General features: G+C 71.1%; 46 protein-coding genes and 3 pseudogenes (2 of these 49 only partly in view). 30 read left to right on the top strand and 19 right to left on the bottom strand.

Annotated elements, in window-relative coordinates; translation table 11 throughout:
* From B5D66_RS02230 to map, 4 genes are all read left to right on the top strand, one after another.
* Positions 1 to 436, top strand: the end of a protein-coding gene (locus B5D66_RS02230) for a hybrid non-ribosomal peptide synthetase/type I polyketide synthase (RefSeq protein ID WP_078759853.1). 8771 nt of this gene lie to the left of the window's left edge; only the last 436 of its 9207 coding nucleotides appear in the window; its start codon lies off the left edge, out of view; the stop codon is at positions 434 to 436.
* The gene (locus B5D66_RS02225; RefSeq protein WP_078759852.1) at positions 433 to 1923 is read left to right on the top strand and encodes a condensation domain-containing protein; all 1491 of its coding nucleotides are present in this window, start codon (positions 433 to 435) and stop codon (positions 1921 to 1923) included. Before B5D66_RS02230 ends, B5D66_RS02225 begins: the two co-directional genes overlap by 4 nt.
* A complete protein-coding gene (locus B5D66_RS02220) occupies positions 1914 to 2711 on the top strand; it encodes a thioesterase II family protein (RefSeq protein ID WP_159457201.1) in 798 nt (265 codons plus the stop codon). Before B5D66_RS02225 ends, B5D66_RS02220 begins: the two co-directional genes overlap by 10 nt.
* Positions 2712 to 3275: 564 nt before the next feature.
* Positions 3276 to 4094: a type I methionyl aminopeptidase gene (gene map, locus B5D66_RS02215; protein ID WP_078759850.1), complete on the top strand. Its 819-nt coding sequence runs from the start codon at positions 3276 to 3278 to the stop codon at positions 4092 to 4094.
* 141 nt (positions 4095 to 4235) lie between these two features.
* On the opposite strand, the gene alaS is transcribed toward map, so the two are convergent.
* Together alaS and B5D66_RS02205 are read right to left on the bottom strand one after the other, a co-directional pair.
* On the bottom strand, positions 4236 to 6899 hold the full coding sequence (alaS, locus tag B5D66_RS02210; protein ID WP_078759849.1) for an alanine--tRNA ligase: 2664 nt from the start codon (positions 6897 to 6899) through the stop codon (positions 4236 to 4238).
* A gap of 743 nt (positions 6900 to 7642) precedes the next feature.
* Entirely contained in the window at positions 7643 to 8254 is a 612-nt protein-coding gene (locus B5D66_RS02205; RefSeq protein ID WP_235000648.1) for a GrpB family protein, read from the bottom strand.
* A gap of 108 nt (positions 8255 to 8362) precedes the next feature.
* Here B5D66_RS02205 and B5D66_RS02200 point away from each other — a divergent pair, with 108 nt between their 5' ends.
* Entirely contained in the window at positions 8363 to 8707 is a 345-nt protein-coding gene (locus B5D66_RS02200) for a hypothetical protein (protein ID WP_078759848.1), read from the top strand.
* Positions 8708 to 8874: 167 nt separating this feature from the next.
* Positions 8875 to 9102 (top strand): annotated as a pseudogene (locus tag B5D66_RS26420) (carboxymuconolactone decarboxylase family protein); the annotation flags it as partial.
* A 324-nt stretch (positions 9103 to 9426) separates the two neighbouring features.
* Here B5D66_RS26420 and B5D66_RS02190 read toward each other — a convergent pair.
* Positions 9427 to 9681: a hypothetical protein gene (locus B5D66_RS02190; RefSeq protein WP_235000690.1), complete on the bottom strand. Its 255-nt coding sequence runs from the start codon at positions 9679 to 9681 to the stop codon at positions 9427 to 9429.
* A gap of 235 nt (positions 9682 to 9916) precedes the next feature.
* Positions 9917 to 11263: a cellulase family glycosylhydrolase gene (locus B5D66_RS02185; RefSeq protein WP_078759847.1), complete on the bottom strand. Its 1347-nt coding sequence runs from the start codon at positions 11261 to 11263 to the stop codon at positions 9917 to 9919.
* An 850-nt stretch (positions 11264 to 12113) separates the two neighbouring features.
* Here B5D66_RS02185 and B5D66_RS02180 point away from each other — a divergent pair.
* Both B5D66_RS02180 and B5D66_RS02175 read left to right on the top strand, forming a co-directional pair.
* Positions 12114 to 12680 (top strand): TetR/AcrR family transcriptional regulator, encoded by a 567-nt coding sequence (locus B5D66_RS02180; RefSeq protein ID WP_078759846.1) that lies wholly within the window; start codon positions 12114 to 12116, stop codon positions 12678 to 12680.
* Positions 12677 to 14218, top strand: a complete 1542-nt coding sequence (locus tag B5D66_RS02175) for an MFS transporter (protein ID WP_078759845.1) — start codon at positions 12677 to 12679, stop codon at positions 14216 to 14218. Before B5D66_RS02180 ends, B5D66_RS02175 begins: the two co-directional genes overlap by 4 nt.
* Positions 14219 to 14366: 148 nt before the next feature.
* On the opposite strand, the gene B5D66_RS02170 is transcribed toward B5D66_RS02175, so the two are convergent.
* A complete protein-coding gene (locus B5D66_RS02170) occupies positions 14367 to 15596 on the bottom strand; it encodes an MFS transporter (protein ID WP_159457200.1) in 1230 nt (409 codons plus the stop codon).
* 482 nt (positions 15597 to 16078) lie between these two features.
* On the opposite strand from B5D66_RS02170, the gene B5D66_RS02165 reads away from it, so the two are divergent.
* The gene (locus B5D66_RS02165; RefSeq protein WP_235000645.1) at positions 16079 to 17017 is read left to right on the top strand and encodes a GntR family transcriptional regulator; all 939 of its coding nucleotides are present in this window, start codon (positions 16079 to 16081) and stop codon (positions 17015 to 17017) included.
* 44 nt (positions 17018 to 17061) lie between these two features.
* On the opposite strand, the gene acnA is transcribed toward B5D66_RS02165, so the two are convergent.
* Positions 17062 to 19770 carry an aconitate hydratase AcnA gene (gene acnA, locus B5D66_RS02160; protein ID WP_078759843.1) on the bottom strand — a complete coding sequence of 903 codons (2709 nt, stop codon included), beginning with the start codon at positions 19768 to 19770 and terminating at the stop codon, positions 17062 to 17064.
* Between the two features lie 324 nt (positions 19771 to 20094).
* On the opposite strand from acnA, the gene B5D66_RS02155 reads away from it, so the two are divergent.
* From B5D66_RS02155 to B5D66_RS02145, 3 genes are read left to right on the top strand one after another with little or no spacing between them, the layout of a single operon-like run.
* Positions 20095 to 21090 (top strand): tripartite tricarboxylate transporter substrate binding protein, encoded by a 996-nt coding sequence (locus B5D66_RS02155; protein ID WP_078759842.1) that lies wholly within the window; start codon positions 20095 to 20097, stop codon positions 21088 to 21090.
* Entirely contained in the window at positions 21087 to 21665 is a 579-nt protein-coding gene (locus B5D66_RS02150; RefSeq protein WP_078759841.1) for a tripartite tricarboxylate transporter TctB family protein, read from the top strand. Before B5D66_RS02155 ends, B5D66_RS02150 begins: the two co-directional genes overlap by 4 nt.
* A gap of 3 nt (positions 21666 to 21668) precedes the next feature.
* Positions 21669 to 23198 (top strand): tripartite tricarboxylate transporter permease, encoded by a 1530-nt coding sequence (locus B5D66_RS02145; protein WP_078759840.1) that lies wholly within the window; start codon positions 21669 to 21671, stop codon positions 23196 to 23198.
* Between the two features lie 523 nt (positions 23199 to 23721).
* Here B5D66_RS02145 and B5D66_RS02140 read toward each other — a convergent pair.
* The 4 genes and pseudogenes from B5D66_RS02140 to B5D66_RS02125 all read right to left on the bottom strand — a co-directional run.
* Positions 23722 to 23985, bottom strand: a pseudogene (locus tag B5D66_RS02140) (DUF6188 family protein); the annotation flags it as partial.
* 347 nt (positions 23986 to 24332) lie between these two features.
* On the bottom strand, positions 24333 to 25064 hold the full coding sequence (locus B5D66_RS02135) for an ABC transporter permease (protein ID WP_078759838.1): 732 nt from the start codon (positions 25062 to 25064) through the stop codon (positions 24333 to 24335).
* On the bottom strand, positions 25061 to 25732 hold the full coding sequence (locus B5D66_RS02130; protein ID WP_078759837.1) for an ABC transporter ATP-binding protein: 672 nt from the start codon (positions 25730 to 25732) through the stop codon (positions 25061 to 25063). Before B5D66_RS02130 ends, B5D66_RS02135 begins: the two co-directional genes overlap by 4 nt.
* Positions 25729 to 25893, bottom strand: coding sequence for a histidine kinase (locus tag B5D66_RS02125; protein WP_078759836.1), 165 nt, complete (start codon positions 25891 to 25893; stop codon positions 25729 to 25731). Before B5D66_RS02125 ends, B5D66_RS02130 begins: the two co-directional genes overlap by 4 nt.
* A 268-nt stretch (positions 25894 to 26161) precedes the next feature.
* Between B5D66_RS02125 and B5D66_RS02120 the strand changes: the two genes are divergently transcribed.
* The 4 genes from B5D66_RS02120 (at position 26162) to B5D66_RS25625 (ending at position 29684) form a co-directional block, all read left to right on the top strand.
* Positions 26162 to 27343 carry a sensor histidine kinase gene (locus B5D66_RS02120; RefSeq protein WP_078759835.1) on the top strand — a complete coding sequence of 394 codons (1182 nt, stop codon included), beginning with the start codon at positions 26162 to 26164 and terminating at the stop codon, positions 27341 to 27343.
* The gene (locus B5D66_RS02115) at positions 27331 to 28011 is read left to right on the top strand and encodes a response regulator transcription factor (protein ID WP_078759834.1); all 681 of its coding nucleotides are present in this window, start codon (positions 27331 to 27333) and stop codon (positions 28009 to 28011) included. The genes B5D66_RS02120 and B5D66_RS02115 overlap by 13 nt, the downstream gene beginning before the upstream one ends.
* A gap of 159 nt (positions 28012 to 28170) precedes the next feature.
* Positions 28171 to 28800 carry a DUF4352 domain-containing protein gene (locus B5D66_RS02110; RefSeq protein ID WP_078759833.1) on the top strand — a complete coding sequence of 210 codons (630 nt, stop codon included), beginning with the start codon at positions 28171 to 28173 and terminating at the stop codon, positions 28798 to 28800.
* Between the two features lie 404 nt (positions 28801 to 29204).
* Positions 29205 to 29684 (top strand): hypothetical protein, encoded by a 480-nt coding sequence (locus tag B5D66_RS25625; protein WP_200813480.1) that lies wholly within the window; start codon positions 29205 to 29207, stop codon positions 29682 to 29684.
* Between the two features lie 544 nt (positions 29685 to 30228).
* Here the strand turns inward: B5D66_RS25625 and B5D66_RS02100 are convergent.
* Both B5D66_RS02100 and B5D66_RS02095 read right to left on the bottom strand, forming a co-directional pair.
* On the bottom strand, positions 30229 to 31074 hold the full coding sequence (locus B5D66_RS02100) for an NmrA family NAD(P)-binding protein (protein ID WP_078759832.1): 846 nt from the start codon (positions 31072 to 31074) through the stop codon (positions 30229 to 30231).
* Positions 31071 to 31496 carry a nuclear transport factor 2 family protein gene (locus tag B5D66_RS02095; RefSeq protein ID WP_078759831.1) on the bottom strand — a complete coding sequence of 142 codons (426 nt, stop codon included), beginning with the start codon at positions 31494 to 31496 and terminating at the stop codon, positions 31071 to 31073. The genes B5D66_RS02100 and B5D66_RS02095 overlap by 4 nt, the downstream gene beginning before the upstream one ends.
* An 87-nt stretch (positions 31497 to 31583) precedes the next feature.
* On the opposite strand from B5D66_RS02095, the gene B5D66_RS02090 reads away from it, so the two are divergent.
* Complete coding sequence (locus B5D66_RS02090; protein ID WP_078759830.1) at positions 31584 to 32192, top strand: TetR/AcrR family transcriptional regulator; 609 nt, start codon at positions 31584 to 31586, stop codon at positions 32190 to 32192.
* A 170-nt stretch (positions 32193 to 32362) separates the two neighbouring features.
* Here B5D66_RS02090 and B5D66_RS02085 read toward each other — a convergent pair whose 3' ends face one another.
* Positions 32363 to 34969, bottom strand: coding sequence for a hypothetical protein (locus B5D66_RS02085; RefSeq protein ID WP_078759829.1), 2607 nt, complete (start codon positions 34967 to 34969; stop codon positions 32363 to 32365).
* 426 nt (positions 34970 to 35395) lie between these two features.
* Here B5D66_RS02085 and B5D66_RS02080 point away from each other — a divergent pair, with 426 nt between their 5' ends.
* Positions 35396 to 36379 (top strand): hypothetical protein, encoded by a 984-nt coding sequence (locus B5D66_RS02080; RefSeq protein ID WP_144290657.1) that lies wholly within the window; start codon positions 35396 to 35398, stop codon positions 36377 to 36379.
* Between the two features lie 187 nt (positions 36380 to 36566).
* On the opposite strand, the gene B5D66_RS02075 is transcribed toward B5D66_RS02080, so the two are convergent.
* The 5 genes and pseudogenes from B5D66_RS02075 to B5D66_RS02050 form a co-directional block, all read right to left on the bottom strand.
* Positions 36567 to 37367 carry a GNAT family N-acetyltransferase gene (locus B5D66_RS02075; RefSeq protein WP_078759827.1) on the bottom strand — a complete coding sequence of 267 codons (801 nt, stop codon included), beginning with the start codon at positions 37365 to 37367 and terminating at the stop codon, positions 36567 to 36569.
* Between the two features lie 109 nt (positions 37368 to 37476).
* Positions 37477 to 38427, bottom strand: a complete 951-nt coding sequence (locus B5D66_RS02070) for an STM4015 family protein (RefSeq protein ID WP_078759826.1) — start codon at positions 38425 to 38427, stop codon at positions 37477 to 37479.
* Between the two features lie 565 nt (positions 38428 to 38992).
* Positions 38993 to 39944: pseudogene (locus B5D66_RS26520) on the bottom strand (aldo/keto reductase).
* 9 nt (positions 39945 to 39953) lie between these two features.
* The gene (locus tag B5D66_RS02055) at positions 39954 to 40838 is read right to left on the bottom strand and encodes an aldo/keto reductase (RefSeq protein ID WP_078759824.1); all 885 of its coding nucleotides are present in this window, start codon (positions 40836 to 40838) and stop codon (positions 39954 to 39956) included.
* Between the two features lie 275 nt (positions 40839 to 41113).
* The gene (locus tag B5D66_RS02050; protein ID WP_078759823.1) at positions 41114 to 42160 is read right to left on the bottom strand and encodes an alcohol dehydrogenase catalytic domain-containing protein; all 1047 of its coding nucleotides are present in this window, start codon (positions 42158 to 42160) and stop codon (positions 41114 to 41116) included.
* Between the two features lie 276 nt (positions 42161 to 42436).
* On the opposite strand from B5D66_RS02050, the gene B5D66_RS02045 reads away from it, so the two are divergent.
* Complete coding sequence (locus tag B5D66_RS02045) at positions 42437 to 43312, top strand: helix-turn-helix transcriptional regulator (protein ID WP_078759822.1); 876 nt, start codon at positions 42437 to 42439, stop codon at positions 43310 to 43312.
* Between the two features lie 346 nt (positions 43313 to 43658).
* Here the strand turns inward: B5D66_RS02045 and B5D66_RS02040 are convergent, their stop codons facing one another.
* Complete coding sequence (locus B5D66_RS02040) at positions 43659 to 44531, bottom strand: alpha/beta hydrolase family protein (protein WP_200813498.1); 873 nt, start codon at positions 44529 to 44531, stop codon at positions 43659 to 43661.
* 998 nt (positions 44532 to 45529) lie between these two features.
* Between B5D66_RS02040 and B5D66_RS02035 the strand changes: the two genes are divergently transcribed.
* The 11 genes from B5D66_RS02035 to B5D66_RS01985 all read left to right on the top strand — a co-directional run.
* On the top strand, positions 45530 to 46258 hold the full coding sequence (locus B5D66_RS02035; protein ID WP_078759820.1) for an NUDIX hydrolase: 729 nt from the start codon (positions 45530 to 45532) through the stop codon (positions 46256 to 46258).
* Positions 46258 to 47406 (top strand): 5'-methylthioadenosine/S-adenosylhomocysteine nucleosidase family protein, encoded by a 1149-nt coding sequence (locus B5D66_RS02030; RefSeq protein ID WP_078759819.1) that lies wholly within the window; start codon positions 46258 to 46260, stop codon positions 47404 to 47406. Before B5D66_RS02035 ends, B5D66_RS02030 begins: the two co-directional genes overlap by 1 nt.
* Positions 47403 to 49400, top strand: coding sequence for a hypothetical protein (locus tag B5D66_RS24905; protein WP_144290656.1), 1998 nt, complete (start codon positions 47403 to 47405; stop codon positions 49398 to 49400). Before B5D66_RS02030 ends, B5D66_RS24905 begins: the two co-directional genes overlap by 4 nt.
* A gap of 183 nt (positions 49401 to 49583) precedes the next feature.
* Complete coding sequence (locus tag B5D66_RS02025) at positions 49584 to 50246, top strand: histidine phosphatase family protein (protein ID WP_078759818.1); 663 nt, start codon at positions 49584 to 49586, stop codon at positions 50244 to 50246.
* Positions 50247 to 51048: 802 nt separating this feature from the next.
* Positions 51049 to 51672, top strand: coding sequence for a TetR family transcriptional regulator (locus B5D66_RS02020; RefSeq protein ID WP_078759817.1), 624 nt, complete (start codon positions 51049 to 51051; stop codon positions 51670 to 51672).
* Positions 51665 to 52666: a hypothetical protein gene (locus tag B5D66_RS02015; RefSeq protein ID WP_144290655.1), complete on the top strand. Its 1002-nt coding sequence runs from the start codon at positions 51665 to 51667 to the stop codon at positions 52664 to 52666. Before B5D66_RS02020 ends, B5D66_RS02015 begins: the two co-directional genes overlap by 8 nt.
* A complete protein-coding gene (locus B5D66_RS02010) occupies positions 52663 to 53493 on the top strand; it encodes a CPBP family intramembrane glutamic endopeptidase (protein WP_078759815.1) in 831 nt (276 codons plus the stop codon). Before B5D66_RS02015 ends, B5D66_RS02010 begins: the two co-directional genes overlap by 4 nt.
* 828 nt (positions 53494 to 54321) lie before the next feature.
* Complete coding sequence (locus B5D66_RS02000; protein ID WP_159457199.1) at positions 54322 to 54960, top strand: TetR/AcrR family transcriptional regulator; 639 nt, start codon at positions 54322 to 54324, stop codon at positions 54958 to 54960.
* A 54-nt stretch (positions 54961 to 55014) separates the two neighbouring features.
* Positions 55015 to 55653 carry a GNAT family N-acetyltransferase gene (locus B5D66_RS01995; protein WP_078759812.1) on the top strand — a complete coding sequence of 213 codons (639 nt, stop codon included), beginning with the start codon at positions 55015 to 55017 and terminating at the stop codon, positions 55651 to 55653.
* A 773-nt stretch (positions 55654 to 56426) separates the two neighbouring features.
* Complete coding sequence (locus tag B5D66_RS01990) at positions 56427 to 56945, top strand: P-loop NTPase family protein (protein WP_078759811.1); 519 nt, start codon at positions 56427 to 56429, stop codon at positions 56943 to 56945.
* 472 nt (positions 56946 to 57417) lie between these two features.
* Positions 57418 to 57422, top strand: partial view of a DUF5956 family protein gene (locus B5D66_RS01985; protein ID WP_144290654.1) — the 5' end (the start) only. It continues 505 nt past the right edge of the window; only the first 5 of its 510 coding nucleotides appear in the window; its start codon is at positions 57418 to 57420; its stop codon lies off the right edge, out of view.

Raw genomic sequence — 57422 nt, 5'->3', positions numbered from 1 at the left:
GGGGGAGCGGGTGGCCGCGCTGCTGCGCGAGCGGCTTCCGCACTACATGATCCCGCGCGCCTGGGCGTTCCCCGACGCGTTGCCGACGAACGTCAACGGGAAGGTCGACCGCGGGGCGCTGCCCGCGCCCGCACCCGCGGAGGACGAGGGCGTCGCCTCCGAGGGGGAGCGCATCGGACGGCTCAGGAAGATCTGGGAGAGCCACCTGGGAGTGTCGGGGATCGGGCCGGACCGCTCGTTCTTCGAGGTCGGCGGGCACTCGTTGCAGGCGGTCGGCCTGCTCAACAGGGTCCGCGACGAACTGGGCGTGCAGGTCACCCTCACCGAGTTCTTCCAGCGGCCGACCATCCGCGACATGGCGGCGCTCGCGGACCAGGGCCGCGAGCGGACCGACGGGGACCTCCGCCCGGCCACGCGGGTCCAGGGGGTGCTGTGAACCTCGACGAACTCCTGCTGTACCTGCGGGAAGAGGACGTCCGCCTCGCCGAGCGGGACGGACGGCTGGCCTTCGACGCCCCCGAGGGGGCGCTCACCGACACCGTGATGACCGCGCTGCGCCGGCACCGGGACGCCCTGCTCGAGTGGGTCGCCCGGGAGGAGACGGCCCCGTGGTCGAGCGGCCCGGCGACCTGGATGCAACGCCACCTCGCCGACCGGCACGCCCTCACCGAGAATCCGGCGACCTGGAACGTCTCCTACCGCCTGAACCTGTCGGGCGGGCTCGACGTCACAGCCCTGGAACGGGCGGCCGAACTCCTGGCCGAACGCCACGACGTGCTGCGCACCCGCTTCCGCAGGTACGCCGGCGGCCTCGTCCAGGAGGTCCTTGCCACAACCCCGATCCGCCCCGTCCTCGTCGACCTGCGGCCCGCGAACGGCCGGGAGGCCGCGCCGCAGCGCGTCGAGGAGTGGTGCCAGGCCACCGCGCAGGAACCGTTCGAGATCGACGCCGGACCGCTCGTCCGCCTCCCCCTGGCCCGGGTGGGGGAGCGGGAGTGGGTGCTCATGCTGGTCCAGCACCACATGATCACCGACGCCGTCTCGGTCGCCGTCGTGCTGAACGACCTCGCCCGGTTGTACACCGCCACGGTCCGTGGACGCGCGCCCTCCCTGCCCCCGCCGCGGACCCGGCTCGTCGACTACGCCAGATGGCAGCGGCGCCAGCTCCAGGGGGCTGAGGGGGAGCGGCTGGCGGACTACTGGCGGCGCCAGCTCGCCGGCGCCGACCTCTCCCTGCCCCTGCCCGGCGACCGGCCCAGACCCGACCGGCTCTCCGGGGCGGGCGCGGTGGTCACGATGGCGATCGAGCCGTCGCTGACCGACCGCCTGGAGGAGTACGCCAGGTCGCGGCGGGTGACGCTCTACACGGTGCTGTTGACCGCCTTCGGGCGGCTGCTCGCCGACCTGACCGGCCGCCACGAGGTCGTGCTCAACGGCAACTCGGCCAACCGCGACCGCGGCGAGCTGGAGGGCCTGGTCGGCATGCTCGTGACCTCCTTTCCTCTCCGGCTCGGCTTCGACCCCGCGCGCACGGCCGACGAGACCGTGCGCGCGGTGGGCCGGACCGTCGCGGGCGCTCTCGACCACCAGGCGCTGCCCCTGCCGCTCATGCGCGAACTGCTCCGGTTCCAGGACCGGCCCGGCGGGGACCGCTACGCCCAGTCCTGGTTCGTCCTCAACCCCGCCGATCCCGGTGGCCTGGAACTGCCCGACCTGCGCGTCGAGGTGGAGGAGGTGCCCATTCCCGGGGCCCGGTCGGATCTGGGGGCGCTGGTCGTCCCCGACAACGGGCTGCGAGTCCTGTGGGAGCTGTCCACCGACTTCCTGTCCACCGCGACGGTCGAGTCGTGGGTGGGGCGCTACCGCGCCCTGCTGGAAGGGCTCCTCAAGGATCCGGACAGGAAGGTGACGGAGTGGCGCTGACACACGACCCCTGGCACTCGGCGGGTGACGCCTCCGACCCGCGTCTGCACCTCGTCTGCCTGCCCTACGCGGGAAGCCTCGCGCCGCCCTTCCTGGACTGGGCCGCGCTGCTCCCCTCGGGCGTGGAGCTGCTGTCCGCCCGCCCGCCCGGCCGGGGCGCGCTGCGGGGCGGGCCGGCGCCGGCGACGATCCCGGACGTGGCCGAAGCCCTGGTGGACCCGCTCCTGGAGCGCCTGCGCGGACCCTTCGTGCTCTTCGGCCACAGCATGGGAGCGCTGATCGCCTTCGAGCTGGCCCGGGTCTTCGAGGACCTGGACGCCGGGCCGCGGCACCTGTTCGTCTCCAGCTACCGCGCTCCGCAGCTGCCGATGGGGCGACGGCAGTTCCACCTCGCCCCCGACGCCGAGCTGGCGGCCCATCTCGACGTCCTCTCCGACGGGGCGCTCGGCGCCTGCCCGGACTCCTCTCTGGTGCCGATCCTGCGCGGGGACCTGCGGTCGTGCGAGACCTACGAGTTCGCCGGCGATCCCCTCCTGCGGACCCCCGTCACGGCCTTCCACGGTGCCGCCGACCCGCTGTTCTTTGCCGCCGAGGTCCGCGGGTGGCGGGAGGTGACGCGAGCGGCGTTCGAGTTCGTCGAGCTCCCCGGCGGCCATTTCCACCTGCACGCGACGAGACGGGAGGTGCTGGCGCGGATCCTCCGCGCGGGGGACGCGCCGTCCGGGCCGCCCGCCGGCCGGCGGGCGACCCCGAGGGTGGGAGAGGCGATGGCGCCGGACCGGGAATGACCTTCTTCCATGCCTCGCGCGCGCCGGCCGGTCCGGACCGTGGACGGGCGGGCCGAGGGCGCCGAGGCCCGCACGGCGGGCCGTCCCCCGCCCACCGGCCTCCCGCTCCACGAACGGGCGAGACCGTTCCCGAGGCCGGCACGTCCGCCGATCCCCGAGCCAGGCCGACATCCATGGTGTCGGTTCCCCGCCCGCCGTGGTCCGGTGCCGGGACCGGTGCACAACGTGGTCGACTACCGTGGGGAGGTGTGCGACGACACCCGGCCCCGCCCGAACGGGCGTCCCGTCGGTCAGGTCACCGCCGTCCGCGACCAGCGGGCTGCTGCCGGCGCGTTCACCACGCCGCGTGGTACCGCCCGTTCCCCGCGTGGACCTCCCCCACCGTCGAGGATCGCCGTCGACACCTCCGAGGGCGGCCCGCAGGGCCGCACGGCCCCTTCGCCGGGCGAGCGGGCCGCCGGACGGGACGGAGCCTCGCGGCCTTCCCAGCGGCCGGCCGCAATGGCCCGACGTGGGTGTTGACGTCTCCGTTCCGTTGGAACCCGACCGAGAAGAGGATCGTCCGTGATCGAGTTGAAGTCCGCGCGGGAAATCGAGCGCATGCGTGTCACCGGGGAGTTCGTCGCCCAGGTTCTGACCGAACTCGGCGAGCGGGCGGACGTCGGCGTCAACCTCCTCGACCTGGAGCGGCACGCCCGTGACATGATCCGCCGGCGCGGCGCGGAGTCCTGCTACTGGGACTACGCCCCCTCCTTCGGAAAGGGACCGTTCCGCAACGTCGTGTGCCTGTCCGTCAACGACGCGGTCCTGCACGGGCTGCCGCACGACTACACGCTCCGCGACGGAGACGTCCTCAGCATGGACATCGCCGTCGGGATCGACGGCTGGGTGGCCGACTCGGCCCGGACCGTCATCGTCGGGGCGGCGGCGGAGGAGGACCTGAAGCTCGTCGAGGCCACCGAGGTGGCCCTGGAGGCCGCCATCGAGGCCGCGCGTCCGGGGAACCGCCTCGGGGACATCTCGGCCGCCATCGGCGCGGTCGCGGCGGGATACGGCTACCCCGTCAACACCGAGTTCGGCGGTCACGGGCTGGGGCGCACCATGCACGAGGAGCCCCACGTGCCCAACAAGGGCCGCGCGGGCAAGGGGCTCAAGCTGAAGGCGGGCATGACCCTGGCCCTGGAGCCCTGGTTCGCCCGGACGACGGACCGGATCGTGTTCGACCCCGACGGCTGGACGATCCGCTCGGCCGACGGTTCCCGGGGCGCGCACTCCGAGCACACGGTCGCCATCACCGAGGACGGTCCCCTCGTCCTCACCCGGCGCGAGGAGACCCCGCGGGAGCGGGGGGAGGAAAACGCCCGGTCCGTCTCGGCCCGGTAGCGGATACGGGCGAAGACCCGGTTGCCCGCGCCCCCTGCGACTTCGCCGCTTTGGAAGCCCGATCCCCGGGGAGGCCCCCCTCGCGTGCCGCGGTGGGGGCGCCCGGACCCCCGACGAGGGTCCGGGCGCCCTGTTACCGGCTCACAGGGACCCGAGACGCGCTTCGGCCTCCTCCCGCGCGGCGCGGAGGGCCTCGTCGAGATGCTCGACCTGACGCCCGCCGGCGCTGGCCGTGGTGCCGCGTCCTCCGGCGCCTCCCCCGATCATCGCGGCGGCCCTGGTCAGCAGATCGCGTGCGTTCGTCCCGTTCTCGGCCAGACGGTTGCCCATGGCGACGGTCAACGCGGCCTTGCCCTCGGCCTCGGTGGCGAGGACGACCACGCCCTCCGAGGCCCCGCGGCGCTGGAGGACCGACGCGGCGACCGTGCGCAGCTCGTCCCGTTCCACCTCGTCGACGCGGGAGACCACCAGCCAGCCGCCACCGGACGCGCGCGCCCGACCGGCCAGCCGCTCGGCGATGCCCTCCAGTTCCCTCCTGCGCATCTCGGCGAACTTCTTCTCGGCGTCGGCCAGTGAGCTCAGGCGTTTGGTCAGCGTGTCGACCGCCGCGTCACGGCCGACTCCCAACAGGCCGGTCAGCTCGTTGAGCAGCATCCGTTCCCGGTCGAAGTGGCGCAGGGCGTCCCGGCCTGTCAGCGCCTCGATCCGGCGCAGGCTCGAACCGATCGAGGACTCGCTGAGGATGTGGACGGGCCCGATGGCCGCCGCGTTGTCGACGTGGGTTCCCCCGCACAGTTCGCGGGAGAAGTCGCCGATGTCGACGACGCGCACCACGTCCCCGTACTTCTCGCCGAAGAGCGCCATGGCCCCGGCCGCCTCGGCCTCGGCCCGGCTCGTGTGCCAGACGCGGACCTCGGGCTCGTCCAGGATCGCCTCGTTGATGAGGGTGGAGATGTCGTCGATCCGGTCCTGGTCGAGCGCGGAGAAGTGGGCGAAGTCGAACCGGAGGCGGCCGGGGGCGACCAGGGACCCCTGCTGGCGCGCGTGGTCTCCCAGGGTCCTGCGCAGCATGGCGTGGAGAACGTGAGTGGCCGAGTGCGACCTCGCCACGGCCGTGCGGCGGTCGGGATCGACCTCGGCGCGCACCTCCTCTCCGATCCGCACCGTGCCCGACGTGACGCGGCCCTTGTGCACGGTCAGTCCCACGACGCCGGCACGGGTGTCGCGGACCTCGACGAGCGCGCCGTCGCGGCTGCGGATGACTCCCGCGTCGCCCACCTGCCCGCCGGACTCGGCGTAGAAGGGCGTCTGGTGGAGCACCACCTCGACCTCCTGGCCCTCGTCGGCGTGCTCGACCAGGTCGCCGCCGACGATGAGGGCCGCGATCGTGCTCTCCGCGGTGGTGGTGTCGTAACCGACGAACTCGCTTGACCCGAAGCGGGCGGCGACGTGTCGGTAGGCCTCCAGCCGCGCCAGTGCGGCCCCGGTGCGCTCCTTGCCGCTCTGTTTGGCGCGGCGCTGCTGTTCCTCCAGGAGGGCGGTGAAGCGTTCCTGGTCCACCTCCAGGCCGGCCGCGCCGGCCGCCTCCGTCGTGAGGTCCACCGGGAAACCGTAGGTGTCGTGCAGCTCGAAGGCGGTGTCCCCGGACAGGGACGAGGAGCCGGTGTCACGCGCGCGCTCGATCGCGGCCTCCAGCAGCCGCGTCCCCTGGCGCAGGGTGCGGTTGAAGGTCTCCTCCTCGGCGGAGACGACCTGTTCGATCAGGGAGGACTGGGTGGTCAGCTCCGGCCAGTCCTCGCCCAGATTGCCCACCACCGAGGCCGTCACCTCCGCCAGCACGGGCCGGTCGATGCCGAGCAGACGGGCGTGGCGCACGACACGGCGCATCAGCCGGCGCAGGATGTAGCCGCGCCCTTCGTTGGAGGGCAGGACACCGTCGGCGATCAGGAAGGCGATCGACCGGGCGTGCTCGGTGACGACCTGGAAGGACACCGACTCGGGTGAGCCGTCGTGTCCGGGGAAGCGCCGGCCGGCCAGCTCCTGCGTGGCCTCCAGGGTGGGGGCGAGCAGATCGGTCTGGCAGACCGTGTCGACCCCCTGCAGGATCGCGGCGAGCCGGTCCAGACCAAGGCCCGTGTCGATGTTCTTCTTCTGCAGGTCGCCGAGGACGGCGTAGTCCTTCTTCGCGGGACCCTCGCCACGCAGCTTCTCCATGAACACGAGGTTCCACAGCTCGACGTAACGTTCGTCGTTCACGGCGGGGCCGCCTTCGGCGCCGAAGGCGGGGCCGCGGTCGTAGCACAGCTCGGAGGAGGGGCCGCACGGGCCCGGAACCCCCATCGACCAGTAGTTGTCCTCCACGCCGAGCCTGTGGATGCGTTCGGCCGGCACGCCGATCGAGCGCCATATCCGCGCGCTCTCGTCGTCGTCGAGGTAGACGGTGATCCACAGCCGTTCGGGGTCCAGGCCGTAGCCCTCGGTGAACAGTTCCCAGGCCCACGCGATCGCCTCGGCCTTGAAGTAGTCGCCGAAGGAGAAGTTCCCCAGCATCTCGAAGAAGGTCGCGTGACGGGTGGTGCGGCCGACGTTGTCGATGTCGGAGGTGCGCGCGCACTTTTGCACCGTCATCGCCCGGGGGGAGTCGGGCACCGCCTCACCGAGGAAGTAGGGCTTGAACTGGTTCATCCCCGCGTTGGCCAACAGAAGGGTCGGGTCGGAGGGGATGAGGGGACTCGACGGAACACGGATATGGCCGCGTTCACCGAAAAAAGCGAAGAAGGTGTCGCGGATTTCCCTGGAAAGCACGGAGGACCTTTCGGAGTCCGGTACGGACGCCAACCGGACCGCACCGCACACGATGGCGGGCGGGTCCTCGCCAAGAGGATCTTGCCCAGGCGGAGTCCGTGGGGAACGACGTCGAAAGAAGAACTCGCCGAGCCGGCCGAGGGAATCAGGCGAGGAGGCTGTCCTCGGATTCCGGCTCGGCGCAGATAGCTCGCCGTCGTGCCAGCAGACCCATGGTGACTTTCCATATCGATGAGCTCGGGAGCGCGTGGAAGCGCACCGTCGCGTTTCGCTCGATCGACTTTAACACGGCCGTCCCTTCACCCGAAGGGGCGGAAAAGCACGGCGACGGAAACGGACTTCGGCGGCTTCGCGATCCCCGCGAGGGGAGGCGGGGCGATCGGTCCCGGCTCCCCGTCGGGAAACGCCCCGGGAACAGGGGGCGTGGCCCGAAGCCTCCTGCGCGTCGGCGGCCACACGCCTGCTGCGCCGCGCCCGCCGCCGGTGTGCGCCGGTGTCCGTCCCGGGGGTGGCGCCGTCACCGCGATCCGGGCCGGCCCCCGGGCGACGCCGAGGTGCCGGTGTGGTCGAGGCGGCGGCGACGGTCGCGCCCGCCAACCCGGTGACCGTTCGTGCCGATGCGGTGGTGAGCCCCACGGGATCGTCTACACCCTGGTCGGCCTCGTACACGTCGCGTCACAGACGAGGTGCGGGCCGGCCCGCCCGGGGCCCGTCCGCCATGGGCGGGGCCGTCGCGGCGGGGCTCACCCCTCCAGGCCGGCGCGGCGCAGGATGCGCGTGACCACATCGGTCTTGTCGGCGTAGTTCTGCACGTACTGCCAGGTCCGCGTGGCAAGGGAGCGCTTGGTCTCGGCGTAGAGCCGCCGGTCGGCGGCGTCGGCGCGCAACCGGTCGCGAAAGAGCAGCATCCGGTCGATCTCGGGACAGCCGTGGGACAGCACGTGCAGGTTGGCCGAATCGGCGCTCGGGTCGAGACCCTCCTTGCGGAGCAGGCGATGCTCGTACCAGGACGGTTCGCGGATGACGAGCGCGAAGCCCACCTCCGCAAGGCGAGGGACATAGGCCGCCTCGTCGGCCGAGTCGGGGACGATCAGCAGCATGTCGATGACGGGTTTGGCGGGCAGTCCCGGCACGGAGGTGGAACCCACGTGCTCGACCCGGTGGTCGAGACCGTCCAGACGCTCGGCGATGGGGGCGGCCTCCCGCGCGAAGACCTCGGGCCAGCGCGGATCGTACTCGGCGAGGCTGATCCGGCCGTTCAACCTGGGGGCCGCTCCGACGTTCGCGGCCTCGATCTCCTCCGGGGTCATCGGCCGGCGGGGGGCGTCTCGTTCCTGGTCGCCCGGAGCGGACATGAGGGGCTCCTGTCCTCGACGGTACGGGTCGGCCCCCAGTATCCCCCGGGACCGAGGGGCCATCCGCGCCTGCCGCGCGCCGGTGGAGGGCGGCGTAGGCTCCGGGGCATGCACGGCACCCTGACGGAACACGCCCGCTGCCTCTACGGAGACGAGTACCGGCCCGTACCGGAGTGCGACCTCGACCACCGGGAGCATGCCTTCGTCGAGGAGTTGACCTTCGCCGACGCGGATTCGATCCTGACCATGCTACGCGAGCTCTGCCCCCACCTGGTCGACGGGTACCTACCGGTCTGGATCCGCAACCTCTCCTACCGGCTGGTGCTCCTGCAACGGCCACAGGACCCCGCGCTGCTGCGGGAGGCCGCCGAGAGCCTGTGGCTGCACGGGCCGGACTGGGACGACATCGCGATGGACCTGAGAAGGCGGGCGCAGGCGCTGGAGTCGCGGTGACCACGGCCTGAACAGGGCCGGGGGATGGAGCCGAAGGGGGACGGGACGAGGGCCGGTTCCGGCAACCGCGGGATTTATTAACCCAGGGTCATCGTTCCAACGCCGATGGTAACGTCCTGGTTTCCAGGCGGTCGCCCCGAATCCACGGGTTTTCCGCGGTGTCGAGTATGGAGAGGACCGACCCCATGGGCTCCCAGCGCGTCCAGGTGGCACAGCAGCTTCCCGAGGCCTACGCCAAGCTGGCCGAGATCGGCGAGATCGTGGGCGGGGTCATCGACACCGACCTGCTCACGCTGATCCAGCTGCGCGCCTCCTACCTGAACGGGTGCGCCTTCTGCGCGGACCTGCATGCCCACGAGGCGCTCAAGGCCGGTCAGTCCCCACAGCGGCTTGTGCTCATCGGTGTCTGGCGCGAGGCGGCGGGCCACTTCACCGAGGCCGAACGCGCCCTCCTGGAGCTGGTGGACGCCACCACCAGGCTCGGCGGGCAGGGGTCCCCGACGGGGGTCTACCGACGCGTGGCCGACCACTTCTCCGAACGGCAGGTCGCCGCGTTCCTCATGGCCATCGGGCTGATCAACCTCTACAACCGGTTGGGGTCGCCACCGCCATGGCACCGCCCCGGCGCTGAGGACGCCGTCCCCGGCCGAAGGCGGGCGCGGCGACGGCGTCCCTCACGGCACGCCGGAGGCGTCGGGGCCGGGACGGACCCGGACAGGTCACCGGGGGCGCCGGCCCTGCACCGAGTAGATGACGCAGGAACAGGCCCGAAACCCCGGGTCGGCCAGCAGGGTCCGGACCTCGGCGAGCCGCTGGTCGGTCAGCCCTTCGCGCAGGAACGCCTCACACAGGTGGCGGGTGTGGTGGGAGATCAGGTGGACACCAGGGGAGTCGGCGTCCCACATCTCCACGTGAGGCCGCGGATCGACGTCGACCAGCCCGGCCCGGAGCATCGCCTCGGCGCTGTGCCCCACGCGGGGTCGGCCCCGGCCCGGAGCATCAGGCGGATCTCGGCCTCCAGGAACTCCTCGAACAGATCGCGGGCTTCGGCGAGAGCGGGGCCGTGGGCTTTAGGCACGGGGAGACGTCCGGGGTGGCGGTCCGGCGGCCGGACGCGGATCGGGAGCGCTCCCGATCCGCGTGGTCGGCTCCGCCGGACCTTCACGCCCACCGATCACGCGGAGGCGGCGGACGATGGCGCGGGTCGGTTCAGCCGCGCGGGGTGCAGGTGGGGACGGGGACCTGGTTGGTGCCGTTGTGGGAGGCGGTGAAGCCGAACGACGCGGACTGCCCCGCCGGGAGGTGACCGTTGTAGCTCTTGTTCACGGCGGTGACCACGCCGCCGTCGACGGTGACGTCGGCGTTCCACGCCTGGGTGATCTGCTGGCCGTTGGCGAAGGTCCAGGAGACCTGCCAGCCGGTGACGTCCTCGACCGCCGTGACCTCGACCTCGCCCTGGAAGCCGCCGCTCCACTGGTTGACGACCTCGTAGACGGCGGTGCAGCCGCCCTCGGGCTCAGGGGAGGGATCGGGCGAGGGGTCCGGAGAGGGCTCGGGGGAGGGGCCGGGCCCGTCGTAGACACTGGCGATCTCGGCGGTCTCGACGATCCCGTTGGGGCCGTTGAACAGCCGCTCACCCCACGCGGTCAGACTGTCGGGGTTGAAGTCGTCCACCAGGTCGAGGTACTCCACCCCGCCGCCGTTGCCGCTGTAGGACCAGCCCAGATAGCCGATCTGCAGCTCCTCGGCGGTGGCCAGGATGGCGTCCTCGTCGGGGTTGCCGTCACTGTGGTTGTGGCCGAACTCGCCGACCATGATCGGCAGGCCGGCGTCGACGTAGGAGGTCAGGTAGCTCTCGATCTCGGCGGCGGTGTCGTAGACGCCGTACATGTGCACGTCGAAGACGAGGTTGGCCGCGGGGTCGCTCTGGAAGATCTGCTGGGCGTTGTCGCGCATGGTGAACGACCAGTCCTGTCCCCAGTTGGGGGCGTCGACCACGATGGTGTGGTCGAACCCGGCGTCGCGCAGCCTGTCGATCGCCTGCGTGGTGGCGCCGGTCCACTGTTGGTAGTCGGTGTTGCCCCACGGCTCGTTGCCGATGTTGAGCAGCACGTAGGCTTCCTGGCCGGTCAGGACGTCTTGGATGTCGATCCAGTAGTCCACCGCCTGGTCGAGGCTGGCCGCGGCCCCCTCCTCGCCGTAGCCGGTGGTGTCGTGGACCTCCAGCACGCAGATCAGCTTGTTGGCCTTGCACTCGGAGATCACGTTGGCGACGTCGGCGGCCTCGCTGCGGGTCCAGCGGTGCCCGCTGCTCAAGACCACGCGCACCGAGTTGGCCCCGAGGTCGGCGATCTCGGCGAAGGATTCCGTCTCGTGGGTGAACCAGGCGTGGGGGTGGTTGACCCCGCGGAAGACGAAGTCGTTGCCGTTGGCGTCGACCAGGCGGCCGTCGCGGATCTCGAAGCCGGTCTCGGCGTGGGCCGGCTGGACGACGAGGAGGAAGGAGAGTAAGAGGGTGGCCACCGCCGAGGCGATGATGGCGAGGCGGGTACGCATGGATGGGCTCCTAGGCGAGGATGTCGTCACGGGCGTTGAGCCGGAACGTGAACAGACGTACTGGCCGGCCGGCTCCGTTCGGGTTCAGGGGACGGGCGCACCATCAGGCGGGCGGGCCGCATGGTCGCGGGAGGCATCGCGTGGCCGACACGTCGGCGGTGCCCTGGGCATCCGGTTTCGGGAGCGCTCCCAAAAGCGCGTCGTCGCCGCCTGTTCCGCGCGCGAGGCGGCCGGTACGTCATGGGGGCGCGGCGGCCTTCCGCGCGAGCGGACCCGCCCGGCGAACGCCGAGCCGTCGTGCTCGCCGAGGATGAGCGCGAGGGTCCGTTCGGCCCGCATGAACTTCCTCCTGCGGTCTCGCCGCCGTTACACCGCCTTAATGTAACCAGAATCGGCGCCCGCGGACAGAGGGGAAAGTGATCTGGATCACCGTAGTGAATCTACAAGGTAAAGGAGGCGGGAAGAGGGAGGTGAAACGTCAAGGATGTGATGGGCCCTCCGGGGGAGAGGTGAAAATTCCGCCGAAAATTATCTGAGAAGGCGCGACGCGTCGCGGGTGGGCCCTCGCCGAGGTGTCGAGGGGTGGCTCCGAGGGCGCTGACGGAGTGGTGCGACCTCCCCGTGGACCAGGGGAGCGAGTCCCGTCGGGTCGTGGAGGTCTTGGGGAGCGGCTTTGGGGCCCGGGTGTCCGTCGCCGTTCCCGGGCGAGGGGGCCGGCCCGTCCGGGTGGCACGGCGCCGAGAGTGGTCGGCCGGCGCGCGCCGGGGCGGGGCGTTGGACGGGTTTCGAAGTGGGCCGTTCCCCGCCGTCTTTTGAGACACTTATGTCGCAAAAGAGCTAGGATTGTTTCATGACATCGGATCGTGACCAACTTCTCCGCGCCGCGGCGGACCATCTCGCCCGCCGCCCCAACGCGACTCAGGACGAGATCGCCAAGGCGATCGGGATCAGCCGGGCCACCCTGCACCGGCACTTCGCCGGGCGCCGCGAGCTGCTGGCGGCGGTGGAGGAGTCCGCCGTCACCCGGATGGACGAGGCCCTGCGCGCGGCCCGCCTGGAGGAGGGGACGGCCACGCAGGCGCTGCACCGCCTGACCACGGCCTGCGAACCGGTCGCCCCCTTCCTGGCGCTGCTGTACACCCAGGGCCAGGACATACCCGAACAGACCCATCCGGGCTGGGAGGACATCGACGAACGGATTCTCGAACTGTTCCGGCGCGGCCAGCGCAGCGGGGAGTTCACCCCCGACCTGTCCGCGGCCTGGCTCACCGAGGCCTTCTACAGCCTCGTGGCCGGCGCGGCGTGGTCCGTCCAGAGCGGGCGCGTCGCCGCCCGCGACTTCCAGCACATGATCACCGACCTGCTGCTGCACGGCGTCGCCTCGGCCGGCAGACCCTCCAGGGAGACGGACCGATGACCACCGCCCCGAGCTCTTCCGACATCCGGCAGCGCCGAGGACGCTGGTGGGCCTTCAGCACCCTGGTCCTCGCCGTCCTGCTGATCGCCGTCGACGGCACCGTGCTGGGCATGGCCACCCCCTTCATCAGCGAGGACCTCGCCCCCACCGGCACCCAGCTGCTGTGGATCGGCGACATCTACTCCTTCGTCCTGGCCGGCCTGCTGGTGACCATGGGCAGCCTCGGCGACCGCATCGGCCGCAAGAAGCTCCTGCTGACCGGCGCCACCGCCTTCGGCCTGTTCTCGGCGCTGACCGCCTACGCTCCCACGGCCGAGGCCCTGATCCTGGGCCGGGCCCTGCTCGGCGTCGCCGGCGCCACGTTGATGCCCTCCACCCTGGCGCTGATCCGCAGCCTCTTCCCCGACCCGGCGGAGCGCAGCACCGCGATCGGCATCTGGGCGGCGGCGACCTCCGGCGGAGCCGCCTTCGGCCCCGTCCTGGGCGGCCTCCTGCTGGAGAACTTCTGGTGGGGGTCGGTCTTCCTGATCAACGTCCCGGTCATGGCGCTGCTGCTGCCCGTCGGCATCAAGCTGCTGCCCGAGTCGAAGAACCCCGACCCCGGTCCGTGGGACCTGCCCAGCGTCGGGCTGTCCATGGTCGGCATGATCGGCGTCGTCTACGCGATCAAGGAGACGGCGGCGCACGGCCTGAGCGCGGGCACCGCGGCCGCGGCCCTGGTCGGCGTTTTCGCCCTGGTCCTGTTCGTCCGGCGGCAGGTCCGGCTCCCGTCACCGCTCATCGACGTGCGGCTGTTCGCCAACCGCGCCTTCTCCGGGGTGATCGGCGCCAACCTGCTGTCGGTTCTCGGCATGTCCGGGCTGGTCTACTTCCTGTCCCAGTTCTTCCAGCTCGTCCAGGGGTACAGCCCCTTCGTCGCGGGACTGGCCGAACTGCCCGCCGTCGTCGCGTCGATGGGGAGCGGGCTGGTGGCCGGGTGGTTGGTGCGCCGCTCCTCCGTCCGGGTCGTCCTGAGCGGGGGGATGGCGACGATGGGGGGCGCGTTGGCCCTGCTCGTCCTCCTCACCCCCGACAGCGGCTACGCGCTGATGGCCGTGTCGCTGTTCCTCGTCGGCGTCGGCATGGGCCTGGCCTTCGCGGTCGCCAACGACGTCATCCTGTCCAGTGTCCCCAAGGACCAGGCGGGGGCGGCCTCGGCGGTCTCCGAGACCGCCTACGAACTGGGGATGGCCCTGGGGATCGCGGTCCTGGGGTCGATCATCACCGGCGTCTACCAGCGTTTCGAGGTGCCGCCCGGTATGCCCGCGGCGGCCGTCTCCGACGCCCGTGGTTCCCTGGGTGGCGCCGCCGAAGCGGCCGCGGCCCTGCCGGCCGAACAGGCCCAGGCGCTGCTCGACGCCGCGCGGGCCGCCTTCACCACCGGCCTGGCCTCGGCCGCGGCCATCGGCGCCCTGCTCCTGCTGGCCGCCGCGGCGGCCTCCTGGGTCATGCTCAAGAACCACCGTCCGGGAGAGGGGGCACCGTCCGGCCACGGGTGACGGCCACGCCCGTACCGGCGTTCCGCCTGCTCCCGGACCTCGACGGTGCTGCCCTGGGCGGCGTCGCACCGACGCCGCCCGGCCTCCCCATGGGGGTGTGTCTCCGGGGAGGAGGGGTGGGCGGGCGCGGCGGCGCCGTGGGCCGGCCTCATCCGGGTGCGGGGGACCGTCCCTCGCCCGCGGCGGCCCGCATCCACCGTGGTCCCACGACCAGCCAGAGCAGTCCCGCCGCCATGCACCCCGCGCCGCAGGCGTAGAACGCGGTCGCCGGAGGGCCGTGCTCCAGCAGGAGGGCGACCAAGGGCGCGCTGACCACGTTGCTGCCGGCGAAGAACACCGCCGACCGCGCGAAGAGGTCGTCCCTGGCCTCCTGGCGCGACGACGCCAGGACGGGGATCACCGAGGAGGTGGTGAGGGCGGCTCCCCGCGCGGCGCCGACCACGACCAGGAGGGACAGCGCGAGCCACAGCGTGTCCGGTAGGGGGAGCAGCAGGGTGAGGGCTCCCAGGGCCAGGCCCGCACCGCCGAAGAGGGCGCTCGTGCCCAGCCGGACCCTTCCCGACAGGTAGCTTCCCAGGATCGCCCCCAGGGTGTGGGAGGCCATCAGGATTCCCGCGTAGCCGGCGTCCAGCCCGAGGACGCCGGTGGCCAGGACCGGCGCGAACAACTGGATGTTGAACCCGAAGACGCAGATCAGGGCGAAGGGGAGCAGGAAGGGCCAGCGGGCCGGGCGCGGGACCGGGGCCGCGTCGGCCGCGCTTCGTTCCGTGCGCTCACCCGGGGCGGTCCTGACGGCCCGACGCACTCGGGCGACCACGACGGCGGCCACGACGCACAACAGCGCGTCCGCGGCGAACCAGATCCACCCTCCCCCCAGGGAGAGGGCGGCCCCGGCCAGCGCGGGGGAGACCAGGCGGAACACGTTGTTCAGCGAGGAGATCCCGGCGTAACGCTCGCGGAAGTCCTCCCGGGGGATGAGGTCGGAGAACAGCGACTTCCAGCCGGGGCCCTGGGCGGCGATGGCGACGGCCAGGAGCAGCCCGGTCAGGGCCGCGGCCGGCAGGTGGTAGCCGAAGGTGAGGTAGCCGGCGACGAAGGCGGCGTCAACGGCGGCCTGGGCGGCCAGCATGGGAACGACCAGGGCCGGCAGGCCGGCCCTTCCGGCCACCGCGCGGAACACGAACACCAGGGCGAGGGCCGGCAGGGCCTGCGAGAACGCCTGCACCCCCAGGCCCACGTAGCCGTCGCCCTCGGCCACCGACAGCGTGGTCAGCAGGAAGAGGCAGCCGAACGAGCTCCCCTGGACCGAGGCGAACGCCAGCGTGAGCCGCCGTGGCGCTCCCTGCCGCCGGCCGGTCGTGGGATGACCAGTGTTCAACGGGTGTCCTTCCGCTCCTCGGAGATGCGGTCGCCCGACCGCGCCGTGTGGGGCCGGGGGCGCCCCGCGCTCGTGCGCCGGGGCTCTCCCGGTGGGTGCCCGCCGCTGGACGCCCCGCGCACACCCGTCCCCTCCCATCCGCGCCGGCCCGTCTGGGCGGCGGGCGGAGCCGGGCCGCCGCCGGAGCGCACCATGGTGCCCGCGTCGGCCGGGAGGTACGGACGAGGGGCCGCCGGCGCCTCTTGGCATCATGGCAGCGCACCCGTCCGCCGCGGTGGCCGTTGCGCAGGGTGACCGGCAGCGGACACCGACAGGCAGACCGCCGCGGGCGGCGGCGCGTCGACAAGCCCGCGCCTTCGCAGCCGGGGCGACGGACCGGGTTCTCCTCCCCCTAAGCTGTGGTCGGTGAGTCGGCCCGGCGAGCGTGGGGTTCCCGGAGCGGTGAGGTGGCCGGGGCGGGGCGCGCCCGGTCTGGAGGGCGGGTGCAGGTGGTCGAAGGAACCGCTCGGGGACGTGAGGCGTCGCGTCCCTCCTCCGCGACGTCGCTCGCCATGCGGATCGTCGACCTGGTCATCCGGCAGGGGCTGGACGAGGGCGCCCACATCACCGAACAGTGGGTGGCCGGCGAACTCGGGCTGTCGCGCTCTCCGGTGCGCAAGGCCCTGGCCTTCCTGGCCGAACTGGGGATCGTGGAGCGGATCCCCAACCGCGGGTTCTTCCTGACCCGCTCGGCGTCCTCCCTCGAACAGGTCGACCTGGACGCGGCGTCGGAGGCCGAGGAGGCCGGCTACTTCCAACTCGTCGACGACCATCTGCGCGGCCGTCTCGCCAGCGAGTTCACCGCGGCCGAGGTCACCCGCCGCTACGGGCTCTCCCCGCGGCAGGCGCAGCGGCTGTTGGCCCGCTTGGAGGGCGAGGACCTGGTGCGGCGCCGTCCGGGACGCGGCTGGGAGTTCCACAAGGTGCTGTCCACGGTCGAGGGACACGACCAGAGCTACCGGTTCCGGATGATCGTGGAGCCGGCGGCCCTGCTGGAGCCGGGTTTCGCCGTGGACGCCGACGCCTTCGCCGAGCATCGCGCCCGTCAGGAGGCCCTGTTGCGCGGGCGGATCCTGACCCTGCCGCGCAGGGAGCTGTTCCGGACCGGGGCGGAGTTCCACGAGATGGTCGTGGGCTGCTCCGGCAACGTCTTCCTGCTGGACGCCCTGCGGCGGCAGAACCGGGTGCGCAGGTTGATCGAATACCGTCACCAGTTCGACCGGTCACGGCTGGTCGGGCAGGCCAGGGAGCACCTGCGGCTGCTGGAGCTGATGGAGCGGGGGGAGCTCCAGGCGGCCGCCGAACTGCTGCGCGCGCACCTGGACCGGGTGCGCTGGCTCAAGACCGGGATCGGGCCGGAGCCGCCTCCCCCGGTCCTGTAGCCGCGACGGGGGCCGGGGTCCCACGGGGAGGCGGCGCGCGGGGATCACGGCCGGGCGGCGCTCGCCTCCCCTGCCGGCAGGCGCCGATCGGGAGCGGGGGACGTCCCGGGCAGGAAGCGGCGCACCACATAGGGCATGGTCCCGCCGTGCCGCAGGTAGGCGACCTCGTGGCGGGAGTCGAGGCGTAGGCGCAGCGGCATCTCCGCCACCGTGGCGCCGCGGCGCCGGACGCGCAGCACGACCGTGTTGTGGCCCGCAACCACGCCGTCCAGCCCGTCGATCGACAGGGACTCGTCTCCCCGCAGGTCCAGTTCGGCGGCGCCGCGGCCGGGTGGGAACTCCAGGGGGAACACCCCCATGCCGATGAGGTTGGCGCGGTGGATGCGCTCGAAGCTCTCGGCGATCACGGCGCGGACGCCCAGCAGGGCCTGGGCCTTGGCCGCCCAGTCGCGGCTGGAACCCGCACCGTAGTTGCGGCCGGCGACCACCACGAGGTCCAGTCCGGCTTGGCGGTAGGTGCGGGCGGCGGTGTGGACCGGCTCCACCCGGGAGCGGTCGGCGGTGTAGGCGCGTCCGCCGCCTCCCCGGGACTCCGGTGGCAGCAGGAGGTTGGCCACCGCAGGGTTGGTGAAGGCGCCGCGCAGCATCACCTCGTGGTTGCTGCGCCGGGTGGAGTACTGGTTGAGGTGGTGGGGCGGGGTTCCGGCGGCCTGAAGGTGGCGGCCCGCCGGGCTGTCGGGGGGGATGGCGCCGGCCGGGGAGATGTGGTCGGTGGTGATGTCGTCGCCCAACCACAGCAGCACGCGGGCGTCGTCGACGCGCAGGCTCCGCGGCGGGTGCGGCTCGACCGCGCTGAGGTAGGGCGGGCGCCTGATGTAGGTGGACTCCGGATCCCACGGGAAGAGCGTCGATCCCTCCGAGGTGAGCTCGTCCCAGTGCGTGCCGCCCTCGCGGATGGTGGTGTTGTTCTCCTGGAACATCTCCGGTGTCACCGCCGCGGTGACGAGGGCGGCGACCTCGCTGTCGGCGGGCCACAGGTCACGCAGGAAGACCGGGCGGCCCTCGCGGTCGTGGCCGAGCGGTTGGCCGGCGAGGTCGTGCAGGATCGTCCCCGCCAGCGCGTAGGCCACGACCAGGGGAGGCGAGGCGAGGTAGGCCAGGGAGAGGCTCGGGTTGACCCGGCCGGGGAAGTTCCGGTTGCCCGACAGCACCGCGACGGCCTCGGCTCCGGCCTCGACGAGTTCGGCCAGGCGGGGCTGGAGCGGACCGGAGTTGCCGATGCAGGTCATGCAGCCGAAGCCGACGGTGTGGAAACCGGTCTGCGCCAGCGGCTCCAGCAGGCCGGCGGCCTCCAGGTAGCGGGTGACGACCCGTGAACCGGGCGAGAGCGACGCCTTCACCCAGGGCTTGGCCCTCAGCCCGCGTTCCCGGGCGGCCCGGGCGAGCAGTCCCGCCTGGACCATCAGGGCCGGGTTGGCGGTGTTGGTGCAACTGGTGATGGCGGCGATGGCGACGGCCCCCTCGGGGACCGCCTCCCCGAAGACCGGGTCGGTCTCGCGAGGGCGTCCGGTCGGCGGGACCTCGGCGCGGAAGGAGTCGGGGACCTGGGACAGGCGCAGGCGCTGATCGGGCCGGCGCGGCCCGGCCAGGCACGGCTCCACCGAGGCGAGGTCGAGTTCGACGGTCCGGTCGTAGTCGGGGACCGGGCTGTGCGGGGTGCGCTTGAGGCCCTGGGCGTCGAGGTAGGCGTCGACCACCACGCGGTGTTCCCGGCTCCGCCCGGTCAGGCGCAGATAGGAGCGCACCTCCTCGTCGTAGGGGAAGAAGGTGCAGGTGGCGCCGTACTCGGGGGCCATGTTCGCGACGGCCGCGCGGTCGGCCAGCGACAGGTTCGCGATCCCCGGGCCGAAGAACTCGACGAACGATTCCACGACGCCGTGGGTCCGCAGGATCTCGGTCAGGGTCAGCGCCAGGTCGGTCGCGGTGACCCCTTCGCGCAGCCGGCCGGAGATGTGGACGCCCACGACCTCGGGGAAGCCGAACAGGACCGGTTCGCCCAGGAGGGCGGCCTGCGCCTGGAGGCCGCCGACCCCCCAGCCGAGGACCCCGATGGCGTTGATCATCGGGGTGTGGCTGTCGGTGGCGACGAGCGTGTCGGGGTGCAGCAGCGGGGGGTGGCCGCCGCGGTCCTGCCAGACCACGCGGGCCAGCGTCTCCATGTTGACCTGGTGGATGATCCCCTTGCCCGGGGGGACGACCCGAAAGCCCCGCAGGCTCTGCTCGGCCCATTTGATGAACCGGTAGCGTTCGCCGTTGCGGTGGAAGTCGACGCGGAGGTTGTGTTCCAGGGCCGCGGGCGAGCCGTGTGCCTCGGCGATCACCGAATGGTCCACGGTGAGGTCGGCGTCGATCACCGGGTTGACGGCGGCGGGGTCGCCCCCCAGCTCGGCGACCATGTCGCGCAGGGCGGCGAAGTCGGCCAGCGTCGGCAGGCAGGTCGTGTCGTGCAGCATGATCCGGTTGGGGTGGAACGGCACCTCGCAGGTGCCCGCGCCCGTGTGGACGCGGTCCAGGACCGCGGGCAGTTCCCCGGGGGCCGTGCGGGCGACGTTTTCCAGCAGGATCCGGATCGCGTAGGGGACCGTCTGTAGCTCCCGCCGCGTCATCACCCCCTCAAGCGGGACGTAGCGGTAGTCGCGTCCGGCGATGTCCAGCGTTGACGTCCTTGGTCGCGCTTCCTCGGTCTCGATCATCGTTGCCTCGCTTCTCCTTCACGCCGACATCGATTGTTCTAAAACGCTACTAAGTACAATCCATGCTACGCCTCCCGCTGGATCTGTCTCGGAGGCGATCGGCTTCTCGCCTGCTCGGCGCTTTTCGTCCTGGATGCTCGGGTGGCTGCGGGGTCGTCCGGGTTGTTGACCGACCTCGTACGCCGCCCGAAGATTGCACTTAAGAGCGGATTCGTACAATATGGCTCCCGTCACAGTGCAGCGAGCCGTGGGTCACGAGTACACGCCCCCGGAGCGGAGCCCGAGAACCCAGCGACACCTGCTCGCACGACAACCGGGAGAGCGATGAAGAGGTCGACCCTGAACCGCCGCGAGATGCTCGCCGGGGTGGCCGGCGTGGCCGCGCTCGGCGGCGGCGTACTGGAGGTCCGCAACAGCGAGACGACACGGGAGCACGCCGGCTCCCGCATCGAAATGGTCGTTCCCGCGGCCGCCGGCGGCGGCTTCGACAGCGTGGCCCGCCAGGCCCAGCACGCGCTGGGGGAGAACGGCCTGGTGCGCACGGTCGAAGTCGTCAACCTGCCCGGTGGCGGGGGGACGGTCGGGTTGTCCCACATGTCCCGCCAGCACGGACGCTCCGACGTGCTGATGATCATGGGCACGTCGATCCTGGGGGGAATCCGGATCACCGGCTCCCCGACCACCCTGGCCGACATCACGCCCCTGGCGAAGCTGGCCGAGGACTACGTCGTCGTGGCCGTGCGCGCCGACTCCCCGGTCCGCTCGTTCGACCAGCTCGCCGACCGCTGGCGGTCCGACCCCCGCCGGATCACCGTCGCCGGGGGCGCCGTGGGGACCGCCGACCACCTGACGGCCGCGCTGGCGCTCCAACGCCTGGGCGCCGATCCCGCGGACCTGAACTACATCGTCTACTCCGGCGACGGGGAGGTGCTGACCGCGCTGCTCTCCCACACCGCCGACGTCGCCGTCTCCAGCCTCAACGGATTCGCGGCCCAGATCGAGGTCGGCGAGGTCCGCGCGCTGGCCGTCTCCTCGGCGCACCGCCTGCCCGGCGTCGACGTTCCCACCATCCGGGAGTCGGGTCTGGATCTCGACCTGGCCAACTGGCGCGGTCTCGCCGCGGCCCCCGGCCTCACCGACGGGCAGCGGCGAACACTCGAAGACCTGGTGCGCGACCTCGTGGAGACCCCGGAGTGGGGTCACAGCCTGCGGCGGTTCGGCTGGAAGGACACCTTCTCGACCGGCGCGGAGTTCGCGGACTTTCTCGCCGAGGAGGACCGGCGGCTCGCCGGGATCATCAAGGGATTGGGGCTGTCATGACCACGGCGGAACCTCTGCGAAGGGAACAGGCCCCGGGAGAACGGGCGCCGTCGGACCCCACCGGGCCCGGCCCACGCCGGATCCGCTCCGCGCTGGCCGTCCCCGCTGTGACGGCCGTCGTCGCCCTGCTCCTCCTCTCGGGTGGCGCGCTGATGCGGGTCCCCAAGGCGTCGGGGTTCCTCGGCCCGCAGTTCTTCCCCCTGACCGTCGGCGCGCTGCTGATGCTCACCGCGCTGGTCTCGGCCACATGGGCCCTGCGACGGGGATCGGCGCGGATTGGCCGAGGAGGGGCGGGCGGCGGGCGAGACACCGCCGAAACCCCCTCGCCGCGCGGCGACTGGCGCACCCTGACGACGATGGCCGCGACCCTCCTGGCGCACCTCGCCTTGCTGCAGCCCTTGGGCTGGCTCCTGTCGGGAACGCTGCTGTTCTGGGGGATCAGCTACGCCCTCGACCGGCGGCGCCCCCTGTTCGACCTGTGCGTCGCCGCGGCCCTGGCCGGGGTGGTGCAGCTCGTCTTCTCCGGCCTGCTGGAGGTCGCACTGCCCGCGGGACTTCTCGGAAAGGTCCTCTAGCCCATGGACTCGCTCTCCCTGCTGCTGTCGGGGTTCGCCGACGCCCTCACCCCCGCCAACCTCATGTGGTGCCTGGCCGGTGTCGTGCTCGGCACGGCCGTGGGCGTCCTGCCCGGGCTCGGCTCCTCCATGGCGGTCGCCCTGCTGCTGCCGCTCACCTTCCTGCTGGAGCCCACCGCGGCCTTCATCATGTTCGCCGGCATCTACTACGGCGGACAGTTCGGCGGTGCCACGACGTCGATCCTGCTCAACACGCCGGGGCAGAGCTCGTCGATCGTCACCGCCTTCGAGGGGCACGCCATGGCGCGCAGCGGACGCGCCTCGCAGGCCCTGGCCGCCGCCGTGGTCGGCTCGTTCGTCGGCGGGATCGTCGCCACCACCGTCGTCGCCTTCTTCGCCCAGCGCATGGTGGCCTTCGCGCTCGGCTTCGGCCCCGCGGAGTACTTCGCGCTGGCGATGCTCGCCTTCGTCTCGACGGCGGCCGTGGTCACCGCCTCCCCTCTGCGCGGGATCGTGGCCCTGGGCATCGGCATCGCCATCAGCGTCGTCGGCATCGACGACCAGAGCGGCGCGGTGCGCATGACCCTGGGGGTCTCCCACCTCCTCGACGGCATCGGCATCGTCGTGGTGACCGTCGGCCTGTTGGCGGTCGGCGAGGTGCTGTACCAGGGGTTCCGTCCCGACGGTGGCGCCCCCGTCCAGGCGATCGCCACCGGGACGCCCTGGCTCAGCCGCGGCGACCTGCGCCGGTCCTGGCTGCCGTGGATGCGCGGCACCGCCCTGGGACTTCCGTTCGGCGTCATCCCGGCCGGCGGGGCCGAGATCCCCACCTTCCTGTCCTACGGCGTCGAGAAGGCGCTGGCCCGCCGACGCGGCAACAGCGAGTTCGGCCGCGGCGCGATCGAGGGGGTCGCCGGCCCCGAGGCGGCGAACAACGCCACGACGGCGACCGCGATGATCCCGCTCCTGGGACTCGGCCTGCCCACGTCGGCCACCGCGGCCGTCATGCTCGCGGCGTTCCAGCAGTACGGGATGCAGCCCGGTCCCCTGTTGTTCGAGAACGAGGGCGACCTCGTCTGGGCGCTGCTGGCGAGCATGTTCCTGGGCACCGTCCTGCTGCTGCTGATCAACCTTCCCTTCGCGCCGCTGTGGGCGCGCCTGCTGCGCCTGCCCCGCAGGCACCTCTACGCCGGCCTCCTGGTCTTCGCCACGGTCGGCGTCTACTCGACCAAGGGGTCGATCTTCGACGTGGGGCTGCTCTACGCGGTCGGAGCCCTGGGACTGTTCATGCGCCGCTACGACGTCCCCGTCGCGCCGGTGCTGATCGGCGTCATCCTGGGGCCGCTCGCCGAAGGCGAGCTTCGCCGCGCGATGGCCGCCGGCCAGGGGGACCTCACGGTCCTCGTCGACAGCGGTATCGCGGTCGGCATCTACGCCATCCTGGCCGTTGTCGCCGCGGCGTTCGCGGTCAAGAGGATCCGGGAGCGCGCCGAGCGGTCACCGTCGCGCAAGGCGGAGGTGGGATCGGGGTGACCGGGGCGGCGGGGCCGGTCCACCGCAGGAGCGGGCCGGGGACCTGTTCGGCGTGGGCGCATGGGACGGGGAGCCCCCGTCACCGGCGGTCGCGGCTTGAAAGCGGGGGCTGACACCGCGCCATCGCGCGGACGGCGGCCCCGCGAGGGGCGGTGCCGGCGGGGTCCGCACGTGAAGTGGTGACCCCGTCCGCCGTCTCGTGGTCGCTGGAGGAGTTCCGCCGTGAGGCGGTCGCCTAGCCACGGGAAGGCGCTGTGCCGGCGTGGAGGGCCGGACTCCTCGGCCGGTCCGCCCACGCCGTACCGGTAGACCTGGCGGAGACGGGACTTTGAGGCTCCGCTGTTGGTGATGTCGGCGATGGCCTGTCGGTGCCCCGCGACGGGCCGTCGCGGACGAAGCCGTGGCTCGCCTCCGACGCTGCCGTACCGGGGTTCCGCTCCTGCGTAGGCGCCGAGGCGGCGGTGGACCCCTCCGACGTCGTCGATCTCGGACCTTCCCGGGCTTCCCGGCCCCGGGGAACGGGTCAGGGGACCGGCCCGGCAGCGGACTCGCCTCCTTCCCCGCAACGCCGTCCCCAGCTTCCCAGCCCGCCACCCGGAAAGCACACGAGCAGTTCGCCCCGGGGACCGACGAGACTCCACGCCTCGTATCCGGGGCCGGGCGGCACCATGAGCCGGACGCCGTTGTCGAAGACCAGCCTCAACGATCCGGCCTTGGCGGCCGTGGCCTGGACGATCCTCCTGCCGAAGAGACCCACCAGCCGCACGGCGGCGGCACCGGGTTCCTCCGGGGAAGAAGACGATCCCCTCCGCGGAGTCCAGACGCGCCCGCGTCTCCACGCGCAGCCCCTGCCCGTCCTCGATCAACCGGCAGAACACGGCGTCGAAACAGACCCGGATGACGGTCAGCCCTTCGATACCCGATCTCATTGCCGCCGGCCCTGTGGTCGTGGGAACGCGCCGTCGGGGTTGAGGGGGATGGAGGTGTCGGCCGTCGACCCCGGCTTCCCGCTCAGGTCCACGGGTTGGCCGTGAGCGGTGTGGAACCGGACGTGACCGTTGGGGGACCTCGGAGTGGGATCCATGATGCGGACACTATGGGCATTGCCTGTGGCTCCAGGCGCCTGCCGTCCGGTCAGCGCAGGTAGCGGCGGCGGGTGATGACGAGGAGGTTGGCCAGGAGCGGCAGCAGCAGGAACAGCGCCGTGACCGACCAGCCCACCGCGAGCGCGAGCCCGAGATCCGGATAGGCCGCGTCGGGGACGATCATGCCCACGCTGAGCCGGTAGGCGAAGCAGGTGGGGATCAGGTACGAGAAGTCGGCGGCCATGAACACGAGCGTGGCCACGGTCAGGCCGATCCCGAAGACGTTCACGATGACGACGTTGCGGGTCAGCAGCGTCAGCAGGGCGCACAAGAGCGCGACGGAGGCGATCGACACGCCGACGAGGAGCCAGTAGGCGGCGCTCATCCGCAGGAGCCCCGCATCGGGGTTCTCGGCCAGGAAGAACAGCACGAGACCGACGTGGTTGACCGCGGCCAGCACCACCACCAGGCAGCAGGCGACGGTCAGCTTCGCCGCCCACAGCGCCGGCCTGGACCGGCCGCAGGTGAGCCACTCGAAGTAGGTCCCGTTCCGGAACTCGGTGTGGAAGCAGGCCGCGACGGTCGCGCACACCACCAGGGGCAGGACCATCGTGTACTGGTTGTGGAAGGTGAAGTAGAACCCCTCCAGGGTGGGATCCCCTCCGTTCACCACGTGGTTGACGACCACCATCGCGAAGGGGACCACGTTCAGCACGAGGACGGCCCAGACGAACCGCTCCCGCCGGATCTTGCGAAGCTCGTTGGCGATCAGCGTCCTCATGCCCCGTCCCCCAGGATCGTCGCGTACAGGTCCTCCAGATCGCCGTGGACCTCGCGGGCGGCCATGCGCCGGATGATCCGGCCGGCCTTCATGAACAGCAGGTGGTCGGCGAGGGAGGCGATCTCGGTCAGGTTGTGGCTGGAGACGATCATGCTCGTCCCCCGCTCGCGCTGGACGGCGCGGATCAGCTCCCTGATGTCGCGGATGCCGATGGGGTCGAGGCCGTTCGTCGGCTCGTCCAGCAGCACCAGTCCGGGCTCGCCGAGGAGCGCCCGGGCGATGCCGAGCCGTTGGCGCATCCCCAGGGAGGTGCGTGAGAAGCGCAGGTCCGCCCGATCGCCCAGACCGACCTCCGCCAGCAGGCCGGGGATCTCCCCCAAGGGGGTCCGCAGGTAGCGGGCGTGCAGCTCCAGGTTCTCCCGGAGGGTCAGGCCGCCGTAGAACGCGGGGTACTCGATCAGGCGGCCGACCCGCAGGCCCGGCGCGCGCTCGATGACACCGGTGTGGTCGTTGGCCCCGAGGATCGACTTGAGCAGGGTCGTCTTCCCCGAGCCATTGGGGCCGAGCAGTCCGTAGACGTGTCCCGGTTCGATCCGCAGGTCGATGTTGCGGAGCACCCGGGTGCGGCCGTGCGCCATGGAGACGTCGCGGATGTCGAGCAGGCTCACGCGACCACGATCCACAGGCCGAAGAGGACGGCGTAGGCGAGGAGGAGGACACCGGGAAGGACGTAACCCCTCTCCTCGCGCGGTGAGAGGAAACGGAGCGCCCCGATGGTGATCGCACCCGCGAACGCGACCATCGACGCGACCAAGAGCGCCGCTGACATGGAACTCCTTGCTGTCGGAAACGGTTCCCCGGAGGTGTGCCGGGGCGGTGCCGACCACGCTAGGAGGGCACCCGCGCCGGCGGCAGTGTCCCCGGTGCCGGGAGCGCCGTCGCGCGGCCCCGGGGCGTTGTCCGGCGGCCGGCGAGCCTGGACCCGGGTACCGGCGGGATGGCCGCGGGTACCGTGCCCGCTGGACCGGGGTGCCCGTTCGGTGCCGTGGACCCCTGTCGGGGGAGAGCGCGGTGAGCAGCGGCTATACGGTGGGGCCGTGAGGATCACCGGCCGTCTCGTCCCCTGGTCAACCGTGGTGTTCGTCGTCCTCGCGGTCATCGACTCCTACCTCGGCAACAGGATCACCGTCCCCTGGCCCCTCCTGGCTGCCGACGCGGCCCTGGGGGCCGGGCTCGTCGTGGGGGGCCGCGGGTTCGGGTCCCGCCCCTGGGCCCGGTGGGTCGTCGCCGCGGCGCCGGCCGTCTCGACCGCCTCCATCGGTCTGGCCGGGCTCGTGGTCGCGCGGTCCGCCTCGGGGCGGCGGTGGCGGCAGGCGCTTCCCCTGTGCGGCCTCTTCGCCGTGGCCCTGGCCCTCGGCCTGCACGCCCCCTGGACCCCGCTGGAGCCGATCGAACCGCTGTGGGTGGAACTGCTCCTCGTGGCCGTGGCCGTCGCGGCGCTGGCCGCGGCCTCGGCCTACCGGGGTGCCCGCGCCGACCTGGTCCGCGTGCTGCGGGAACGGGCGCTGGACGCCGAACGGGAGCAGCGCTTCCGCGTGGAGAACGCCAGGATGGAGGAGCGCAACCGCATCGCCCGGGAGATGCACGACGTCCTCGCGCACCGGCTCACGCTCATCTCGCTGAACGCCTCCGCGCTCACCTACCGTCCCGACCTCGACGCCGCCGACCGTGACGCCCTGGCCGAGGAGATCCTCACCAACACCCGCCAGTCGCTCGCGGAGGTGCGCGGCATCCTCTCCGACCTGCGTTCGCGCGAGGGGGAGGCCGAGGAGGCCGATCGTCCGCAGCCGACCTTCGACGAACTGGGCCGGCTCTTCGAGGAGAACCGCAGGGCGGGCGTCCGGCTGGAGGTGCGTGACGAGGTGAGCGGACGGCTCCCGGCGCCCGCGAACACCGGCCGCCACGCCTACCGCATCGTCCAGGAGGCCCTCACCAACGCCCGCAAGCACGGTGCCCCCGGCCGGGTGGAGGTGCGCATCACGCCCGACGGGGCGGAGGCGGTCCTCATCGAGGTGCGCAACCCCGTCCGCAACCGTTCCGGCGCCGGGGGAGCGGATGCGGCGGGCGGGGGCCGCGAGGGCGCGCACACCGGGGCATCGGACTCCGGTGTGGGACTCGTGGGCCTGGCCGAACGCGCCGCCATCTGCGGCGGGTCCCTGTCCTGGTCCGACAGCGCGGACCACTTTGAACTGCGGGTGCGCCTACCATGGTCGCCGTGAACGAGCCGGTGCGAGTGGTGGTCGTCGACGACGACCCGATGGTCCGGCGTGGCCTGCGCCTGCTCATCGGAGGCGGGGCGATCGAGGTGGTCGCCGAGGCCGGTGACGGGGAGGAGGCGGTGCGGGTCGTCGCCGAGCACGCGCCTGATGTGGTCCTCATGGACCTGCGGATGCCCGGAACCGACGGGGTGACCGCGACCGAGCGCATCCGAAGCGCCCCCGGGGCGCCGCCCGTGCTCGTCCTCACCACCCTGGACTCGGACCGCGCGCTAGTCCGCGCCCTGCGCGCCGGCGCGAGCGGGTTCCTCCTCAAGGACGCGCCCCCGGACGAACTCGTCGAGGGCATCCTCGCGGTCCACCGGAGGCGCACGCACCTGGCCGATTCGGTCACGCGCCGGCTCATCGGCCTGGCCGTCGGCGGCGGGGACGACGACACGCGGCGCCGCGCCCGCGAGCGCGTCGCCACGCTCTCCGATCGCGAGCGCGAGGTGGCCCTCGCCGTCAGCCGGGGCCTGTCCAACACCGAGATCGCCGACAGCCTCTTCATGAGCGTCAGCAACGTCAAGGCGGTCGTCGGCCGGGTGATGGCGAAGCTGGACGCGCCGAACCGGGTGCTCGTCGCCAACACGGTGCGCGACGCCCGGCTGGGGGACGACGGGCGGGACTAGGGGGCGTGTCCCGGCGCTCCACGGGCGCAAGGACGCGACGCGCGACGGCGCGTTCGGTTGACACGGTGGCCGAGGTCGGCCACCGTGTCCGATTTGCGAATTACGTGGTTCGTGTTGTCCGTATGGTCGGGATCCCCCAGTATGTCGAGGAGCCCCCGCATGGATCAGCACCCTCAACAGCCCGTTCCGTCCTCGTCGCCCGCGCCGTCGTCCTCCCCGAAATCCCGGAACGGCGCGCCCCGCTGGATCGTCCTGGTCGCCGCCGCGGCGGTCGCCTTCGGTGTCGGAATCGCCGCGGGCTGGTTCGGCCATCAGACCTTCGGGGTCACCACCATCGAAGGGGCGCTCGCCGGGGGCGGCGGGGAGCCGGCGCAGGCCGTCGATCAGGCCGGGGAGGCCCCCGAGGGACCCCCGCCCCTGGGCACCACCTCGGACGGCCTGTTCGAGTACGAGGTCGTCTCCATCGACCGGGCCGCCTCCTACGACGACACGGAGTGCGGTAACCAGTACCAGGCGGCGGGCGAGTTCGTGACCGTGACACTGGGCGCGACGAACATCGGCAACGCCGCGGCGATCCCCGCGGTCGACCCGGGCGAGGTCACCGCGTGGTCCGCCGAGGGCAACAGCTACTCGACGTTCATCGACATCTGCTCCTTCGCCGACTCCACCAATCCCGGCAACTCCACCGAGTACACCGTGACCTTCGACGTCCCCGAGGGGACCGAGTTCTCCGTACTGGAGATCACCTCCTACGAGTCGAGCAAGACCGCCGTCATCCTCGCCGAGTAGCCGGTCCGGACGCGCGGACGCCACCCCGTCCGTTCGAGCAGCCGCGCACAGGGCGTATGAGCCGGACCTCGCGGCCGATCTCGCCGACGTCGCGGCGACCACGTGGCCGGGATGGCCGTTGGGACGGTCCAGGGCCGCGGTGTCGGCTGACACGTTTCGCCGGCGGTCGCTTCGCCACCGCGCGGACACGGTTGGCGGGGTGGGGACGCGCGAACGTTCACGCCCCGCTGGACGTGGCGGCCGGTCCGCCCGGGGTGAGGGTCCGGCCGCCCGATCCCGGTGCGTTCCGACACCGCGGGGACCGGATCCCCTTGCAGGGCGGGGCGGGAACCGATCCGGCGGTTAGCGTGTCTTACCCGAGTCGGGCGATCGCGGTCTGCGGGCCGGTGCGGAAGGACGGTGGCGTGGTGGATCCCTCGGTTCTGGCGGGGCTGGCGGCGAGCGGGGCCGATGTGGTGGTGCAGGCCATGGCCACCGACGCCTGGATCATGGTGCGCGACCGGATCGCGGGCCTGTTCGGGGCGGGCCGCGAGCAGGTGGCCGGGGAACTGGAACAGGCCCGTGCCGAGGTCGTGGCCGATGACGCCCTGGCCGCCGACGCGGCCGCGGAGTGGCGCAGCCGGTTGCGCCGCCATCTGGCCGCCCATCCCGAATCGGTGGAGGAGCTGCGCGCCGTCCTGGCCGAGTTCGCCCCCGGTGAGCGGGGGCGGGTGGTCAACACGATCACCGGTGACGTGTACGGCACCGCCATCCAGGCCGGCACGATCCATGGCGGCGTGCGCACCACCACCTACGGCGGTGAGCACGCCGAGCGGCGCGGCCCCCGGGCCGGTCGTGACGTGTCCGAAGGGCAGGCCGGCCACGGAGGGACGGAACGCGGTTGAGCGTGGCCGCGGGGAGCCGGGCGGGCTCGGGGGCGCGGTGCTCCCGGACGGGGGAGCGTGGGGCCGGTGGGGCGCCGGCCGGTCGGCGCCTCGACCGCCTCCGGGGGGACGCGGTGCCGGCCTGACCCGTCCCGAGACGTCGTGGACCCGAGCGGAGGGGGAGCGGTTGTCGGTGTCGGCCGGAACAGGGGCGCGGGCGCCCTGCGCCACGACCGCCGGTTCGGCGTCCCCGGCCGAGGTCCCGCGTCCCCGTTCGACGCCGTGCGAACACGTCTCCGTGCCATCCGGTGTTCCGCCCTCCCGCGTCCGAAGCCGGACACGGGAGGGCGGGGCGCGAGTGGGGGCGGACGGTGGCGTCCCCTCGTGAGCGGCGACCGAGGGCTCGGGGCGGCCCTGACCGGGCGCTCGGCGGTGGGTCAGAGGCCGTGCCGGCCATCGGAGCGCGGGAGGCGACGGGGCGGTCGCCACGTGCCCGGCGCCGCGGCCACGACGGCCGGGCCGAGACCCCGCGGCGTAGACCGGGCCCCTCGACCGCCCCGGAACGTCAATCGCCGGGCCGCGTCTCCTGTTCGAGGAGGGCGCGGAAGGACCGCGCGGGTCGGCCGGTGACGCGCTGGACGGTGTCGGTGACACGCTCCTCGGCCCCCTCGGCGATGGCATGGTCCATGTCCGCGAGCAGGGCGGCGAACCGCGCCGGAACCTGTGCCGTGAGGTGGTCGCGCATCTGCTCGCGGGACAGGCGGCGGTGGACCACCGGCCGGCCGGTGACCTCGGTGATGATCGTGGCGATGTCGTCGTAGCTGAGCGCCTCCGGTCCGGTGAGGACGAGATCGGTGTTGGGGGCATGCTCGTCGGTCAGGGCGTGGACGGCGACGGCAGCGATGTCCCCGGCGTCGACGAAGCCGACCCGGCCGTTCCCGGTGGCGGTCAGGAGGGCGCCGTGCTCACGGATGCCGTGGGCGTGTATATGGGTGCCGGTGAAGTTCTGCATGAACCACGAGGGCCGCAACACCGCCCACTCCGCGAACAGGTCGGGCAGGGCCTGGTGCACCGCTCCCACCGCGGGGCCGCCAGCGGGGATGGCGGAGGAGCTCAGCAGCACCGCGCGGTGTATGCCGGCGGCACGGGCCTTGTGGAGGAAGGGCAGCATGGTCGCCGCCGGGTCGAGGTCGCCCACGGGCGGTACGAGGTAGACGCGGTCGACCCCGTCGAGGGCCGCGCTGTGGGTCGAGGAGGCGTACCAGTCGAAGGCGACCGGCTCCGCGCCGGGGACCGGGGTGGCGTGGCGGCTGGCGGCTTTGACCCGGTGACCGGCGGCCGTCAAGCGCGCGGCGGTGCGGCTGCCGGTGGTGCCGGTGGCGCCGATGACCAGGGTGGTGGGGGCGCTCATCGCCTGCCTCCGGTGAAGTCGATGCCGGGTTCGAGGACGGCGAGGGGGTTCCAGTAGTCGCGATAGGAGGTGATGTGACCGTCCTGAACGGTCACGACGGCGATGTAGGTCATGTCGAAGGGGCTGTCGGTCTCCACCACGCGGCCGACGCCGCGCATCTCGACCACGATGGTCTGCGGATCGGTGGTCTGGTGGATGCGCAGTGCGGGGAAGTCGTGCAGGTCGATGTGGTCGGGGTAGGCGCGCATGTAGGCGGCGATGGCGTCCCTGCCCTCCAGGCGCCGGGGCCAGCCGTCAGGGGCGAAGGGGAACTCCATGACGCCGTCCTCGGCCCATAGGCCGACCCAGGCGGGAATGTCCTTGTCCAGTAGCAGTCGCAGGCTGTGGCGGTACAGCTCTGCCGGGGAGGTCGGTGCGGACATGGGCGTCCTCCGTCTCGTAGAATCCGGACCTTGAGTCCGCTTTCAAAAATACGGACCTGTGGTCCGTTTTGCAACCGGAGGAGCCGCATGCCCGAGCACAGGTCCCGCAAGGACGCCGTCCGCAACCGCGAGGCCGTTCTCACGGCTGCCGACACCCTCTTCTCCCGCTGCGAGAGTCCCGAGGAGGTCACCATGGCCGATATCGCGGCGGCGGCCGGAGTCGGCAAGGGGACGCTCTTTCGGGCCTTCGGCGACCGCGTCGGGCTGCTGCGCGCGCTCTACGAGGCGCGGCTCGAACCGCTCAGGGAGGCCGTCGAAACCGGCCCGCCGCCCCTGGGGCCCGCCACCCCGCCGCGGCAGCGCGTCCCCGCCCTGCTCGACGCCCTCCTGTGCTTCAAGCTCGACAACCGGCACCTCGCGGTGGCCCTGGAGGAGAGCGGGAGCGCCAGCCCCTACCAGGTGGAGCACTACGAGCGCTGGCACGGCCTGCTCCGGGCCGCGCTGGGGCAGATCCCGGACCTGACCGACAGTGACTTCACCGCCCACGCCCTGCTGGCCGCGGTCCGCGCCGACCTCGTCGAACACCTGGCCGGCCAACAGCGCGTGCCGCGCGAGAGGCTGCGGGCGCGACTGGCGGACTACACCGCCAGGGTCCTGGCCCCCGGCCCGCCGGGGCAATCGACCACCGAGGACTGATCAGGCGTTCGGCGGAATCGTGCCGGCAGACCGGCCAGGGGTCCGGGGAGGATGCGCCGGGAGGCTCCGACGCCTGACCACGGGTCCTCGGCGGGCCGCCAGGAGACGGGACGGGAGGGCGCCCCTCGGGCGCCCTCCCGTCCGGGACGGCCGGCTCGGCCGAGGAAGGCTCAATCGGCGAGGCCGGCGCGGTCGGCGCGGACCCGCTCCACCAGCGCCTCGCGGCGGCGCAGGAGCTCGGCGGCGGCGGTCACCACCCGGACCACGCCCGCACGGGTCGCGCCGTGCGTCACCTCGGGCAGCCGCTCGGCCAGGACGCGAAGCACCCCCTCCTCTCCCTCGGCCAGGTGGGCGTCGAGCAGGGCCCGGGCCTGGTCGGGGCCGACACCGCGCAGGGCGCGGGACGAGCCGGGGTCGCGGAGTTCGAGGAAGTGCCAGAAGCCGACGGGCGGGTAGAACGGCAGACCGCCCTTGGTCCGCTCGCGAAGCTCCACGGGCGCGATGAGCACCTCCCACTGGAGGGTGTCGTCGTCCGCCGAGTAGCAGCAGACCTCCTCCCGGTGAGTGATGTCGCGCCCCTGGGTGACGACGAGGTCGACGTCGGTGCCGGGGAAGCGCAGGATCGCGTAGGGGTCCCCCATGGCGCGGGGGCGGTGGTGCCGGGCCCGCCGGCCGTCGGCCCCCTCGATGACGTAGTCGTCGGAGTAGGCGCCGGGGCGTTCGGTGGCGGCGGCGATCCGGAACCCGGAGAGCCCGTCGGCGTGGCCGAGAGGCGAGTCGACCCCGTCGGGAAGGCGGACCAGAGACAGGTTCTCGTAGTCCCAGCGCAGGCCCTCGCCCGGATCGCGGGAGAAGAAGTCGGGCAGGGACGGATCCGAGGCGACGCCGTCGCCGGTCCAGGCGTGCCAGCCCGGGGGCTCTCCCCGGTCGTCACCGAACCACACGGTGGTGCCGTCGGTCATCTGCCCCGACCACCGGTGCTGCGGCGGGGTCGGCAGGAAGCGGTATCCCGACCACTCGCTCTTGGAGAAGGAGGAGTACTCCTTGGCCCAGCTCGCCGTCTCCTCGTCCTGTGCCCAGTCCGGCACGGGAGTGTCGGGCCGGTCGGACCAGTACGCGGTCTTGGGGTGCCCGTCGAGGTCGGCGACGAGGAAGCGGCCGTCCAGACGGCGCACCACCGGGGGTCTGCCCTCACGCGCGGGCAGGTCGAGGTCGGCGACCCGTCCTGTGTGGTCCACGGCGATCGCGCGGTCCCGCCCCACCAGGGTGAGGGTCGGCCAGGAGGAGCACACGCGCAGCACCGCGTCGGGGCCTCCGAGCTCGGCGACGGCCGCGTCAAAGGCCGGCCAGCCCAGTTCCTCGGGCAGGCCGCAGCGCAGGGCGCGCAGCAGGGGGCCGACCGGGTCGATGGCGGCCAGGTCGTCCTCGACCCCTTCAAACGCCGCGATCGCGGCGGGGTCCAACAGGCTGTCCAGGGCGCGCAGGCTGGAGGCGGCGCGAGGAAGCCCGGCCCCGCCGATCTCGGCCATGAGGCGTTCGACCCGGGAACGCACCAGGGGGACCACCTCCGCCACCTCCGGGAAGAGCCCGATGGCGCTGCGCGCGCCGGGGCGCACCGTGCGGTGCGGGTCACGGTGGTACCGCGAGACCTGCCGCTCCACGCGCGGCCCCAGCACGGGGTGGCCGAACAGGTGGCGCAGGTGGGGGCCTTCCAGGAAGAAGAACTCCAGGCCGCGCGGAGGGATCTGGACCGGGATGTCCTCGGCCAGACAGGCGGCGAGCAGCGCGGCGTCGAGCCTGACGTGTCCCACCTCCGATGACCAGGTGTCGATGGGGCGGTCCTCCGCCCTCAGCCGTGGGGCCAGCCGCGGGAGGATCCCGTACAGCCCGGACGGCATCCTCTGCACCATGACCCCCTGCTGGGTGCCGATGAACTTGTGCAGGCGGCTGAAGCGCTGGAGCCAGCCCGCCACCCCTCCCCGAGGGGTGATATCGCCGCGGGCCAGGGCGTCGACCGCCCCGGAGGCGTCGAGCATGCGCAGCCACGCGCCGCCGTCGTTCTTGGACCAGCGGTCGGGCGGGAACAACTCCCAGAACGCGGCCAGGTGCTCCTCGGGCGGCGGGGTCGCGGCGAACACCTTGGCCGCCCCCGTGAACAGGGCCGGTGGCACGGCGGTGCCCCGGGAGGCGGCGAGCACCCCGGCGAGCGCGCGGGACTGCTCCTCCTTCCCCACGCCGGCGGCCTTGGCGCTCTTGGCCAGCAGGCTGTGGGTGCTCGCCGCCGGGGCGCTGCCCGCGGCGGCGCGGGCGGTGACCAGTTCGGCGAGGGCCGGATAGGCCCGTTCCGGGGGGAGGGTCTGGGTGATCCACTTCTGGAAGGCGCTCACCTCCTTGGCGGGCAGGACGCCGTGCCGGGCCATGAGGAGGGTCTGTGCGGCGTGGTGGTCCACATCGACCGCGAGGCCGTGTTCGGCCTCGGCCTTGCGGGCCCGGGCGTGGGCGCGGGGCGCGGCCCACAGGCACTTGGCCCCGCCCGTCAGGAGCAACGCCCGCGCCACGCTGTCCCAGAACCAGGGCCGGAGTTCGGGGGGCAGTTCCTCGGCCTGGTAGTCCATGAAGCGCAGGAAGCGGTCGGCCTTGCGGTGCACGCTGGGCAGTTCCCTGCGTACCCGCTCCATGGCCGCTTCTGCCAGGGGGAGGGATTCGGGACGGTTTCGGCGCGTCCAGTCCGTCAACAGGCGAACATCGTCGAGGGGCGCGGGGGTGGTGAGGGACATGGCCGGATCATGGCAGGGGCCGGTGACAACCCCTACGTGACGGGCCGGCTCGCTGGTCACGGCCGGGCGGGGAGCCGGGGTCGCCTTCCCGAGGCCCTGTGCGGTGGCCGCGCGGCGCCGGCCGGAATCCGGTCCGCCGCCGGGCTCGGTGAAGCGCCGTCCGGTCCGGGCGGCGGCGGGCCCGGACCGTGCTCGGCCACCGCGGGGCGTGTCGCGGGTCGGCCGCGCCGTCTGCGCGGGCGCGAGGTGTGCTCCGCCTGTCCGACCGGTCAACCAGGGGCAACCGGAAATGTCAGATAAGTGGCTTTTAGGAGGGTGTCGGGTGGTGAGGCGTGACGAGAACATCGCCGTGACGGGCGACCCCGCCCTCCCGCATCCGGACACCGCCGGACGCGGTGGCCCGCCGTTCGAAGGCCCGTGATCCGCATGTCCCGTGTGCTGCCCGCCCTGGTGCTGTTCGTCCTGTCCCCGTTCGTCGCCGAGTACCTGTTGGGCAACCTGTCCCTCACCGACCCCACGACCCTCATGTCCTCCCTCCCGCTCGCCCTGCTCTACGGCGGCGGGGCGCTCCTCATCCGGGAGACGACCCGGCGCGCGGGCCGGGGGTGGCCGACGATCCTGCTGCTCGGCGCGGCCTACGGGCTGGTCGAGGAGGGCGTGGTGACCCAGTCGCTGTTCAACCCCGACTTCATGGGATACCGGCTGCTCGACTACGGCTACGTCCCGGCGCTGGGCACGGGACTGCCGTGGGCGGTGTATGTGATCGGCATCCACACCGTATGGAGCATCGCCGTGCCCATCGCGCTGACCGAGGCGCTGTTCCCCGGCCGCGCGCCGTGGCTGCGCCTGCCGGGGCTGGTCATCGTCGCGGTCGGCTACCTCCTCGCCGCCGCCGCGCTCACCGCCGGCCTGATGTACGGGAACGGGAGGTTCGCCTCGACCGCGCAGTGGGTGGTGGTGGGCGGCATCGTGCTCGCGCTGGTGACGGCGGCCTTCGTCCTGACCCGCCGGGTGCCCGGACCCGAGGCGGACGACGCCGCGGCGGCGGGCCCGCTGTGGGTGCCCGCCGCGGTGGGGTTCGGGGGCGGGGCGGTGTTCTTCCTCGCCTACGCCCAGGAGCCCCTTCTCCCGCCGGCCCTCGCCCTGGCGATCCAGGCGGCCACGGTCGTCGCGGTGGTGGTGTGGGCGGTCCGGCGCTCGGCCCGCCGCGCCTGGACGGACCGGCACCGCTGCGCGCTGGCCGCGGGGACCGCGCTGGTCTACTGCTGGGGCGGATACGTCATCCACCTGTCCCACTTCGGGACCGCCTTCGCCGGACTGGCCGTGCACACCGCGGTGGTCGTGGTGGGCCTGGCCGTCGTGGCGGGCGCCGTCCGCAGATCCGCGACCCACGCCGCCGCGCCGCGCTGACCGTCCCACGCGCGCCTCGGACCTCCCCGTCCCTCCTCGGGGATGCCCACGCGGCGGACCGGGCCGGGCGGACACGGCACGCCCGCGAGGCCCGCCGGCATCGTCCCCGGGTTCCCCGCTTCCGGCGTCGCGAACGCGCTCCGAGGCTGTGGGGCGCCCACACGGCCGGGCGCCCCGAGGCGGCGGGTCAGTTCCTCAGGCCGTAGAAGTGCAGCGGCGAGTTCGGCTCGAAACCGATGCGGGGGTAGACGGGCGCTCCCGCCGCGGTCGCGTGCAGGGTGGCCCGGGTCAGGCCGGTGGCCCGGGCGCCCTCGTACAGGGCCTTTCGCGTCACCGCCTCCGCGTACCCCCGGCGCTGCCACTCCGGGGCCGTGGCGACGAGCGCGACGAAGAGACGACCGTCCGCCTCCACCGTCGCGGCGCACGACACCGCGACACCGTCGCGTAGCCCCAGGTAGGCGTGCGCGCGCTCCTTCCACAACGCCGACCCGAGGAGCCCGTCGCGGCCGTCCTCCAGCGGGAACCCGTAGGCGCGCGAGTTCAGGTCCGCGTAGGCCCGTAGCTGTTCGTCGGTGCCCACCCGCTCGAACGTCAGGTCGGGGTGGAACGGTTCGGGGATGGGAAGGAGGTCCCCGGCCATGCCGGCGCCGGAGAAGGCGTACCGCAGGCCGGCCCTCTCGGCGGCCGCCCGCATCCCCGCGCGCGCCTCCTCGTCGAGGAGGTCCTCGAAGAGCCACAGGAACCCGGCGTGCCCCTTGGCGCGCATGATGTCGGCCGCTTGACCTAGGCGCTGTTCGAGGAGCGCGCCGTCCGCGCCGACCTCGGTCAACGTGACGCAGTTCCAAAACGCGAACCGGCAGTCGGCCCAGCGGACCGCGATGCCCGGAAGGTTCCGCACATCGGCGTCCGCGTCGCGGTCGAGCACCATGGCGCGCCAGGCCACGGCGAGCTGTTCCATCGATTCGATCGACTCAGCGCGAACCGTCATCACGACCCCCGGTGGTGGATCTGGGAGAGAGCCCGTCCAGTAAACGCCACCCCACCGCCCCGCGTCCGGCCGATGGCGACATTCGTGACGCTCCCGACGGTCGCGACGCTCACTCGCCCGCCGCCACGTACCTTCCCCCCACCCGGCCGGCCTGCTGCCTCCCGGCGAGGTTGACCCGCACCCCCGAGGGTTCCAGGGCCGCGCGCAGGCGCCGCATCATCTCCTCCGACAGGAAGTGGTGTTCGAGGTCGAGCAGCCTGAGGTGGGTGAGCGGCTGCCCGCGGAGGAGGGCATCGGCGCCGGCGTCCCCGAGGGTCCCCCGCCCCAGGTGCAGGGAGACGAGCCGGGCGACGACGGGGGCGTGGGCGACGGCGGCGGCGACATCGTCCTGTATGTCGCTGTCCTGGAGGCCCAGGTGTTCCAGCGCGGGCAGGAGGCCACCGTCGAGGATGGGGGCCAGGTCGGCGACGGTGATGGTGCGGCCGTAGTACCACTCACCAAGCCACAGGTCCAGGTGGCTCAACGCGGGCAGGTCGCATTCGACGAGACCGCGCACCACCTGAACGGGCAGGCCGCCGTTCTCCAGGCGCAGGACACGCAGGTGCTCGTGCCGCACCGGCGACAACAGGTCCTCGCTGGCCCCGCGCACACCGAGTTCCTCCAGGTGGGGGTAGGCGGACAGGACGGGGGACACGTCGCTCTGGGCGATCCAGGACAGCTCCGACTCCTCGGAGTCGAGGTCGGCGAGGTAGACGGCCTTGAGCCCGGTGAGCCGGTCGGCGGCGGCGGCGAGCAGCTCGACCGTCTCACCGGGCTCGTCGAAGTCGATCTCGTTCCCGTAGGCGCCCGCGCCCAGGACCAGGGCCCGTACCCGGCCTGCGTCCACCGTGTCGAGGAAGCGTTCCCAGCACCCCTCGAACTTCTCATCGTGCTCTCGTTCGCCCGTGGCCAGTTTCCAGGCGACCGCGTCGGCCGCCGGCAGTGGGGCCGCCGGGGCGCCCGGCTCGGGGAACTCATAGACGGGGAGCCCGTACAGCTCGCTGAGGTGCTCGAGGGTCATGCGGCGGTTCCCTTCGGGGGCGGACGACGGCCACGGGCGGCGGGCGTGCCGATCCCGGCCTGTGCGCTGGTGTTCTACCAGCGCCCGCCGACGCCCATGGCACTCCGGCGAGGACGGGCGCGGGGAGGGGGCCGCGCCGCGCCACACCGTGAGGCCGACCTTCGGCGGGCGCGCCCCGCGCGGATCCGCCGGGCGACGGGCACCCGGCCGATGGCGCGCGCCGGGGGCGAGGAGCACGGCGCCCACCGCGTTGCCGAAGGGCCGTGCCGGCGACGTCCTCGGCGTGCACGGCCGGGAATCGGGCCGGTCGCACCGGTCGGGACGACGGCGCGGGCACTTCGTGCCCGGCCCGGGCGTCCCGCCGGCGACCGCCCGCGCGCTGGACGGGGCGCGGGGTCCGCGACCGCGTGGACACGCCGCCGGCCGGCGCCCCCGCGACGCCCGGATCGGCCCGCGCGCCGCCGGCCGCGGTCCTCGTCCACGTCGGGGCCGTCCCGGGCGGGAACGTCCCCGCGACGCGAACGGGGCCGGACACACATCGCGCGTGTCCGGCCCCGCACCGTCCTCACAGACCGACCATCGCCATCCCGGCGGCGTTGTAACGGTCCCCTCGGACGCCCACCCGCGCGGCCAGCGCGTCGAGGCCGGCGTTCTCGTCGACCCGGCTACGGCGCCGCGTCCCGGGGATCGGCACGATCCACGGCCGCTGGGCGAGCAGCCAGGCGAGCGCGACCTGTCCCGGCGTGCTCCCCTTCGCCTCGGCGAGGGCGCGGCCGTGTTCCACCAGCGCCTTGTCGGCCTCGATGTTGTCCGCCTCGAACCGCGGGATGGTGGCCCGGATGTCGCCGGCGGTGAACTCGGTCGACGCGCCCACGGTCCCGGTCAGGAAGCCCTTGCCCAACGGGCTGTAAGGGGACGAAGCCGATGCCCAGTTCGCCGCAGACCGCCAGCACCCCCGCCTCGGGGTCACGGGTCCACAGCGAGTACTCGCTCTGCACCGCCGTGACCGGGTGGACGGCGTGGGCCCGCCGGATCGTCTCGGCGCCGGCCTCGGACAGCCCGAAGTGGCGCACCTTGCCGGCCTCGACGAGCTCGCCGACAGCGCCGGCGACGTCCTCGATCGGCACCTCGGGGTCGACCCGGTGCTGGTAGAAGAGGTCGATCACCTCGGTCCCGAGCCGTCGCAGCGACGCGTCGGCGACCCGTCTGATCTGCTCGGGCCGGGAGTCGGTCCCGGCCATCCTGCCGTCGCGGATGTCCCAGCCGAACTTGGTGGCGATCACGACCTCGTCGCGCAACGGCGCCAGCGCCTCGCCGACGAGCTCCTCGTTGACGTAGGGCCCATAGACCCCGGCGGTGTCGAAGAAGGTGATCCCCGCCTCCTCGACGGCGTGACGGATCACGCCGATCATCTCGCCGCGGTCGCCGGGGTTGGGGCCATAACTCTGCGACATGCCCATGCAGCCGAGTCCGATCGCGGAGACCTCCAGCCCCTGACCGAGCGTGCGCGTGTGCATGCCGCCTCCTCAGGCTTCGGGGATGTCGATCCAGAAGTTCTCGCGGGTGATGTCGGCGGGCTCGGGGCCACCGCGGACACCGGTGTCCAGCGCGTCGATGGCGGCGAGCTGGTCGGCGGTGAGCTCGAAGTCGAAGACGTCGAAGTTCTCCGCGATCCGCGACGGCGTCACCGACTTGGGGATCACCTGCCGGTCCTGCTGGAGGTGCCAGCGCAGCATCACCTGGGCGGGCGTCCTGCCGTGCGCGGCCGCGATCTCGCCGACCACCGGGTCCTCCAGCGTGGAGCCCTTCGACCCGTCGCGGTAGAAGGTGATGCCGCCGATCGGCGACCACGCCTGGTTGAGGATCCCGTGCTCGGTGTCGTAGGCGAGCAGCTCGGACTGCCGGAAGTAGGGGTGCACCTCGATCTGGTTGACCGCGGGCACGACCTCGGTCTCGGCGAGCAGCCGGTCGAGGTGGTCGGGCATGAAGTTGGAGACGCCGATCGCGCGTACCCTGCCGTCGGCGTACAGCCTCTCCAGCGCCTTGTAGGCCTGCACGGTCCGCTCGAACTCCCCGGGCAGCGGCTGGTGCAGGATCAGCAGGTCGATCTGGTCGATCCCGAGTTTGCCCGCGGACTTGTCGAAGGCGTGCAGCGTGTCGTCGTAGCCGTAGTCGCTGATCCAGACCTTGGTCTCGACGAACACCTCGTCGCGGGCCAGGCCGGAGCGGCGGAGGGCCTCCCCGACCTCGCGCTCGTTGCCGTAGGCCGCGGCGGTGTCGATGTGCCGGTAGCCGGTCTCCAGGGCCGTCGTGACGGCCGCGATGGTCTCCTCCGGCGGTGTCTGGTAGACGCCGAACCCGAGGACCGGTATCCGTACATCGTTGTTCAGGGTGAAGTTCGGGATGCTCATGTTTTCCTCACGTTAAGTCGGTTGCGGCTCGCCCGGAAGCGTCCGACGTACCGGATACTCGCGCTGTCCCCGCGCCGGATCGGACCGCGCTCCAAAGAAAAGGGGCGGTGCGGGCTTGGGCGCCCACCCCTCGGCGCGGCGGCCCGGTGCACGATCGGCCGCTACCCGAAACGGGGCGTCAACGCTCTCCTCCGGTTCCCCGGAGGGGAGGCTGTCGGTAAAGACGGCGGATGGCCGGGCGGCGCGCCCCCGGCGCCGATGGCCGGACCAGGAGGTCAGGGGCGGATCATCGCCTTGAGCGCCTCGCGGGCGTCCATGGCGGCGTAGCCCTTCGGGGTCTCCTCCAGGCTCACCGTCCGGTCGAAGACCCTGCCGGGCCGGACCGTCCCGTCCAGGACCGCGGGCAGGAGCCGGTCGATGTAGGCGCGTACCGGGGCGGGGCCGCCGGTGAGGGTGACGTTGGGGCCGAACAGGCTGGCGAAACCGACCGGGGCCTCCTCGTACTGGGGAACGCCGACGCGGCTGATGACCCCTCCGGGACGGACCACGCCGACCGCCTGCTCGTAGGCGGGCATGTGGCCGACCGCCTCCAAGACGATCGCGCTACCGCCGGCGGTGAGGTCGCGGACCCGCTCGATCCCCTCGGCACCGCGTTCGGCGACGACGTCGGTGGCCCCGAACTCGCGGCCGAGGTCGGTACGCGCCCGGTGCCGTCCCATCAGCACGATCCGTTCGGCGCCCAGCTGCCGGGCGGAGAGCACCGCGAGCAGGCCGACGGCGCCGTCGCCGATGACCGTGACCGTGCTGCCCTCGGTCACGCCGCCCGTGACGGCGGCGTGCCAACCGGTGCCGTAGACGTCGGAGAGGGTCAGCAGCGAGGCCAGCAGCGCGTCATCGGCGCCCTCGTCGACCGGCACCCTCACCAGGGTGCCGTCGGCGAGGGGGACGCGGACCGCCTCGGCCTGGCCGCCGGCGGTGCCGATGCCCGGATCGCTCCAGAAGCCGCCGCGCACGCAGGAGGTCTGCAGGCCGGCCCGGCAGAACTCGCACGCGCCGCAGGAGACGGCGAACGGCGCGATCACGAAGTCGCCCGCGCGCACCGAGGTGACCTCCGCGCCGACCTCCTCGACCACGCCGACGAACTCGTGCCCCATCGGCGTCCCCTCGGCGGAGGGCGGCATGGAGTGGTAGGGGTGCAGGTCGCTGCCGCACACGCAGGCCCGGACCACGCGCACCAGCGCGTCGGTGGGCTGCTCGATCTTCGGGTCGGCGGCGTCGACGACTCGGACGTCACCGGCCCCGTACATGTAGGTCGCTCGCATGGACCCAGTCCACACCGGTTCCGCGGCCCGGGGGAGTCCCGCTCGTTCCGAGTACCGGCAGTACCTCCCAGAGCGAGGCGCCACGAGAACGGGGCGGCCGAAGGGCCGCGGCGCGGCGGGGCACACGCGCCCCGCCGCCGGGCCACCACGGCCGCGCTCCGAGCCACCGCGACAGGCCACCCGTGTCGCAGGTGGCGGACCGGCGGGACCCGCCCCGGCCGACGCAGGGCATGACAGTACCTCCCTCGCCGTGCGGGGCCCGCCTACCGTGGAGACATGGGCACGATGGACCTGCGCAGTGAGATCCGTGAGTTCCTGAGCTCGCGGAGGGCGCGCATCACTCCGGCGGAGGCGGAGCTTCCCGCGTACGGCGGCAACCGCCGCGTCAAGGGGTTGCGCCGCGAAGAGGTGGCGATGCTCGCGGGCGTCTCGGTGGACTACTACGTGCGCATGGAGCGCGGCAGCCTGGCCGGAGCCTCCGAGAGCGTGCTCGACGCGCTGGCCTCGGCGTTGCGCCTGGACGAGGCCGAACGCGACCACCTGTTCGCGCTCGCGCGGGAGTCGGGGGCGCGGAGCCGCCGCCGCAGGCGCAGCGCCCCGGCGACCGTCCGGCCGGTACTACAGCAGGTCCTCGACGCGATCACCGAGGCGCCGGCCTGGATCCGCAACGGCCGCCACGACGTACTGGCGATGAACCGGCTCGCCCGGGCCCTGTACTCGCCGTTGTTCGCCGACCCGCGACGCCCGGTGAACACCACCCGGTTCGTCTACCTCGACCCCGAGGCGGCCAAGGAGTTCTTCGTCGACTACGACCAGATCGCCAGGGACGCCGCCGCGATGCTGCACCTGGAGGCGGGCCGTAACCCGCACGACCATTCGCTCGTCGAACTGGTCGGCGAGCTGTCGACCCGAAGCGAGCTGTTCCGGCAGCGATGGGCCTCCCAGGACGTCCGCTTCCACCGCTCCGGGCGCAAGCGGCTGCGCCATCCGGTCGTCGGCCAGCTCGACCTGGACTTCGAGACGCTGGAGCTGCCCTCCGAACCCGGGCTGTACCTGAACATCTACACCGCTCCCGCCGACACCCCGACGGCCGACGGTCTCAAACTGCTGGCCTCGTGGGTCGCCAGTCAGGAACGGCTCCCCGCCGAATAGCCCCGCTCGGCCGGGGCGCGCCCCGAGGACGGAACGCCGGCCCGGGGTGGCGCCCAGGGCGGCGAGGACAACGGCGCCATCGGCCGGCACCGCCTCCCCGCCCGGAGAACCCGGGCGCGCGAGCGGTGTCGGCGGGGCGCGGTGTTCGAGCGTTCGGCGCGCGGACGCGGGAGCGCCGGGGAACCCGCCGCGCCCGGGGCGGTTCTCCCGCTTCGCGTCCTTCACGGCCAGGTTCCGCCGATGAGTGGACGCGCGGGGCGGTGGCCCGGAGAGGGCGATCTCCGGGCCACCGCCGTGCCGCTGTCGCCGGCGGCGGGGGCGGGCGACCCCGCGTGCCGGCGCCGACTCAGGTGGTGTGGGGGCAGGAGTCCCGGTAGTCGGAGAAGTCCGAGAAGAGCCCGGTGTCGGGCGGCGGGCACAGGAACTGCTCGTAGCGCTCGTCCTCGTCGACGAAGCGCTTCAGCCAGGAGATGCTGTACTTGGCGATGACCGTGTTGGAGATGTTGGGCGCGAAGTGGCTCGCGCCGTCCAGCTCCAGGTAGGCGCGTTCCAGGTCCTCGTCCAGGCTCTCGTAGAACGGGATGGAGTGCGTCCTCACCGAGGCGACGGTGTCGTTCTCCGCGCCGATGATCATCGTGGGCACCTCGACGTCCGACCAGTTCTTCTGGAGGTGCCAAGGCGTCAACGGGATCGCCGCGCGCAGCTCGGGCCGGTTCTCGGCGGCCGCGAGCGTGCCCCCGCCGCCCATCGAGTGGCCCATCACCGCCAGGCGGTTGCCGTCCACCCGGTCGGCCACGTCGCTGTCCTCGACCAGGTAGTCCAGGGCCGCCTCGATCTGGCGACCCCGGCTGTCGGGCTGGTCGTAGCGGGTGATGGTGTCGATGGTGAACACCACGAAGCCCTGTGAGGCGATGCGGTGACCCATCCACGCCATCGAGGACTGGCTGGCCGTGTAGCCCGGGGCGATGACCACGCCGCCGAAGGTGCCCTCGCTGGTGTCGGTGGGGTAGTAGATCGTTCCGCCGCCGAACCCGCTCACCAGGGACGACACGGTATCGGTGTCGGTGTCGAAGTAGCCGCGCACGGCGGTGACGCTGGACTCGGTCGGCGCGGGGCCACGCTCGTAGGGGTTGGACGCGTGGGCCGGGGCGGTGACGCCCGCGGTCAGGCCGGCGGCGAGGGACAGGGTCACGCCCACGCGCGCGGCGAGCCGTGACATCCGGGACAGGGGGGTGCGGCGACCGCCGTCGGTCTCTTCGGGGGAAATGGAATGCGTTAGCACGACATGTTCCTTTTCTCGTGCAGTGGGGATCCGCGTGCCTCGCGTTGGACGCGGACCGGGGACTCCCGTGGGGGAAGGCCGACGGCTTCGCGCGGTGGGGGGTAGGGGGTCGGGGGTGCGCGGGGCCGACGGCGGACCGCCCGGCCTTTCGGTGACAGAAAGGCACGGTACGGGAACCGAGAGTACGGATCCCTACGGCCGTGGGAACACTATGGTGTCGTTTTAGCGAATTTGCAACTGTTAGATCACCAAGAGTGATTGGTTTAAGTTCGCGGATGTCCAGAGGGTCTTGCCCTGGTTCGCGGGGTGGCCCGACCGGATGATCACTACGTGGGGCTCACCATCCTGCGTCCCGCCCGCGAACCGGCGGAAATAGGCGCCGGGTGTTCGGGGGGGCTGCGGCCACATCGTGGAACCCGCTGCGCCGGAACATGTCGCTCCACGACGGGACCACGGTCGTCGTCGGGAGGGGGCGACCGGTCTTCGGCGATCACCTGAAGGCTCCCTTGGGGCCCTGTGCGTCGTGATCGGCCGGGCCGGGTCTTCGCCGCGCAGGCCGGTGCCCGGCCCAGAGTGACGCCTGGGAAAGGGGAGACGCCATCGTCAGGCGTATTCGGCCGGCTGTGGCCACCGTTGAGCGCGCCCCGGCCGACCGCGAACGCGGGGGCGGCGATCGCGCAGGATCTTCCGGCGCTTGATCCGGGTGAAGGTGTGCTCGGCGCGGGATCCCGCTTGTGAGAACGGTTGTTCTCCCTGCCCAGAGTCATAAGTTAGCGAGTTATGTACCCGTTTAGACGTTTTTGGAGATGTATTCCGGGTTCATGGCTCTGTGGCTGAGTGGGTTCACGGCTGTGAGCTGGCGAATGTCGTTCCCTGCAAGGAGAAAATACGGGAATCTCTTCATGTCACTGTGACAAGAAGCTATAGTTGCCGTCATGCCTGATGCTTTCTGGCAACCTCCGTCCATCCTGCTCGCGGTTGATCTGGTCATTTTGACACTGCGATCATCGAAACTTCATGTTCTGCTTGTCGAGCGTGGCATTGAACCTTACAAAGGTGAACACGCTCTACCCGGCGGCTTCCTCAACAATGTCGACGAGGGCATCTTGGCTGCGGCCCAGCGGGAGCTGCGCGAGGAAGCGAACCTCGATGCGTCACAGCTCCATCTGGAACAACTGGGTGCTTATGGGGATCCCGGTCGAGATCCACGAGGGCGAATCGTCTCCGTGGCCTATCTCGCCATCGCGCCCGGTCTGCCCGAGCCGGAGGCGGGTGCCGATGCGGCAGGTGCTTCCTGGAAACCGGTTGAAGAGATCGACTCAGGCCGATTGGAGCTCGCTTTCGACCATCGTTGGATTCTCGCGGATGGTATAGAGCGTGCTCGAACGAAACTTGAGCGTTCTTCGCTAGCTACAGCATTCTGTAACGAGCCCTTTACTATCGCGGAGCTTCAACAGGTCTATGAGGCTGTATGGGGCGTCGAACTCGACCCGCGAAATTTCTATCGGAAAGTCCAGGGGGTCCCTGGATTCATTATCCCGGTTGGGGCGGAGCGGCGGACTACGAAGGGGCGCCCCGCTCGGTTATTCCGGCGCGGACAGCAGACCGTGCTGCATCCCCCGTTGTCCCGGCCGAATCCTTTGACAACAAGCGAGGCGAACTGATGACCGACAACCTGATAGTGATCCTCACCGCTCTCAACCTTGAGTACGAGGCCGTCCGTCAACGACTGTCCAATCCCTGCCTGCATCGCCATGAGAGGGGGACACGGTTCGAAGTCGGCGCCCTTCCAGGGACTGATCACCAAGTGGCGCTCGGTCTCACCGGCAAGGGAAACCATCCTGCCGCGGTCTTGGCCGAACGAGCCATCCAAGAGTTTTCACCGATGGCGATCATGTTTGTCGGAGTTGCGGGAGCGCTGTGGGATACCACGCAACTAGGTGACGTGGTGATGGCAACGCACGTCTACGCCTACCACGGCGGGACCAGTGAGGACGACGGCCTCAAAGCCCGTCCGAGGGTCTGGGAATCCGCTCATGAGATCAGCCAGATCGGGAACCACCTCGGCCGGACCGGCGACTGGGCTGATCCCGCACCGCCGGGCCATCGTAGGCCCAAAGTGCACTTCGGGGCTATCGCTGCTGGGGAGGTCGTGCAGAACTCCCGGATTTCCTATGAAGCGGAGTGGATTCGGGCGACGTACAACGATGCGCTCGCGATTGAGATGGAAGCCGCGGGGGTTGCTCAGGCTGGCCACCTTAGCGGCTCTCCCGTAGCGATTGTCCGTGGTATCAGCGACCGTGCCGATGGCACCAAGACCAGCAGCGAGGACAGCAACTGGCAGCCAGTTGCTGCGGCGAACGCCGCAGCTTTCGCCGTTCGACTTGCTAAAGAGCTCATCAATGACCGGGAGCATAAAGCGATGCGCGACCACACCACCCCCAAGCAAGGCTACACCGTCAACAACACCTCCTCAGGACAGGTGGGAATACAAGCGGCGCATGTCACCGGCAGCACCGTCTACCTGAGTGGGAAATCCCAAGAGCTGGGCAGGGCAGGTCTCATCACCAAACTCAGCACATTCCGTGAAGATCTGATGCGTGAGCACTCTGCAGGAAGAATCGACGAACTCACCTATAAAGCGGCAGAAGCCGAGATTGACATCGCGAGCAAAGCATTGGAGGAAGAGAGCCCGGAAAGTAAGAGCGCGTTTGTCCTCGCGCTCAAACGGCTTCATGGACTGATCGGCGATGTGGCAGAGCTGGCCGTGAAGGTCGCAACGTTCATCACTGCTGCGCAAGGGATCTCATGACCACCCCAGGAACGAACAACACCGCCGAGAGTAACTCCTATGTCGGTATCCAGGCCGAACAGGTGCACGACTCGACTGTGTACATGGTGCTCCCAGACTCCCCGCCGAACTGCAAATACCAGGTCGGCTTGAGGTATCTGGAGAACGGCATTCCCATTCGTTCTCGTGAGCTGATCGCTGAGGCCATCGCCCATGGGTACGATGGCGGAGAAGTGCGTTTCCATTGGGTTCTCGCAGTTCTCAGTAAACGTTCTCACCGAGATCTTACGCCCGAGGAGCGTGAGGGACTGAACCAGATCTCGGCAGAGCTGCACAAGTATCCCAACGATGAGTGGAAACGTGCTTTGGAGGTGATCTTCAAACTGCTGGGCTGCCTGGACGGTGCCGAAGCCGACGTCAATGGGACGATCAGGGAGTTGCGTTCCCTGACAGCGCAGCAGCGAGATAAAATCGCTCGTCACCTCGACCTGGTTTTAACTGGAAAGGTGAAAGAAAGCTTGTGGGTCGAGACCCGCCAAGCGGCACAAGCCGCCAGGGACAGCAACAATCGAATCGGCCGTGTGTGGGCGTACTTTGAACCCCTTCCGGCCTATCCACGAGTCCGTGAACCTGCCGGTTACTCCATTACTCTTGGTGATTACACCCAAGCTGTCTTCTGGTCGGCTCTGCTCACGTGCGCGGTTGGCTGCCTTGGTTGGTTGGTGCTGGAGCATGCCAGGCTATCTCTGATAGTGGTATATCTTCTGGCTCTTGCCGCCGGATGCGTCGGAGCTCGCAATGGATTCCAATGGCACTACAAGATAGAGCGGATGCGTGCCAAGGAACGTGATTACATCGCTCCGTCGCGGAGTGTTCCTGCACCTGAGAAGGGTTTCGCTAACCAGGTAGACCACTCGTTCAATTACTACTTCAACAAGTATGCGCCTGAAGGCGTGGATTTGAATGAGTGGCTCGCTGATACGGCGGGAATACGCAAAACGCTACGTGATGAAATTGTTGAGATATATCGAGAGAGTCGTATCGGTGCTAGAAAAGTCGATTGGTTGATCCGGTACATGGTGCGCGACGTCAGGAGTCGCTGGAGAAACGGAACGCTGTTGGAGCACCGCGAACGCTACAAGGTCGAAACCTCTACGAAGGCATGGTGCATCCTCTCATGTGTCGTCCTGGTTGTAGCTGCTGGCAACGTCATTGTCGGGGCCTTCCAGGAGTCTGCGGTTACCGCGGTGATCGCTGGGCTCGCCATAGTGCTGAGTGGAAGGTTTGCCGTGCCGCTATGGATAGGCATTGCCGGAGAGCGTCGACGGATTGAGGAGGATTACCAGGAATACCATCAGATCAAGAAAGAGCGGAAGGCTGAATATGAGCGTTGGAGAAAGAAATTGGATGACACTCGCCCCCGGGAGGACGAGATGGAGTCCTGGTTGAACTCTGACAAGATGCTAATTCTCGACGGTGCGCTTCGTCACTATCGGCTGACCTGGAATGACATCATTGCTCACGCTTTCCTGCAGACGCCGAAGCGGCCCTACAAGCGGGCTCGGGCAGGGGTTGGTCCTTGGCGCTATTCTAAGTATGAAATCCGAGTGTTTTTGATTACCCGGGAAGGGGTTCGTGAGGTTGTCGCCGATCTAGATTTTGAAAGAATTGAAGTTAGCAGTCGAGAGCGGGATAATTTCCGCTTTGACGCGGTGTCCTCTGTCCATGTGGAAGAAGGGAGAGCGGCGGGGTATGTGTTGAACTTAACTCTGATGAATGGGCCGGTTAAGAGAATTTCCGTAACGGAGCCAGAAACGGGTGGGCTGGAGCCCTCTGAAGACTCCGACGAACTCTTCAAGGTGAACCTAGACGCGAGTGGGTTTGCTCACACGTTGCGTATTCTGGAGGGTATTGCGGCTGAGGGAGAAAAATGGTTCGTCCGATACTCGGTACCGAGCTCCGAGGGGAAGTTTGCTTCTGTTGATGTTCGTTTAGATGCAGCTCCTGTGGTCTGAACGGTGGAGCTGACGTTAACCGAAACAGAAGGTCGGGAACCCCGCGGGCGCGCCCTTCCGGGGAGCGCCGGCGCCCTCCGGAGGCAGGAGGCGGTGAGTCGCAGCCGCCCACGTGCCCACCTGAGACGAAACGCACCTCCCCCATCCCCTGCCCCGGGAGCGTCGATACGGCACGATGAAGACGTGCGCCTCTCGATACTCCGCCACGGCCAGACCCCCTCGAACGTGATCGGCCTGCTCGACACCGCCGCCCCGGGACCCGGGCTGACCCCCCTCGGCGAACGCCAGGCCGAAGCGGTACCGGCCGTGCTCCGGGACCGCCGGATCGACGCGATCGTGGTGTCGTCCCTGGTGCGGACGCGGCTCACCGCGGCTCCCCTGGCCGGCGAGCTCGGGTTGGAGCCCGTGGTCCTGGAAGGGGTGCGCGAGGTCGAGGCCGGCGACCTGGAGATGGCGGGCGACCCGGCGGCGCACCAGACCTATCTGGACACGGTGTTCGCCTGGGCGCGCGGCCACGTCGAACGTCGCATGCCGGGGGGCTTTGACGGGCGGGCGTTCCTGGGCCGGTTCGACCACGCCATGGAGCAGATCGCCGCGCACGGCTGGGACGAGGTCGTCGTGGTCTCCCACGGCGCCGCGATCCGTTCATGGGCCAGCGCCCGCGTCGCCGGCGTCGACGTCGCCGAGGTCGAGCGCACACCGTTGGCGAACACCGGCATGGTCGAGATCGAGGGGGACCCGGCATCGGGCTGGCGGCTGCTCGACTGGACCAGCGGCCCGGTCGGCGGCGTCCACCTCACCGCCCTGCGGGAGAACGACCCGACCGGCGAGGCCGTCGACGCCTGAGCGACCACCCCCGGGGCGTCCCCCGATCTGGTCGCGCACCCGTCACACGCGGGTCCCGTGAATCCCCGGCGCTTGCCGCCGGCGCCCGCGGCTTCCGCGCGCGGGCGCGGTGACGTCCTTCCTCTCCTGGCCCAACGCATCCTCACCGGCGGCTTCCGCGTCCGGACACGGTGACGGGCCTCGGCGGCTGCCCACCCACCTCGCGCGAGGCCGACGCCTCGCGCCCGTGGGTGAAGGGAGTGTCCGCCGACCGGAACACGCGGAGCCAGCCACTGTTCGGCAGCGCGCGCCCACCTCACCGTCGCCCCCGGTCCGGCGTCTCGGAACCGCCGGGAGACGGCCCGCCCCCTGCCCGGGGCCGGCCAAGGGGCGGGGCGGGCCGTCACACCGCCCGGGCCATCGCGGCCGGTCCGGCCTCCGGCACCCCGGTGAGCCTCCGAAGGGACCGCGGAATCCGCCGGAGTGTCCTCCGCCCGCTCTGGAACAGGCCGCTCGCGGGCTGGGAAGGTCCGCGCGTCGGCCGTCGGCGCCGCGCTCCGGAGCCGTCCCCGATGGTCGAGTCACACCGCTCGCCAGGTGGACGTCCAGCGCGGGCGCTTCCCACACGCTGTCCCCCTGCCCGCGGGCTCGTCAGGGCACCGGGCGGATGGCCCCGAACGCCATGGCGGCGGATTCGCGGCCCGAGGATGTGGACCCTCCTCCGCCACGGGATACGGCCACCTCCACGACCGCCGCGTCACGATCCTCCGCGATGGGGGACCGGTCGGAGTCGACTTCAGACCGATTGTTCTAATATCAGAACATGCGGTCTGAACCGGTAGGGCGAGCGGGATCCAGGTCATTCACCGAGACGGCTCGGCGCGAGCAGCTGACCTGGGCCGCGGTGAGGACGGTCAACGAGCTCGGCTACCACCGGGCCTCGCTGGCGGAGATCGCGAAGCGGGCGGACATCGCCAAGAGCGCGGTGGTGTACTACTTCTCCTCGAAGGAGACGCTGCTGCTCGAGGTGGTCCGGTCGGCGTTCGCGGCGCTGGGGGAGGAGGTCCTGGCCGCGGTGCGGGACGCGGACGGCACGGCCGCGCGGCTGCGCGCGTACGCGGACGCCTACCTGGGCCATGTCGACGCCCACCGCGCCGCGATCGCCGCGGCGGTGGAGATCGCGGTCTCCCATCGCACCGCCGATGGCCGGCCGCTGTACCTCGTCGAGAACGACGAGGACACGGCGCTGCTGCGCGACATCCTGGCCCGTGGCATCGACGACGGCACGTTCCGCCCGATGCCGCTCGATGTCGCGGTCGGACTCGCCGAGAGCGTCCTGGACCGGTCGATCACCGTCGTCCAGCGCGACCCCCACGCCGATCTGGGCGAGTTGCGCGGGCACGCCGTGCCGTTCCTGTTCCGCGCCCTGGGGGCGGCGGATGCGTGACCCGGTTCGGGGGATCGGATATGACGCCGGGGTCGTGTACGAGAAGAACTTCGACAGCAACCCGGTTTTCTCCGAGCGGTCCGCGCGACGCGACTACCGCGCCATCCGCGCCGAACTCGGCTGCGACGCCGTGCTCGTCATGGCCGGCGACCCCGGCCGGCTCGCGGTCGCCGCGCGCTGCGCGGCGGAGGAGGGCCTGGGGGTGTGGCTGCAGCCGCGCCCGTTCGACAGGCCCGTCCCCGTGCTGCGCGCGGCCGTCCGGGCCGCGGCGGACACGGCCGAGCGGCTGCGCGCGGAGGGCGCCGAGGTGGGGCTGGTCGTCGGCTGCGAGCTGACCTTGTCCACGCCCGGCATGCTTCCGGGACCGACGTTTTGGACCAGGGGGACGCTGCTGACGGTGACGTTTCCGCTGCTGCCCCTGGCGAACGCGCGATTGCGGCGGCTGCTCGGCGCTCTCGTGCGCGATGCCCGGGAGCGGTTCGCGGGCCCGGTCTCCTACGGCGCCGGCTCCTGGGAACGGCCCGACTGGGAGCTCTTCGACGTCGTCGGCGTGGACCGCTACCGTGACGCCCGCAACGCGTGGCGGTTCGAGGACGACCTCCGCGCTCTCGTCGACCGCCAGCACGCGCGCGGCAGGCCCGTGTACGTCTTCGAGTTCGGCACGTGCGCCTACCGTGGCGCGGCGCAGAGGGCCTCCACGGCCGCCGGGGTCCTCGGCGGACGCGGCGAGCCGACCGTGCCCCGCCGACTCGTGCGCGACGAGCGCGAGCAGGCCGACTACCTCGTCGAGCTGCTGGACGTCTTCGACCGGGTGGGCGTCGACGGCACCTTCGTGTGGGGGTTCAGTGAGCCCGCGCTGACCAGGTCCGATGAGCCCGGCCGTGATCTCGACCTCGCCAGTTACGGCGTCGTCGCCGCGCACGCCGACGGCACCTGGACCCCCAAACAGGCCTATCACGCCCTCGCGCACCGCTATGGAGGAAGCCCCGCATGACCACACCCCCCACTCCGAGACGGCGTGGCCTCGCGTCCGCGGCCTGGCGGATCGCGCTCGCCACCACCGCCCTGGGAACATGCGTCGCCGCCGGCGCCGCCGTCCTGCCCGCGGGCGACCCGTCCGACACGGCGGTCCTGATGGCCAGGATCGCCTTCGGCGTCGCGATCAGCGCCCTGATGGTCGGGCTCATCGCCGTCCTCGCCCGCCGGGCCGACCGGGAGACCCTGCGCGGCATCGGGGTCACGACCAATCGGGTGGACTGGCGGCTCGCGCTGTGGGGCGCCGCGGTCTGGACCGTTCCCGCCGCTGCCGCCTTCGGTGTCCTCGCCCTCCTGGGAGCGCCGTTGACGGTCACCGTCTCCGCCGCGGAACTCGCGCGGACAGGGCTGCTGCTGCTCTTCGCCGTCCTGGTGGTCGAGGCCGTTCCCGAGGAGGTGGTCTTCCGCGGCTACGTCACCACCGTGCTCGGCCGAGTCACGCGCGGCTGGTGGATCATCGTCGTCCAGGCGCTGCTGTTCACGCTGTTCGCGGGTCTTCTGCGGCAGAACTGGAACCCGCTGGACCTCTCGCTCTTCGTCACGATGGGGATCGGCTTCGGCTACCTTCGCATGCTCACCGGCTCCGTCTGGATGCCCATCGGGTTCCACGCCGCGTTCCAGACCGGGGCGCAGCTCATCCTCGCCCACGACGCCGTGGAGTTCGCCGGTGGGACCGGCGCGGCCATGCTCGCCCTCGGGGCCGTCCCCTTCAGTGTCGCCGCCGTCCTGGTCACCGCGGCCGGCGTGCCCCGAAGCGTGGCGGCCACCCCGGGCGGGACGGACTGAACACGCGGATCCCGTTGCACCACCACGCCAGTCGAGACCGCCCGCGGCTGTCGTCCCAGGCGGAGGGGAGAGAGACCCGCTGCCTCACTGGAGCGCGAAGCCGATAGCGGGGCGGAATCCGCCATCGGGACGGCGCCGCCCGTGTCCGTTCCCCTCGGTAACCGTAGTCACTCCCTGGCCCACGGGCAGCGGCTCTTCGCCGCCGCTGCTCTGGAGAGGACGCGCGCCCGGGCGCTGTTCGACACACACGGCCTGTGTGACGATCGCCTTTTCCAGTCTGCCCTGCACGCCGCCCACAGCGCGGATGATCAAGCTCTGGGCGCGGACATCCCCTGGCATTCGTGGGGGTCAGCCTCAGTGGTGCAGGTCCTGGCCCCGGACGGGAAAGTGCTCGGGGCGGGATTCGTGGCCGCCGACAGGCTGATGGTGACGTGCGAGCATGTCCTCCCCTCCGCGACCGTCCCCGGTGACCGGGGGCGGGTGTGCTTCCCGCGGTTGGAGGGGGGCGCCGGTGGCCGGCGCGCAGGTCGGGGTCGTGGACCCGACGGCACTGCGGCTGGACCTGATGCCCCGGGGCGCTGTTGTGGCGAGGGCGGCGTCGGGATGCAGTGGGCACCGGGTGTCCTCCTGCGGGTTCCCGCCCAGACCTTCCGGCAGGGGCGTTAAGGCTTTCCGGGGCACGTGGGCGGCCGCGGCCGCGGACTTCGTGGATCTTCCCGGTCGGGCGCGTCTTTCCGGCCGCTGCTCATCCGTTGTCGGCGATGGCTTCGTTGGTCATGTGACTTGGCCAACTGGCCAAGTCGTATGGCCAACTGTTACCTTGGGCGCATGAGTCACCAGGAGGACGCGGCGCCCCGCAAGCAGATCAGCGCGGACGAGCGCCGCCGGCGGCTTCTCGCGGCAGCGCTGCGCGTGATGAAGCGCGAGGGGATCGCGGCGGCGACCACCCGCGCGATCTGCGCGGAGGCGGGCATGCCACACGGGGCCTTCCACTACTGCTTCCGGTCCAAAAGAGAGCTCTACGGGGCCCTGCTCGCAAGCGACATCGAGATCGACCTGGCCCCCGTCTGGCCGGAGATCTCCCCGGCGGCGAGTCCGCGGGAGAACATCCGCACGCTGCTGCTGGCGTACTGGTCCCAGGTCGAAGCCGATCCCGACGCGCAACTGGTCCTTTTCGACCTTGGAAGCTTCGTGCTGCGCGACCCGGAGCTCCGGGAACTGCCCAGGGGGGAGTACGCGGCGTCCCTCGAAAAGGTCACGGGCTACATCGTCCGTCTGGGAGAGGAGGCCGGCCTCACCTATCTGTGTGAGGAGCGCGCGATCGCTGAACTCGTGGTCACCACGCTCAACGGCGTCGCGTGGTCGTGGCTCGCCCACCGTGATGGCGTGGCGGCCCGGGCGAGCCTCGAGAGGTTCGCGGAACTCGTCGCGGGTCTCGCCAGGAACAAGACCGACCGCTCGATGTGACCGCTACCGGCGGACCGAGCAGAACTCCTCTCCACAGACGAAGGACGGACAACCATGGCCGACATTGTCTACCGCCCCTACCACGAGCGCGATGCCGCGGACGTCAAGTCGATGATCAACGAGGCGTTCCACATCCACCGCTACATGAAGAAGAAGCACCTGCTCAACAGCGCCCTGGAGGTCTACCTGCGTGAACGCCTGCTGGCCAGCACCTACACGCGGGTCGCCGTCAAGGACGGGCGGGCGGTCGGAGTGATCATGGGGCGGGTGCCCGGCCGTCCCCGGGTTCCCCATGCCGGCCGGAACAGGCTGCTGACCTGGTTCCACATGGGCCGGATCGCTGTCACGGGCTTGTCCGACCTGCCGTCACTGGCGCAGTACTTCAAGTTCGACGGCGTTTACCGGAGGCTGCGCCACAGCACGTCCGCGCCGTTGACCGACGAACTCACCCTCTTCGCCGTCGACGCGTCCACCCGGGGAACCGGTGTCGGAAAGGTCCTGTACCAGGACTACCTCCGGCATCTGCGGGACCAAGGCCGGACGGACTTCTACCTGTACACGGACTCGCTCTGCTCGTACGGGTTCTACGAGAGCAGGGGCATGACCCGCGCCGCGGCCGAGGAGATGCAGATCCGGCTGGACGGCGAGACGGAGCCTCTCGGCGTCTTCCTGTACGCGGGACAAGTCCGCTAGGAAACCGGGCGGCGCGGCCACGCGCGAGCAGCGCGGCGGGCGGGGTTCTCGGGGGCGTGTCAGGAGCATGGCGTCCTGGAAAGATCCGAAGTGGGAGTGTTTCCGGATTGGCTGGCCGGACGGCCACCGCCGTTACGAACGTCGATCCGGGTGGTGTGCGGCCTCGGTCGTTATCCCCCTCCCCTCTCTTCTGTCATCACAGGTTCACCGAAGAGGGCGAACCCCTGGTCGTGTTGGGAGGCAAGGGATTTCTCGTTGCCAGACCCTCATGCTGCTTTCAACGGCCTTGTCGGCGCCTTCCCTGAAAAGGGAATAAGGGTAAGTGCCGGGTCCGGGCAGAGCCACCTTCCCTGCCGGTTCGTCAAGGAGAGGCGTGACTGTAACTACTCCTGTTGGAGACAGGAAAAACCCAGTTGCCGCCTCCGCGTCGCCCCCTTGGGGTGGTGGAGAGGTATCCCAGTGTTCAAGGGTGAAGCGACTCTTCAATGATTCTTTGGCGGTGTCAAGAGGAATTTGACTCGTCGTCTCTCCGGTGACTGGGAGATGCGATTTCTGCGCAGAAAACTGGTCGCCGTGGATGTCGACAATTCCGTGCGTTGGTCGGGTCGAAACCTCAACAGGGAACGCGGAATGCGTGTCATCTTCCTCTGCTGGGTCGCTTTGCCCCTAAAACCCTCTCCGCTCAAAGTCCGGTTTTCCTTAGCTGAAGCCGAGGCGCAGTGTATGCGCCTATTTCACTCCTCTTCTCCCTCGGCTTGGGTAGCGTCGGGTCCATGGACCAGCGGATCGTGATCATCGGCTGTGGGGGTTCCGGCAAGACCACTCTGGCCAACCGTCTGGCCGTGGGCTTCGGCATTCCGGTGACACACCTGGACGCCGTCTACTACGACGACGAGTGGAACCCGCTGCCACAGGAAGAGTTCGCCGCCGTCCAAGAGGAGCTGGTGGCCGATCCGGAATGGGTGATCGACGGCAACTACGCCTCGACCCTGCCGATCCGGCTACGTCGCGCCACCACCGTGGTCTTCCTCGATCTCCCGCCGTTGCCGTGCCTGTGGGGCATCGCCCAGCGCAGATGGCGTCACGGTGGTGGACAGGACGGCCGGACCGGGGTCTACAACCGCATCACCTGGGATTTCATCCGCTACGTGTGGAACTACCGCACCACGATGCGACCTCGGGTGCGGGCTTTGATCGCCGAGCACGCTCCCCACGTCGAGGTGCACGTCGCGACCTCGCGCAGAGCCGCCGATCGATTGGCCCGAAGGATCATCACCCGCCTCACGGACTGACCGAACGGATCGGAGACGCGAGTGTCCGATGACCCACCCCTTCCTCGACCCCGAACAGGTCCATGGTCACCCTGCGCAGCACCCACCTGGGGCGCCTTGATCAAGCCGCAACGAGACTAAGGGGAACGCCGTCTACGGAAATGCCAGAGCGCTGTCGGATCCTTTGACGTGGTCATCCGTACCCGGCTGAACGGTCGAGTCCCTTTGTGTGAGACCGCCTCCATTGAGGAATCGGGTCCGGAGTCGCTGTTCGACGAGGCCCACGCGCGGTGTCGTGCGGTCGAACCTAACTGGCCCGGCATGAACTGCGGAATGTTCATGGTGGACAATGAGCTCGGCCAGTTCGAGGTCAGCGAGATTAACCACCGGGAGAACACGGGTGTTCTACTGCCCGCCGATCGTTGCTGGGGACGAGTCCTGTTCTTTCCCTCTGGAGTGACGCGGCGAACGGCTCGAAAGGTTGGAGGTGTTCGTGGA

Origin of the sequence: Marinactinospora thermotolerans DSM 45154 (assembly GCF_900167435.1) — a bacterium.
In the GTDB taxonomy this organism is placed as follows: domain Bacteria; phylum Actinomycetota; class Actinomycetes; order Streptosporangiales; family Streptosporangiaceae; genus Marinactinospora; species Marinactinospora thermotolerans.
This window is presented reverse-complemented; position numbering and strand designations above follow the sequence as displayed.

Bases quoted from the DNA above. Each gene is read 5' to 3' on its own strand.
- B5D66_RS02205 (WP_235000648.1), bottom strand. From the start codon at position 8,254: ATGTCCGCTCCGGGCGACCAGGAACGAGACGCCCCCCGCCGGCCGATG.
- B5D66_RS02200 (WP_078759848.1), top strand. From the start codon at position 8,363: ATGCACGGCACCCTGACGGAACACGCCCGCTGCCTCTACGGAGACGAG.
- B5D66_RS02185 (WP_078759847.1), bottom strand. From the start codon at position 11,263: ATGCGTACCCGCCTCGCCATCATCGCCTCGGCGGTGGCCACCCTCTTA.
- B5D66_RS02180 (WP_078759846.1), top strand. From the start codon at position 12,114: ATGACATCGGATCGTGACCAACTTCTCCGCGCCGCGGCGGACCATCTC.
- B5D66_RS02175 (WP_078759845.1), top strand. From the start codon at position 12,677: ATGACCACCGCCCCGAGCTCTTCCGACATCCGGCAGCGCCGAGGACGC.
- acnA (WP_078759843.1), bottom strand. From the start codon at position 19,770: ATGATCGAGACCGAGGAAGCGCGACCAAGGACGTCAACGCTGGACATC.
- B5D66_RS02155 (WP_078759842.1), top strand. From the start codon at position 20,095: ATGAAGAGGTCGACCCTGAACCGCCGCGAGATGCTCGCCGGGGTGGCC.
- B5D66_RS02150 (WP_078759841.1), top strand. From the start codon at position 21,087: ATGACCACGGCGGAACCTCTGCGAAGGGAACAGGCCCCGGGAGAACGG.
- B5D66_RS02145 (WP_078759840.1), top strand. From the start codon at position 21,669: ATGGACTCGCTCTCCCTGCTGCTGTCGGGGTTCGCCGACGCCCTCACC.
- B5D66_RS02135 (WP_078759838.1), bottom strand. From the start codon at position 25,064: ATGAGGACGCTGATCGCCAACGAGCTTCGCAAGATCCGGCGGGAGCGG.
- B5D66_RS02125 (WP_078759836.1), bottom strand. From the start codon at position 25,893: ATGTCAGCGGCGCTCTTGGTCGCGTCGATGGTCGCGTTCGCGGGTGCG.
- B5D66_RS02115 (WP_078759834.1), top strand. From the start codon at position 27,331: ATGGTCGCCGTGAACGAGCCGGTGCGAGTGGTGGTCGTCGACGACGAC.
- B5D66_RS02110 (WP_078759833.1), top strand. From the start codon at position 28,171: ATGGATCAGCACCCTCAACAGCCCGTTCCGTCCTCGTCGCCCGCGCCG.
- B5D66_RS02100 (WP_078759832.1), bottom strand. From the start codon at position 31,074: ATGAGCGCCCCCACCACCCTGGTCATCGGCGCCACCGGCACCACCGGC.
- B5D66_RS02095 (WP_078759831.1), bottom strand. From the start codon at position 31,496: ATGTCCGCACCGACCTCCCCGGCAGAGCTGTACCGCCACAGCCTGCGA.
- B5D66_RS02090 (WP_078759830.1), top strand. From the start codon at position 31,584: ATGCCCGAGCACAGGTCCCGCAAGGACGCCGTCCGCAACCGCGAGGCC.
- B5D66_RS02085 (WP_078759829.1), bottom strand. From the start codon at position 34,969: ATGTCCCTCACCACCCCCGCGCCCCTCGACGATGTTCGCCTGTTGACG.
- B5D66_RS02080 (WP_144290657.1), top strand. From the start codon at position 35,396: ATGTCCCGTGTGCTGCCCGCCCTGGTGCTGTTCGTCCTGTCCCCGTTC.
- B5D66_RS02075 (WP_078759827.1), bottom strand. From the start codon at position 37,367: ATGACGGTTCGCGCTGAGTCGATCGAATCGATGGAACAGCTCGCCGTG.
- B5D66_RS02070 (WP_078759826.1), bottom strand. From the start codon at position 38,427: ATGACCCTCGAGCACCTCAGCGAGCTGTACGGGCTCCCCGTCTATGAG.
- B5D66_RS02055 (WP_078759824.1), bottom strand. From the start codon at position 40,838: ATGAGCATCCCGAACTTCACCCTGAACAACGATGTACGGATACCGGTC.
- B5D66_RS02050 (WP_078759823.1), bottom strand. From the start codon at position 42,160: ATGCGAGCGACCTACATGTACGGGGCCGGTGACGTCCGAGTCGTCGAC.
- B5D66_RS02045 (WP_078759822.1), top strand. From the start codon at position 42,437: ATGGGCACGATGGACCTGCGCAGTGAGATCCGTGAGTTCCTGAGCTCG.
- B5D66_RS02040 (WP_200813498.1), bottom strand. From the start codon at position 44,531: ATGTCACGGCTCGCCGCGCGCGTGGGCGTGACCCTGTCCCTCGCCGCC.
- B5D66_RS02035 (WP_078759820.1), top strand. From the start codon at position 45,530: ATGCCTGATGCTTTCTGGCAACCTCCGTCCATCCTGCTCGCGGTTGAT.
- B5D66_RS02030 (WP_078759819.1), top strand. From the start codon at position 46,258: ATGACCGACAACCTGATAGTGATCCTCACCGCTCTCAACCTTGAGTAC.
- B5D66_RS24905 (WP_144290656.1), top strand. From the start codon at position 47,403: ATGACCACCCCAGGAACGAACAACACCGCCGAGAGTAACTCCTATGTC.
- B5D66_RS02020 (WP_078759817.1), top strand. From the start codon at position 51,049: ATGCGGTCTGAACCGGTAGGGCGAGCGGGATCCAGGTCATTCACCGAG.
- B5D66_RS02015 (WP_144290655.1), top strand. From the start codon at position 51,665: ATGCGTGACCCGGTTCGGGGGATCGGATATGACGCCGGGGTCGTGTAC.
- B5D66_RS02010 (WP_078759815.1), top strand. From the start codon at position 52,663: ATGACCACACCCCCCACTCCGAGACGGCGTGGCCTCGCGTCCGCGGCC.
- B5D66_RS02000 (WP_159457199.1), top strand. From the start codon at position 54,322: ATGAGTCACCAGGAGGACGCGGCGCCCCGCAAGCAGATCAGCGCGGAC.
- B5D66_RS01995 (WP_078759812.1), top strand. From the start codon at position 55,015: ATGGCCGACATTGTCTACCGCCCCTACCACGAGCGCGATGCCGCGGAC.
- B5D66_RS01990 (WP_078759811.1), top strand. From the start codon at position 56,427: ATGGACCAGCGGATCGTGATCATCGGCTGTGGGGGTTCCGGCAAGACC.